Raw genomic sequence first — 56,307 nt, 5'->3', positions numbered from 1 at the left:
CCAGTACTTCCTGACGCCCGCCGACAACTGCGCGGCCGCCGCCGACGACACCCCCGACGGCCTCACCCTGGTCAAGGTGAAGACCATCGACGATGCCCTCGGCGCCCTCAAGGACATCCGCAGCGGCGACACCGCCGATCTGCCGAAGTGCACGACGAAGTAGCCGACCGGGCTACTCCTCGAACGTCGCCGCCAGCGCCTGAGCCAGCCCCGGCACCAGCTCGGAACCGGTGAGGACCTCCGTCGGCGTGTCCTTCTCACGCAGCCTCAGGGCCGATTCGCGGTCGCCGCCGCGCAGGACGCCGACCGTCATCCGGACCTCCTGGCGCTTGGGGTGGTCGGCGACCCACTGGGCGAGCTTCTGCTCGCTCATGCCTTCCGGCACGGACGCTTCGGCGGACGGCGGCAGCATCAGGCGTTCCACGCTGAGCGCGCAGCCGACCACCGCGTCGGGCCAGGCGATGGTGCCGAGGAACTCGTCGAGTGGCTTGCCCGTTGGAATTTCGTCCTGCTCGATCGGGGTGAGACCGGTGGTGGTCTCCTGCTCGTCCCCCAGGCCGAGCCGGTCCGCGAGCGAGGGCTGTTCGGCCCGCAACCGGGAGGTGTCTACGAGGGCGAAGAGGCGCGCGGGCTGGTCCCAGCCGAGGCCGGAGACGTACTCGTCGATCTCGAGTACGGCCCGGGTCAGAGGGCTCGCTGCCATGGGAGTGTTGGACATGGTCACAATCCTGCCTCGTTCCCCACCCGAATCGGGAACCGAGTAAAGCGTGAGTAAGTTGCATAGGTGAGGGCCTACGATCACGGGGCCCTTCGGACGGCCCGCGAACACGAGGGCCCGACAGACCAACAGCGAACTTCGAGGTGCACACCTTGGCTTTCCAGATGCCGGACCGCGGCGGAGGCCCGACGGGGCCACGGATCAGAGTGGGCCGCCCGTCCCGGCGGGTCCGGACCCTGCTCATGACGCTGGGCGTCCTTGCCGTACTCGGCATGGCGTTCACCATGTTCGCGGGTTTCTGGACCGACTGGCTCTGGTATCGGTCGGTGAACTACTCGTCCGTGTTCACGACCACGCTGTGGACCAAGATCGGGCTGTTCTTCGTCTTCGGTCTCCTGATGGCCCTCGCGGTCGGCTTCAACATCTGGCTGGCCCACCGGCTGCGCCCACCGCTGAGCGCCATGTCGATGGAGCAGCAGAACCTCGACCGCTACCGCATGGGCATCGCGCCGTACAAGAAGTGGCTGCTGCTCGGCATCACTTCCCTGATCGGCCTGATCGCGGGCGCTTCGGCGTCGGGGCAGTGGCGGACCTGGCTGATGTGGGTCAACGGCGTGCCCTTCAACCAGAAGGACCCGCAGTTCCACCTCGACGTCGCCTTCTACGCCTTCGACCTGCCGTGGTACCGCTTCCTGCTCGGCTTCGGCTTCGCCACCGCGATCCTCTCCCTGATCGCCGCCGCGCTCACGCACTACCTGTACGGCGGGCTGCGCATCACCAGCCCGGGGGCGCGCGCCACCGCCGCGGCCACCAGCCATCTGTCGGTGCTCATCGGCACGTTCGTCGCCCTGAAGGCGGTCGCGTACTGGCTCGACCGGTACGGCCTCGCGGTCAAGTCCAGCGACTTCAAGGCGACCGACAACTGGACCGGCCTCAGGTACGTCGACGCGAACGCCTATCTGCCCGCCAAGACGATCCTGTTCTGCATCGCCGTCATCTGCGCGCTGCTGTTCTTCGCCACCCTGTGGCGGCGCACATGGCAGCTGCCGCTGATCGGCTTCGGCCTGATGGTGCTGTCGGCGATCCTCATCGGCGGTCTGTACCCGGCGATCGTCCAGAAGTTCGAGGTCCAGCCCAACGAGCAGGCCAAGGAAGCGCCGTACGTCAACAAGAACCTCGAGGCGACGCGCCAGGCCTACGGCATCGACGACGCCAAGGTCACCGACTACAGCGGTGTCAGCAAGACCGAGGACAAGGCCACGCTGCGGGACGACGTCGACTCCACGGCGAGCATCCGCATCATGGACCCGAACGTCGTCTCGCCCACGTTCCAGCAGCTCCAACAGATCAGGAACTACTACTCGTTCCCGACCAACCTGGACGTCGACCGCTACAGCGAGAAGGGCAAGGACCAGGACACGGTCATCGGTCTGCGTGAGCTGAACCTCCAGGGCATTCCGAAGAACAACTGGATCAACGACCACTTCCGCTACACCCACGGGTACGGCGTGGTCGCCGCCAAGGGCACTCAGGTCGACGCCGAGGGCCGCCCGGTGTTCACGGAGTCCGACCTGCCCTCCAAGGGAGAGCTGGGGACGTATCAGCAGCGCGTCTACTACGGCGAGAAGACCAGCGAGTACTCGATCGTCGGCGGTCCCCAGAAGGAGATCGACTACTCCGACGACAGCGGCGAGAAGACGTACAGCTACGAGGCCAAGAGCGGCGTCAACCTCGCCAACCCGGTCAACCGGGCGGCGTACGCGGTGGCGTTCAGCGAGCCGCAGATCCTCTACTCCGGTGCGATCGGCGAGGGTTCGCGGATCCTGTACAACCGCACGCCCAAGGAGCGCGTCGAGGCGGTGGCCCCGTGGCTGACCATCGACGGCGACGCCTATCCGGCGGTGGTGAACGGCAAGATCCAGTGGATCGTCGACGCGTACACGACGACGAACGGCTATCCATACGCGTCCCGTACGACGCTCGGTTCCTCGACGGCCGACTCGCTGACCGCGACCAACAACTCGCGCGCGGTGGTGGCCCAGCAGAACCAGGTCAACTACATCCGCAACTCGGTGAAGGCGACCGTCGACGCGTACACCGGCGAGGTCAAGCTCTATCAGTGGGACACCGAGGACCCGGTCCTGAAGACCTGGATGAAGGCGTTCCCGGGCACGGTCGAGTCCAAGAGCGACATTTCCAAGGACCTGATGGCCCATCTCCGGTACCCGCAGGACCTGTTCAAGGTCCAGCGTGAGCTGCTGACCCGCTACCACGTGGAGGACGCGGACACGTTCCTCAGCGGCAGCGAGGTGTGGCAGGTGCCGGACGACCCGACCAACAAGTCGGGCAACGCGGTGCCGCCGTACTACCAGAGCCTGAAGATGCCCGATCAGCAGGCGCAGGCGTTCTCGCTGACGACGACGTTCACGCCCAACGGGCGGGACAACCTCAGCGCGTTCATGTCGGTCGACGCCGAGGCGGGCACCAGTGACTACGGCAAGATCAGAGTCCTGAAACTGCCGACGAGTACGACCGTCAACGGACCCAAACAGGTCCAGAGCCAGTTCAACTCCGAACAGGACATCGCTGAGCAGATCAGGCTGCTGCAGGGCGGCGACTCCGAAGTCGAGTACGGCAACCTGCTGACGGTGCCACTGGACGGGGGACTGCTGTACGTCGAACCCGTCTACGTCCGCGGTGGCGGGCTCAAGTACCCACTCCTGCGCAAGGTGTTGGTGACCTACGGCGGCAACACCGCCTTCGAGGACACCCTCGACGAGGCCCTCAACAAGGTCTTCGGAGCGGAGGGCGCGACGACCGAGCCGCCGCCACCACCACCGGATGACGGCGATACGACTCCGCCGCCGACGTCCACCAATCCGACGGTCCAAGAGGCGCTGAACGACGCCCAGGAGGCCTTCGACGCCGGCCAGGAAGCCCTGAAGAAGGGTGACTGGGAGGCGTACGGGCGGGCGCAGGACGACCTCCAAGAGGCGCTCCAGCGGGCCGAGGACGCGCAGGCGAAGGCCGGTGACACCGGTGGGGGGAACGGCGGCTCCAGTCCCAGTCCCAGCGCCACTCCGAGCGGCAGTCCCAGTCCCAGCAGGAGCCCGGACAGCAGTTGATCGAGACCGTCCCGCGCCGTGATACGGTTGCCGAACAACGGCGCGGGGTGGAGCAGCTCGGTAGCTCGCTGGGCTCATAACCCAGAGGTCGCAGGTTCAAATCCTGTCCCCGCTACTGATACGAAGGCCCGGATCCTGAAAAGGATCCGGGCCTTCGGTGTATGTGCGAACGCATGTGCCGACCTGGGGGATGGCCGTGCCGCCGTGGGGAGTTGAGCGATGTGTGTTTGACTTGTCGTTCTGTGGGCAAGTCGACAAAACGCTGAAGTGACCTCACTGGCTGCGGTATACCAGGTGTACCCAGGTTGCAGGTGGTGCGACGATGGACGTTATGGGGGACAAGGCAACTCTGTTGGAGACAGGGCGGTTTGGGGAGCCTGCCGACCTTTCGCAGTCGACGGGCGATATGTCCGTGCCCGAATTCCCGTCCCCCATGGCCTCATCTGCGACCGATCTTGAGCGTCGCGTGAACGATTTTGTCCAGTCCGCGGACCGGGACGAAACCGGTGATGCCGCCGAGGAGGCCCGGCAGCGGCTCGCCGCCGAAGCCGGTGACGTCGAGGCGATGAGTGTCCTCGGGGCCCTGCTGCTGCGCCGCGGTGACCTCGACGGAGCCGAAGCCCATCTGCGCGCCGCCACCGCGGCCGGTGACCGGGCCGCCGCCAACAACCTGGGTGTCCTGCTGCACCAGCGCGGGTACGCCGACGAGGCCGCCGGCTGGTGGCGCATCGCCGCCGTCGCCGGGTCCGCCGCCGCCGCGCATGCGCTGGGCCGTCACCACCGGGAGCGCGGCGACGAGCCCGCGGCCGAGTACTGGCTGCGTCAGTCCGCCGAGCAGGGGCACGCCCTCGGCGCGTACGCGCTCGCCGATCTGCTGGAGCACCGGGGCGACGACGGGGCCGGCGCGTGGATGCGGGCAGCGGCGGAGCGGGGGCACCGGGAGGCGGCGTACCGGCTGGCGCGGGCGATCGACCGCAAGGCCGCGCAAGAGGGCGAGAGCGGGACCGACGACGGTGCCGGTGCTTCGCTCGTGGGCGAGGCCGAGCAGTGGTACCGGCAGGCCGCCGCACGCGGGCACCGGCGGGCCGCGCTGCACCTCGGGGCGATCCTGGAGAAGCGTGGGCAGTTGAAGGAGGCCGGGCGCTGGTATCTGACGTCCGCCAAGGACGGAGAGGCGCGGGCCGCCTGCGCGCTCGGGTTCCTGCTGCGCGACGCGGGCGACTCCGAGAGCGCCGCCGTGTGGTGGCTGCGGGCCGCCCAGGACGGCGACGGCAACGCGGCGAACGCGCTGGGCGCGCTGCATGCCGAGCGCGGGGAGACCCAGACCGCCGAGCGGTGGTACCGGGCCGCGATGGACGCCGGCGACGTCAACGGCGCGTACAACCTCGGGCTGCTCTGCGCCGAGCAGGGGCGGACAGCGCAGGCCGAGCAGTGGTACCGGCGTGCGGCGTACGCCGGGCACCGGGAGGCGGCGAACGCGCTGGCGATCCTGCTGCTCCAGGGCGGCGACACGGCCGGTGCCGAGCCGTGGTTCTCCAAGGCGGCGGAGGCCGGGAGCGTGGACGCCGCGTTCAACCTCGGGATCCTGTACGCCGGGCGGGGTGAGGACGAGGTCGCGCTGCGGTGCTACGAGCGTGCTGCCGCCGCCGGGCATACGGAGGCGGCGCTTCAGGTCGGGATCGCGCGGTTGCGTGAGGGCGATGAGCGGGCGGCCGAGCGGCATCTGCGGTGTGCGGCGGGGGGCGGCAGTATCGAGGCCGCGTATCGGCTGGCGACCGTGCTGGACGCGCGGCGGCCGCCTGAGCCCGCGCATGAGCTCGGGGAGCCGGTGCGGGAGCGGAGCGAGTGCGAGGAGTGGTACGAGCGGGCCGCGTCGCAAGGGCATCGGCGGGCGCAGGTGCGGGTCGGGATGCTGGCCGCTGCGCGGGGCGATGTCGTGGAGGCGGCTCGGTGGTACCGGGAGGCTGCGGAGGCCGGGTCCCGGAACGGCGCGTTCAATCTTGGGCTGCTGTTGGCTCGGGAGGGGAGTGAGCCCGAGGCTGCCGTGTGGTGGGCGCGGGCCGCTGACGCGGGGCATGGGCGGGCGGCGTTGCGACTTGCCCTGGTCTACGCGCGTCGTGGGGAGCTGGCTGAGGGGCAGCGGTGGGCTGATCGTGCGGTGACGCTGGGGCCGGCGGAGGTTTCGGAGCGGGCGGGGCGGTTGCGGGACGCTCTGCGGGAGGAACTGTCGGCGTGACGCTGCGCCTGTGCTGGAGCCGGATTGCCGGTTGACCGGCGTGGGGGCTGGGGCGGGGTGAGTCGCGCGGCCCGGCGCTGACGGGGCGCCGCCTGCGCCCACCCTCCCCCACTCTCGGCTTCGCTCGAGCGGGGGGACCCCCATCGCCCCAGGCGGCACGCATGCCCGCAGCTTGGCGGGACGGCTGCCCGTAGCTCAGCAGCCGCCGTTAAGCGATTTGCCTCTGTCCGCGTCCTTGACGTAATGTTCCATTCATCGACGCGGGGTGGAGCAGCTCGGTAGCTCGCTGGGCTCATAACCCAGAGGTCGCAGGTTCAAATCCTGTCCCCGCTACTGAAGGCCTAGGGCCCGGATCCTTGAGAGGATCCGGGCCCTAGGTGTGTGTCAGGGGCGGTGGCCCACTGCCTCCTCGTAGAGGGTTCGGTTCACCGTCTGTGATTCCGGTAGGGGGTCGCCCTCCGCCACGCCCTGGGCGGCGTATGCCGACTGGAGGCGGTCCGTTGTGCCGGCGCGGATTTCCCAGTCCACGCGGAGGGACGGGGTCGACTGGAGGATCTCCTTGTCGGCCTTCAGGAGATTCGCCAAGTATGTGACGAAGCTCGCATTCTTCTTGTAGTCGGACGCGAAGTACGAGTTCACCGTGCGGATGTATGCCCGGATCAACGCCACGCCCGCGTCCACGTCGTCGTTCAGGAGGCTCGGGCCGTACAGCAGGCCGCCCAGGGGCTCGCCGGGGGGCTGGCCGCCGAGGAAGGCGTATCCGGGGGTGCCGTCGACCTTGCGCCAGACCGGGTCGAGGAGCCAGGCGGAGTCGACGCCGCCGTTCTGGAGGGCGGTGAGGACGTCGGCGGAGCCGAGCTGCTGGTACTGGATCTTGTCGAGGCCGCCGCCGTGCTGCTCCAGGGCCTGTTCCATCGGGTACGCGATCACGGAGCCCTTGCCGATCATCGTGCCCAGCTTGCGGCCGGCCATGGCCACCCGGTCCGCGCTCTCGCCCTCCTTGAGGCGGACCCACAGGCCGCTCTTCGACGTGGGGTCGGGTGAGAAGTTCCCGGCGACCCACCTGATGTCGAAGCCGCCCCGCAGCCCGTTCATCACCGCCGCTTCCGGCGCCGCCCAGAGCGCGTCGATCTCGCCCTTGGCCAGCAACGGCAGCGCGTCCGGCGTGGGCAGCACCTTCAGGGTGACGTCCAGGCCCTCCCGCTTGAACTCGCCCTTGTCGAGGGCGACTTGCAGCGGCGCCACATACTCCGCGCTCAGCGTCCCCGTCGCGATCGTCAGCTTCCGTGTCTCGGGCAGCCGCCGCGGGGCAGGCGCTCCCGGCTCACAGCGCGCCGGTTGTCGCTTCGGGGACATGTCGGCAGGGTCCGTCCACGACGTCTCCCCGCAGCCTTGCACCGGGCGGATCGTGCGCGAAGCCGCGTCCGCCTGAGGCTCCGAGCGGGACGACGGCGACGCCGAGCAGCCCGCCGACGCCAGCAGTCCGGCGACGACGACTGCGACACCGTACGAACGAATCACACGCATCCTCATGACTGGCCCCGTCCCCTGTCTCGTGGTGCCCACGGTGTGAGCAATCGGCCGACGACGCGCACCAGTTCGGAGAAGAGCACGCCCAGGACGGCCACGCAGACGATGCCGACGAACATGACGTCGTTCTGGAAGAGCGCGCGGGAGTCGAAGATGAGGTGGCCGAGGCCGTTCGTCGCGGCGATCTGTTCCGAGGCGACGATGACGAGGACGGCCACGCCCGCCGCGATCCGGGCGCCGACCAGGACCGCGGGGAGGGAGGCGGGCAGCAGGACGTGCCGGAACATCTGCCAGGGCGAGGCGCCGAAGACCTGGCCCGCGTCGCGGTGGCCGGCGGGGATCGACATCACCGCGGACATCGTCGAGATCCAGACGAAGAAGAAGACCGTCGCCGCCACCAGGGCCACCTGCGGGCCCTCGCCCAGGCCGAACATGTTCAGGAAGATCGGCAGCAGGGCCAGTTTCGGTACGACGTACAGGGCGTCCAGGAGCGGCTCCAGCGCCGCCCGTACGAGCGACAGGGAGCCCATCAGCAGGCCCAGGGCGTAGCCGGCCGCCGTGCCGACCGCGTAGCCCGCCAGGACGCGTTTCAGGGTCGCCCACACGTCCGGCCAGAGGTCGCCGGCCGCGGCCCGGTCCCAGCCGTCGGCGAGGATCGTGGACGGGGCCGGGTAGACGCGGTCGTCGATCCAGGCCTGGGTGGCGGCCAGTTGCCAGAGCAGGATCAGCAGGAGGGGGACGGCGACCGCCAGGGACAGTTCCAGGGCGCGTCGGCGGCGGTGGGTGCGTACGGGATGGAGTTCGTGCGGGCCCGGAGCGCGGACCAGGACCGATGTGCGGTCGGGAGCGATCGTCGTCATGCCGGTACCGCCTCCTTGCGCAGCAGGTCCCACAGCTCGGTCTTCAGGGTCGTGAATTCGGGGGTGGAGCGGATGTCGCCGGTGCGCGGGCGCGGGAACGGGGGGTGGCGTTCGGCGATGAGGCGGCCCGGGCGGGCCGACATCACCAGGACGCGGTCGCCGAGGACGATCGCCTCCTCCAGGCTGTGGGTGATGAAGAGGGTCGTCGTCCTCAGCGACTGGGTGATGCCCAGGAGTTCGTCCTGGAGGATCATGCGGAGCTGGGCGTCGAGGGCGGCGAACGGCTCGTCCATGAGCAGGAGTTCGGGTTCCACCGCGAGCGCCCGGGCGATCGCCACGCGCTGGCGCATGCCTCCCGAGAGCGTGGCCGGGTAGGCGTCGGCGAAGTCGGCCAGGCCCATGCGGGTCAGCCAGGCGTCGGCGCGCGCGTTCGCCTCGCGGCGCGGGACGCGCTGGATGTCCAGGCCGAAGCGGACGTTGGCGCGGACGGTCTTCCAGTCGTAGATGCCGTAGTCCTGGAAGATCATGGCGGCCGGGCGAGGGCTGGAGGTACGGATCTCCAGGCGGCCGGTGCTCGGGCGGAGTAGGCCCGCGGCGATACGCAGCAGCGTGGACTTGCCGCAGCCCGAGGGGCCGACGAGGCAGACGAACTCGCCGGGGGCGACGGCCAGATCGAGGGGGCCGAGGGCGTGCACGGCCCCGGGGCCCCGGCCGAAGGTTCGGGTCAGATCACTGGCGCTGAGTTTCGGATACGGCTCTCCCACGGTGTCTCCTCGCGGAGTGCGGAACGGACTGGTGGGTGCCGCCGACGATATGACGACCCGTCAGATACGGGAAGGGTGTGGGTGCAGCGGAAAGCCCCGGCGCCTTGTCGGTGCCGGGGCTCGAAGCCGTATGTGCTTACGCCGTGGCGCAGTTCGGGCACACCCCGCGGTAGGTCACCTCGACGTCCGAGACGGTGAAGCCGAAGCGCTCCGTGTCGGGGAGGTCGGCCAGCGGGTTGCCGGTGGGGTGGACGTCCCGGATGGCGCCGCACTGGGCGCAGACCAGGTGGTGGTGCGGCTGGTGGGCGTTCGGGTCGTACCGCTTGGCGCGCTTGTCGGTGGCGACCTCGAGCACCTCGCCGAGGGTCACCAGCTCGCCCAGCGTGTTGTAGACGGTCGCCCGGGAGATCTCGGGCAGCTTGGCCACAGCCCGCGCGTGGACCTCGTCGGCCGTCAGGTGGACGTGTTCGCCGTCGAGGACCTCGGCCACGACGCGCCGCTGCGCGGTCATCCGCCATCCGCGTCCGCGCAGCCGTTCCAGAAGGTCGCTCATGCGCACAGCTTAACAGCTAAGGACCAGAATCCGAATGGGTGTGAGTTTGGAGGGCGGCTTGATTTGGATTAAGTCTAATGTAGGATCGGTCCAGAACAGCTCGGGGGCAGGACTGACGCAGGAGGCGCACGTGACGCAGGGACCGCTCACTACGGAGGCCGGGGCACCGGTCGCGGACAACCAGAACAGCGAGACCGCGGGCGTCGGCGGCCCGGTGCTCGTCCAGGACCAGCTGCTGCTGGAGAAGCTGGCCCACTTCAACCGGGAGCGCATCCCGGAGCGCGTGGTGCACGCCCGCGGCGCCGGCGCCTACGGCACCTTCACGGTGACCGCCGACGTGACGCGGTACACGCGCGCCAAGTTCCTCTCGGAGGTCGGCAAGCAGACCGAGACCTTCCTGCGCTTCTCCACGGTCGCGGGCAACCTCGGTGCGGCCGACGCGGTGCGCGACCCGCGCGGCTGGGCGCTGAAGTTCTACACCGAGGAGGGCAATTACGACCTCGTCGGCAACAACACCCCGGTGTTCTTCATCAAGGACGCCATCAAGTTCCCGGACTTCATCCACACCCAGAAGCGCGACCCGTACACGGGCTCCCAGGAGGCGGACAACGTCTGGGACTTCTGGGGCCTCAGCCCCGAGTCGACCCACCAGGTGACCTGGCTCTTCGGTGACCGCGGCATCCCGGCGTCGTACCGCCACATGAACGGCTACGGCTCGCACACGTTCCAGTGGAACAACGAGGCGGGCGAGGTCTTCTGGGTCAAGTACCACTTCAAGACCGACCAGGGGATCAAGAACCTCACGCAGGCCGAGGCCAACAAGCTCGCCGGTGAGGACCCCGACAGCCACCAGCGCGACCTGCGCGAGGCCATCGAGCGGGGCGAGTTCCCGACCTGGACCGTGCAGGTGCAGATCATGCCGGAGGCGGACGCGGCGACGTACCGCTTCAACCCGTTCGACCTCACCAAGGTGTGGCCGCACGCGGACTACCCGCCGATCGAGATCGGCAAGCTGGAGCTCAACCGCAACCCGGAGAACATCTTCGCCGAGGTCGAGCAGTCCATCTTCAGCCCCGCGCACTTCGTGCCGGGTATCGGCCCCTCGCCCGACAAGATGCTCCAGGGGCGGCTGTTCGCGTACGGCGACGCCCACCGCTACCGCGTCGGCATCAACGCCGACCACCTGCCGGTGAACCGCCCGCACGCCACCGAGGCGCGCACCAACTCCCGTGACGGTTTCCTGTACGACGGCCGCCACAAGGGCGCGAAGAACTACGAGCCGAACAGCTTCGGTGGCCCGTTCCAGACGGACCGCCCGCTGTGGTCCGCCACCGCCGTGAACGGCGGCACGGGCAACCACCCGGCCCCGGTGCACGCCGAGGACGACGACTTCGTGCAGGCGGGCAATCTCTACCGGCTGATGTCCGAGGACGAGAGGGAGCGTCTGATCGCCAATCTGGCGGGCTTCATCGCCAAGGTCTCGCGCGACGACATCGCCGAGCGCGCGATCGACAACTTCCGTCAGGCGGACGGTGACTTCGGCAAGCGGCTGGAGGCCGCGGTCCAGACCCTGCGCGGCTGACACACCCACCAGCACTGGATCGCTTGCCGAGGCGGGCCGGATTCCCCGCACAGGGGGGTCCGGCCCGTTCGCGTGGGCTCAGGCCGGTACCTGCTGCCGCAGGGGAGCCCAGCAACGGATGATGTCGCGGACCGAGACGATGCCGACGGGCTCGTCGTGGTCGAGGACGATCAGGTGGCGGAAGCCGCCGTGTGCCATGGCGTGAGCGGCCTCCTCCAGGGTCCAGGACGGAGCGGCGAACACGACGTCGGTGGTGGTGTGCGCGTGGGCGTACTCCGTGTCCGGGTCCTCGCCGAGGCCGACGGAGATCAGGATGTCGCGTTCGGTGAGGATGCCGATACCGCCGGCGTCGGGGTCAAGGACGACGGCCGCGCCCACCCGGCGGGTGGACATCAGCGCGGCGGCCTGGCGAAGGGTGTGGGTGGGGCCGATGGTGAGGACCACTGTGCTCATGGCGTCGCGGACGAGCATGGATGCAGCCACCTCCTGAGGGTCTCCGCCGCTTGTTTCATCCGCTTGTTCATCGTTTCACAAATTCACAAGGGGCGGGACTTTCAGAGTGACAGGCAAAGAGACGGTCAACAAGGGGGCGCGTGGAGCTCGTGGAGCTCAGTAGCGCTGATTGAGATACCCCAGGAACTCCTCGTGCAGCAGACCGTTCGACGCGGCCGCGTTTCCGCTGTGCGGGCCCGGGCGGCCGTCGAGGCCGGTGAAGGCGCCGCCCGCCTCCGTCACGATGATCGCGTTCGCGGCCATGTCCCACAGGGACAGCTCGGGCTCGGCGCAGATGTCGACCGCGCCCTCGGCGACCAGCATGTACGGCCAGAAGTCGCCGTACGCGCGCGTGCGCCACACCTCGCGGGTCAGGTCCAGGAAGCCGCCCAGGCGGCCCTGGTCCTCCCAGCCGGTGAGCGAGGAGTACGCGAAGGAGGCGTCGGACAGCTTCGAGACGCGGGAGACGTGCAGCCGGGAGGCCGAGGAGAGGCTGCGGCCGGTGAACGCGCCGTGCCCCTTCGCGGCCCACCAGCGGCGGCCCAGCGCGGGGGCGGAGACAAGGCCGACGACGGGCTCGTATCCGCCCTCGCTCGCCTCTGTCAGGGAGATCAGCGTGGCCCAGACGGGGACGCCGCGTACGTAGTTCTTGGTGCCGTCGATCGGGTCGACGACCCAGCGCCGGGGGCCGGTGCCCTCGATGCCGTACTCCTCGCCGAGGACCGCGTCCCGGGGGCGGGCGCGCTGCAGCTGGCCGCGGATGAGTTCCTCGGTGGCCTTGTCCGCCTCGCTCACCGGAGTCATGTCCGGCTTCGTCTCCACCTTCAGGTCGAGGGCCTTGAAGCGGGCCATGGTCGTCGCGTCGGCGGCGTCCGCGAGGACGTGGGCGAAGCGGAGGTCGTCATGGTAGTCGGCCATGCCTGAACCGTATCTTTCGCGGTCACGGCCGGGCTACAGGGGGATGTGGGGGATCGGTGTGCACGGTGCCCGATCGCCCGGATGGCCTACGACAGGTGTCGCGCGCCCCCTTGTGCCCTCGCGAACCCTTGACAGTGCCCCCGTGCGCGTCAAATCTGGGCGCAGAGTCGGTCGGGCTCGGGAGGCGATGATGCCTGCAGCGCGGGAGTCCCTACTGGACGCCGCATACACGGCGCTGGCGCGGCGGCCATGGGCCGCGGTGCGGATGGTCGATGTGGCCGCGGCGGCCGGGGTGTCCCGGCAGACGCTCTACAACGAGTTCGGGAGCAAGGAAGGGCTCGCCAGGGCCCTCGTCCGCCGAGAGGCCGACGCCTATCTCGCCGGCGTCGAGCGGGCCCTCGCCACGAACCACGACACCCGCGACCGGCTCACCGCCACCGCCGAGTGGACCGCGTCGGCGGCCCGGGAGAACGCGCTCGTACGGGCCATGCTCACCGGCTGCTGGAGCGAGCGGCTGCCCTCGCCGACGCTCTCGGCCGTGCCGTCCACCTCGGCGGTGCCGGCACAGCGGCGGGCGGACGGGCCGCTGCCCTCACCCGGCGACTTCGTGGCCCTGGTCCGTGACCGTGCCGTGGCGGTGCTGGCCGGACCCGGCACCCACAAGTCGGAAGCCGCCGAACTGGCCCGCTCCTGCGAACTGGTCGTCCGGCTGGCGCTGTCCTGCGTGGCGGCCCCGCCCGGCGAGGGAGGCGTCGCGGATCTCGTACGGGGCGCGCTGCACCGGCAGTTGGTGTGATGCGGGTCAGTGGGCCGAGCCCGACAGCTGGAGCCCGATGACGCCCACGATCACCAGGCTGATCGAGACGAGCTTCAGCGTCGACACGAGGTCGCCCAGGAAGACCATGCCGTAGATGGCGGTGCCCGCCGCGCCGATGCCCGTCCACACCGCGTAGGCAGGGCCCACGTCGAGCTTCTTCAGGGACAGCGTCAGCAGACCGAAGCTGCCGAGCGCGAAGATGCAGAACGCGACGGTCGGCCACAGTCTGGTGAAGCCGTGCGACAGCTTCAGGCAGACGGCGAAACCGGTTTCGAGGAGTCCTGCCACAACCACCAGCAGCCACGCCATGTCTTGTCCTCCCGTGTACACGTCGACTGCTTCGTCTGGCTTGGATCGGACTCGGTGCGATTATGCACTTACCGACCTTGCGTTCAGACAAACAACGCGAAGGTCAGTCGCCTTCCTTCCGTTCCCTCGTGGACAGCAGCCGACGCAGGGAGTAGAGCCGTGCCGGGTCCGCATGGCCCTCGGCCACCCACGCGTCCAGCGCGCAGTCGGGCTCGTCGTGACTGCACGCGCGCGGACAGCCCTCGGTGCCCGGCTCCAGGTCGGGGAAGGCATGGATGACCCGGGAGGGATCCACGTGGTGCAGCCCGAAGGACCGTAGGCCCGGGGTGTCGATGACCCAGCCGCCGCCCAGCAGCGGCAGCGCGAGCGCCGATGTCGTCGTGTGCCGGCCGCGGCCGGTCACCGCGTTCACATGTCCGGTGGTGCGTCGGCGGTCCTTGGGCACCAGGGCATTGACCAGCGTGGTCTTGCCGACGCCGGAGTGGCCCACGAACGCCGTGATCTTGCCGTCGAGTTGCTCGAGCACCCGGTTTGCCGCGTCGCCGTTCTCCAGTTCCTCGCGGCTGGTGACGACGTGCGGGATGTCGAGGGCGCCGTACAGCTCCAGGATCTTGTCGGGCGGGGCGAGGTCCGACTTGGTGAGCACGAGCAGCGGTTCCAGGCCGCCGTCGAACGCCGCCACCAGACAGCGGTCGACGAGGCGGGGGCGCGGCTCGGGGTCGGCGAGCGCGGTGACGATGGCGAGTTGATCGGCGTTGGCGACGACCACGCGCTCGTACGGGTCGTCGTCGTCCGCGGTGCGGCGCAGCACCGAGGTGCGCGGGCTGATGCGGACGATGCGGGCGAGGGTGTCCTTCTTGCCGGAGAGGTCGCCGACGAGGTACACCATGTCGCCGACCACCGCGGCCTTGCGGCCCAGTTCGCGGGCCTTCATCGCCAGCACGATCCGGTCGTCGACGAGGCACGTCAGACGGCCGCGGTCGACGGTGAGGACCATTCCCTCGGCCGCGTCCTCGTGCTTGGGGCGGATGTTCGTCCGCGGCCGGTTGCCCTTGCGGTTCGGGCGGCTGCGGATGTCGTCCTCGTCGGTGTGCTTGCCGTAGCGACGCATGGCGTGTGTCCCCTACGCCCCGCCGCTCCCGAGCATCCCGGTCCACAGGTCGGGGAAGTCCGGCAGCGTCTTCGCCGTCGTCGCCACGTTCTCGATCTGCACGCCCTCCACCGCGAGGCCGATGACCGCGCCGGCGGTGGCCATGCGGTGGTCCTCGTACGTGTGGAAGATCCCGCCGTGCAGCGCGCGCGGGCGGATGTGCAGCCCGTCGGCGGTCTCCGTCACATCGCCGCCGAGTTCATTGATCTCCTTGGTCAGCGCGGCCAGCCGGTCCGTCTCGTGCAGCCGCAGATGCGCCACGCCGCGCAGCGTGGAGGGGGAGTCGGCGAGGGCGGCCACGGCCGCGATGCCGGGCGCGAGTTCGCCCACGTCGCTCAGGTCGACATCGATGCCGTGGATCGCGCCGGACCCGGTGAATTCCAGGCCGTACTCGGTCAGTTGGCAGGAACCGCCCATCTCGGTGAAGATCTCCCGCAGCCGGTCACCGGGTTGGGTGGTCCGCGTCGGCCAGTCCGGGACGAGCACCTTGCCGCCGGTCACCAGCGCCGCCGCCAGGAACGGCTGGGCGTTGGACAGATCCGGCTCCACCGTCAGGTCCCGGCCGAGCAGCGCGCCCGGCGTGACCCGCCAGACGTTCGGCTCGCCGCCCGACTCCGGGGTGTCCACCTGGGCGCCGACGCTGCGCAGCATGTCGACGGTCATCCGGATATGGGGCAGCGAGGGCAGCGTCGCGCCGATGTGGCGGACCTCCACGCCCTGGTTGAAGCGCGGGCCGGAGAGCAGCAGCGCGCTCACGAACTGGGACGACGTGGACGCGTCGACCTCCACCGGGCCGCCGTCCAGCGCGCCACCGCCGTGCACGGTCAGCGGCAGCGTGCCGCGGCCGTCGTCGTCGATCCGGGCGCCGAGGACGCGCAGGGCGTCGATCACGCCGCTCAGGGGGCGCTCGTACGACCTCGGGTCGCCGTCGAAGCGGATTTCGCCGTCGGCGAGGGCGGCGACGGGAGGCAGGAAGCGCATGACGGTGCCTGCGTTGCCGACGTCGATGGTGGCGGGGCCGCGGAGCCCTGCGGGCAGGACGCGCCAGGTCTCGCCCGTGCCGTTGGGGCCTACGCCCTCTTCGATGCCGACGCCCATCGCCCGTAGGGCGTCGGCCATCAGCAGGGTGTCGCGGGAGCGGAGGGGGCGGCGGAGCCAGCCGGGCTCTGAGGCGAGGGCAGACAGCACGAGTGCGCGGTTGGTGACCGACTTCGACCCGGGCACGTGGACCGTCGCGTCGACGGCTCCGGTCGCATGGGGGGCGGGCCAGAGGGTGGTGTCTGCGGGGTTAGCGGTCATGCGGCCCACTTTAGTAGTGGGTCGTCGTTCGGGTGCGGCGCCGTGGGGGCTGGTCGCGCAGTTCCCCGCGCCCCTGAAGGGGCGCTGACCTCACACGTCCAGCAGCCAACGTCCCCCTCCTATCAGCGAGCACAAGCTCACCGCGTGGAACAGGAACAGCCACATCCCCGCCGGCACATGCGTCAGCCTCGACAACTGATCCGCGTCCGAGTCCCCCGCCCCTCCCCGCGCCCTCTTCGCCTGCAGCTCGAACGCCGGGCGTACGCCCCCGAGCAGCAGGAACCAGACAACCGCGTACGCGAACGCCGCCTGCACCTGCGGACCTGCCAGCCAGGAGACCAGGACGAAGGTGCCGCCGGTGAGGACGACCGTCAGGGCGCCGTAGGCGTTGCGGATCATGACCAGCATCGCCAGGAGCAGGGCCGTGGCCAGCCACAGCAGCAGGGTGATGCGGCCGGCGCCGAGGAGCGCGGCGCCGCCGAGGCCGAGGAGTGGGGGAGCGGTGTAGCCGGAGGCGGCGGTGAGGATCATGCCGAGGCCGTACGGCTTGCCGCGGCTGACCGTGAGGCCGCTGGTGTCGGAGTGGAGGCGTATGCCGGTGAGCTGTCGGCCGGTGAGCAGCGCGATCAGGCCGTGGCCGCCTTCGTGGGCGATGGTGATGGCGTTGCGGGCGAGGCGCCACAGGCCGTGTGGGACGACCACCGCGACCGCGGCGACGAGGGTCGCGATCACCACCCACACGTCCGGGTCGGTCTGGGTGCCGATCAGCTCGTCCCACAGAGAGGTCGCTGTGCTGCTGTCCATGTGTCCGGGGTGCTCCCTCTGTTCATACGGAGTCTGGCAGTGTGGCACGTATGTGCGGACGGTATGCATCGAGTCGTAGGCCCGAGGATCTCGCAGGAATCTTTGAGATCGAGAAGTGGGAGCCCGAGGAGACCCTGGAGCCCGACTACAACGTGGCCCCGACCAAAGAGGTCTACGCGGTCCTGGACCGTCCTGTGAAAGACGCCGACGAGAAGCGACCGGTTCGGCAGCTGCGCAAGCTCAAGTGGGGGCTCGTCCCCTCCTGGTCGAAGACCCCCGAGGGCGGCGCGCGGATGATCAACGCGCGGGCGGAGACCGTGCACGAGAAGCCGTCGTACCGCCGTGCCTTCGCCACCCGCCGGTGCATCCTGCCCGCCGACGGCTACTACGAGTGGGTCACCGGCAAGCAGGAGCGGGACCTGGAGGAGGAGGGGAAGAAGAAGCGGCCGCGCAAGCAGCCCTACTTCGTGCTCCCCGCCGACGGGTCCGTGTTCGCCATGGCCGGGCTGTACGAGTTCTGGCGGGACAAGACGCTGCCCGACGACCATCCGCAGGCCTGGTGGGTGACCTGCTCGGTGATCACGACGGAGGCGGAGCAGACCCCGCTGGCGGTGGCGCCCGCCGACGGGCCGTACACGCTGTCCGACATCCACCCCCGGATGCCGCTGATGCTGACGCCCGACCGCTGGGACAGCTGGCTCGACCCGTCCCGCACCGACCCCGACGACCTGCGCGAGCTGCTCGCCCCGCCGCCCCCCGGACTGATGCGCGCCTACCCCGTCACCACCGCGGTCAGCAACGTCCGCAACAACGGGCCGGAGCTGCTGAAGGAGCTGGAAGGGCCCGAAGAGGGCACACTCTTCTAGCGTGACGACCGAGATCATCAGCACCGACGCGGGGGACGCCCGCATCACCTGGCACCGGGCCAAGAAGGCGCGGCTCGTGCTGGCCGTGAGCCATGGCGCGGGCGGCGGCATCGAGGCGCGGGACCTTCGGGCGATCGCCGCCGAGCTGCCGGAGCACGGCGTGAGCGTCGCCCTCGTGGAGCAGCCCTGGCGTGTGGCCGGAAAGAAGCTGGCGCCCGCGCCGAAGACCCTGGACGTGGGGTGGCGGGGCATCTGGCCCGCGGTCGCCGAGTCCGGGCTGCCCGTGATCTCGGGCGGACGCAGCGCCGGGGCCCGGGTCGCCTGCCGTACGGCCGTGGAGCTGGGAGCCGCCGGCGTCCTCGCCCTCAGCTTTCCGCTCCACCCGCCCGGCAAGCCCGAGAAGTCCCGCGCCGACGAACTGCTCGGCGCCGGGGTGCCCACGCTCGTCGTCCAGGGCGGCAACGACCCGTTCGGGAGGCCCGAGGAATTCCCGAAGGGCACTTATGAACTGGTCGAGGTGCCGTACGGCGATCATGGCTTCGCCGTGCCGAAGCGGGCGGAGATCGGGCCGGACGAGGTCGTGGCGATCATCACCGACGCGGTGGTGAAGTGGGCCGGGTCACTGGGGTAAAGGCCCGGGAATGTTGGGCCGCGGACCACTGTTGAGCGGGACAGAAGTGCTGAGAGACCAGCACCGACGTCGTGGGAGAGGAAGTCCGCCGCATGGGTTCGACCGTATGCCCGAGCCGCAGCAGCCGCACTGACCTGGACTGGACGGTGCTGCACGCGGCCAAGACCACCCCTATTCGAGGGGCGGCGGGGACGGGTCGTCGTCTATCCTCCGAGTCTGGTGACACCGGTATCGGTGCTGCCCGGAATCTTGAGGAGGTGGGTCCGGTCACTGGGATCGACGCAGGGACCGACAACGGCCAGGCGGAGCAGCCCGAGGGCCAGGGCATGGGCGCGGAGTCCACCGCGGAGCGCAACGTGCGCTTCGAGCGGGACGCGCTCGAATTCCTCGACCAGATGTATTCAGCCGCGCTGCGCATGACGCGCAACCCGGCCGACGCCGAGGACCTGGTGCAGGAGACGTACGCCAAGGCGTACGCGTCCTTCCACCAGTTCCGCGAGGGCACCAACCTCAAGGCGTGGCTGTACCGGATCCTCACCAACACCTTCATCAACTCGTACCGCAAGAAGCAGCGTGAACCCCAGCGCTCCGCGGCCGAGGAGATCGAGGACTGGCAGCTCGCCCGTGCCGAGTCGCACATGTCGACGGGTCTGCGCTCCGCGGAGTCGCAGGCGCTCGACCACCTGCCCGACTCGGACGTGAAGGAAGCGCTCCAGGCGATCCCCGAGGAGTTCCGCATCGCCGTGTATCTGGCCGACGTAGAGGGCTTTGCGTACAAGGAGATCGCGGACATCATGGGGACACCCATCGGGACGGTGATGTCCCGGCTGCACCGGGGCCGCCGTCAACTGCGCGGCATGCTCGAGGACTACGCCCGTGAGCGCGGGCTTGTCCCGGCCGGCGCCGGAGAGTCGAACGAAGCGAAAGGCTCGGGGTCATGAGCTGCGGAGAGCCGCACGAGACGGACTGCAGTGAAGTCCTGGACCATCTCTACGAGTTCCTCGACAGTGAGATGCCGGACGTCGATCGCGCCAAGTTCAAGCAGCACTTCAAGGAGTGCTCGCCGTGCCTGGAGAAGTACGGGCTCGAAGAGGCCGTGAAGAAGCTCGTCAAGCGGTGCTGCGGTCACGACGACGTACCCACCGACCTGCGCTCCAAGGTCCTGGGGCGGATCGACCTGATCCGCTCCGGGCAGGCAGTGCCGGACCATGACGTGACGGCGACCCCGCAGGAATCCTGAACGGCCTGTCGTCACTCGAACGTGCTAACCGCGGGTCATCGACCCGCGGCCGTCCCACCCGCCGCCCTAGGCTCCTGAGCCGGTACGGGCACGGTCGGGGAGGGACGTCATGGAGGCGATACCAGCGCGGGCACGCGCGTACGTCGCCTGCGTCGCCCTCGCTGCGCTGCTCTGCCTCCTCCCGCTGCCGTCCCTGCACACGCCCTGGTGGGCGGTCGCGCTGCTCGCCGCGCTCTACGCCGGATGCGAGCAGATCACCCGGTGGCGGTTCCTGGGCACCTTCTATCCCGTCCTGCTGGCCGGTGCCTTTCTGCTGCCGCCGCCCGCCGCCGCGCTGGTCGCGGTGCCCGGAGCGCTGCTGTCCCCCGTAGCGGGCCGGCCGCGGGCGCTGCGGCGGATCTGGCGGGCGGCCGAACTCGTCGTCGCCGTCTGGGCGGCGGCCCGCGTCCACTGGGCGCTGGGGGGGCGGGACGCGGTCGTGGCGTGCGACTTCCCGTACGCGCTGCTGCCCGCCCTGGCCGCGGTGCTCGCGTTCTGCCTGGTACTCAGCGTGCTGGACGGCGGGATCCTGGCCCTCGCCGAGCGGGTGCCCGTACGGCGGGCCTGGCGTGGTCTGTTTCTACGGTCCCTGGCGCCGATCGGCGTCCACGGGCTCGCCGGGCTGATGATGGCCGTCCTGTGGCGCAGCCCGTACGGGCCGTTCGCCGCGCTGCTGGTGCTGCTGCCGATGTGCGTGTCGGCCTGGGTGTTCGCGCAGTACCACCGGGAGCGGGCGGCGCATCAGGCGACCATCCGGGCGCTGGTGCAGGCCGTCGACATCAAGGACGGGTACACGCGCGGGCACAGCGAGCGAGTCGGGCACGCGTCGACGATGATCGCGCGTGAGCTGGGGATGGACGACGAACGCGTCGAAGTCCTGCGGTTCGCCGGAATCCTGCACGACGTGGGGAAGCTGGGCGTGCCGACGCGGCTGCTGCGCAAGGACGGGCCGCTGACGCCCGAGGAGCGGCGGGTCATCGAGCTGCATCCGGAGTACGGGCACGAGATGGTGCGCGGGATCGCCTTCCTGGGCGAGGCGCGGGCGGCGGTGCTGCACCATCACGAGCGGCTGGACGGGAGCGGATATCCGTACGGGCTGGTGGGCACCCAGATCCCGGAATGTGCGCGGGTGGTGGCCGTCGCCGACGCCTTCGACGCGATGACGTCCACGCGGTCCTACCGGCGGGCCAGGCCGGTCCCGGTCGCGCTGGAGGAGCTGCGGCGGTGTGCGGGAGCGCAGTTCGATCCCCGGATGGTCGAGGCGCTAGTGCGAGCCCTGGGCCGACACGGCTGGCACCCGGCGGTCACCGCGGGGGAGGAACCGCACGTCACCCCGCCCGCCGAGAGCCGCCTGGGAGCGCGGCGATGAGCGTCGCACGCCGGCGGCCGCTGGTGACCCTCATCCACGCCTGCGCGCTCTGTCTCGCCGCCGCCTCCCTCGCCCACACCCTCTGGACCGGCCTCGACGACCGTTCCGTCGCCCTCGCCTTCGCCGTCCTCGTCACCCTCGGTGAACTCGCCCGGTGGAGCGGGGCCGAGGTCAGGGAGTCCGCGCCGCTCGGGGCGGCGGGGGCGCTCGCGTACGCGCTGCTCGGGGAGGACGCGGGACGGGCCACCGAACACGGCGTCCCGCAGGTCGTCACCGTCGTGCTCGCCGCCTCGCTCGTCGGGAGCGTGCCGCACATCGCGCGGGGGCAGGGGTCGACGGCCGATCATCTGGCCCGGCGCATCCTGACCGTCGCCTTCGCCGCCTTCTGCTTCCAACCCCTCTACAACCAGGGCGCGTTCGGCAAGGGCGCGGGCCCCGCGTACGCCCTGCTGCTCGTCGTGCTGCTCACGCTCACCGCGCTGTGCGACGCCGTCCTCGCGGCGGCCCTCGCGCACTCCCGCACCGGGTGGCCCTTCGGACCGCTGCTGCGGGACGAGCTGCGGGGCATGCTCGGGATCGGGTCCGCGGTGTGCGCGACCGGGGCGGTGATGGCGCTCGCGGTGGCCGTCGTGGGGCTGTGGGCGCTGCCCGTCTTCTCGCTGCCGCTGCTGCTCACCCAGCTCTCCTTCCGGCGCTACGCCGCCGTCCGCACCACCTACCGGCAGACCATCGCCTCCCTCGCCCGCGCCACCGAGATCGCCGGATACACCCCCGCGGGGCATGCCCGGCGGGTGGCCGCGCTCAGCCGGGCGGTCGGGCGCGACATGGGGCTGTCCGGGCCCGACCTCACCGTCCTGGAGTACGCGGCACTCATGCACGACATCGGTCAGCTCAGCCTCGTCGACCCCGTCCCGGCCGGAGCCACCGCCGCGCTCCCGGCGTCCGAGCAGCGGCGGATCGCGCTGCTCGGCGGGGCCGTCGTACGGCAGACCGGGGTGAGCCCCCAGGTCGCCACGGTCGTGGAACGGCAGGCCGACCCCTGCCGGGAGCAGCCCGTGGCCGCACGGATCGTACGGGCGGTGAACGCCTACGAGGAGAAGGCGCGGGACGCCGGTCCCGGCGGGCCGCTGCGGGCCCTGGAGGAGCTGCGGCTCGCGACCGCCGGGGACTACGCACCCGAGGTGGTCGAGTCGCTGGCCCGTGTGCTGGCCAAGGACTGTCTGACCCTGCCCGGGGCTGGGTAACCCATGGGTAATGAGCGCCCCTCCAGCCGTACGTGGTTTGATGCGCAGGAGAGGGTGTCCGGGGGCGCGAAAGGCACAGCCAGCCCACTCCACGGAACTGGCAGGCGGGAATCGTGAGGATCTTCGGCAAGGGACGGCACCGGCCCTCCGCCTCCTGGCGGCAGGCCACCGACCGTGCGTTCACGCTGATCGGGGACGGTCGGTACGAGGACGCGGGCGCGCTGCTGACACGGGCCGCCGACCTGGAGCCCTGGCTTTCCGAGTCCTGGTTCAACCTGGCCCTGCTGCACAAATTCCGGCACGACTGGGAGCAGGCGCGGGCCGCGGGTCTCAGGGCCGTCGCGCTGCTCGACCGGGAGACCGGCGCACCTGACTGGTGGAACGTCGGCATCGCCGCCACCGCACTCCAGGACTGGCCGCTGGCCCGCCGGGCCTGGCAGGCGTACGGGCTGCGGGTGCCGGGCGGTCCCGGCGCCGCCGGGGAGCCCGTCGGGATGGACCTGGGCAGTGCGGCCGTACGGCTGTCGCCGGAGGGCGAGGCCGAGGTCGTGTGGGGGCGGCGGCTCGATCCCGCGCGGATCGAGGTGCTGTCCATTCCGCTGCCGTCGTCGGGGCGGCGCTGGGGCGAGGTCGTGCTGCACGACGGGGTTCCGCATGGCGAGCGGACCATTGCCGCGGGGCACGCGTATCCCGTCTTCGACGAGATCGAGCTGTGGGCGCCGTCGCCGGTGCCGACGTGGGTGGTGCTCCTGGAGGCCGCGAGCGAGGCCGACCGGGATGCGTTGGAGCAGTTGGCGGCGGATGCGGGGTTCGCTGCGGAGGACTGGTCGTCTTCGGTGCGGTTGCTGTGTCGGATGTGCTCGGAGTCGCGGATGCCGTCGGATGAAGGTGACGGGGAGCATCTGGATCCGCATGATCACAGTGAGCCGGGGCATCCCGGGCCGCTGGGGCATCGGACGGATGGGCAGTTGTGGGTGCCGGAGCGGGAGTGCGGGGTGGCTGCGCCGGCTTCGCTGGTTCGGGGGCTGCTGGATGGATGGGTGGCCGATAGTCCGGATTCTCGGGACTGGCGGGATTTGGAAGAGGTCTGCTAGCACGGCTTTCGGCTGCGGGTCTCGTCGTGGCTGGTCGCGCAGTTCCCCGCGCCCCTGACGGGGCGCGTCCACGTACCCTGTATCCGCAACTTCACCCTTGTTTGGTTTTAGGAAGGCATCGTCGGTCATGGCCCAGCAGGACACCGAGCAGCAGCACGCGGGCGTGCTTCCCGTGGATGACGAGGGGTTTGTCGTCGACACCGAGGACGCGGAGGAGCGCGAGAGCGCCTGGCGTGAGCGTGGCAGCTCGCGGCCGATCACCGTCGTCGGGAACCCGGTGCTGCACAAGGAGTGCAGGGACGTCACCGACTTCGGCGAGGAGCTCCAGCAGCTGGTCGCGGACATGTTCGCCTCGCAGCACACCGCCGAGGGCGTGGGCCTGGCCGCCAACCAGATCGGCGTCGACCTGAAGGTCTTCGTCTACGACTGCCAGGACGACCAGGGCGTCCGGCACGTGGGCGTGGTCTGCAACCCGAAGCTGGTCGAGCTGCCCGCCGAGCAGCGCCGGCTGGACGACAGCAACGAGGGCTGTCTGTCGGTGCCGACGGCCTACGCGCCGCTCGCCCGGCCCGACTACGCCGAGGTGACCGGTCAGGACGAGCAGGGGAACCCGATCAAGGTGCGCGGCACCGGCTACTTCGCCCGGTGTTTGCAGCACGAGACGGACCATCTGTACGGGTACCTCTACATCGACCGGCTCTCCAAGCGCGAACGCAAGGACGCGCTGCGGCAGATGGCCGAGAACGAGCCCCGCTACCCCGTGGTCGCGAACGACTGAAGCCGGCCGGGGTCAACTGGAGCCCCACAACTCCCTTGCGTACGGCGTCTGTTCAGGATCCCCTTCCTGACCAGGCGCCGTTCGCATGTCCGTCGCACGTTCGATCGTATGCGTGCAGCCGGTGACCCATATTCAGTCACACAAGGGGACGTTCTCGGCACCGTGGGGTAGTGAATGGAGCAAATGCGTTCCCAGATCGGTCAGTTGTGGTGCTGAATGGAAGTGCGGGGATACGCAACGGCGCACGCCCGGCACGGCGGGAGGGGTGTGTGCAACTGGCGGCTGAGAGGGGTTTGTTCGTGCATGCTTTCTCGCACAGCACCACATCGACACCGACGGCGGTCGCGGTCCCACCATCGCTCTCTCTACCGGTGATCGAGGCAGCGTTTCCCAGGCAACTCCATCCGTATTGGCCCAGGCTCCAGGAGAAGACCCGTACCTGGCTACTGGAAAAAAGGCTCATGCCGGCGGACAAGGTGGAGGAATATGCCGACGGCCTTTGCTACACGGACCTCATGGCGGGCTACTACATTGGTGCCCCCGACGACGTCCTCCAGGCGATTGCGGACTACAGCGCGTGGTTCTTCGTCTGGGACGACCGGCATGACCGTGACATCGTGCACGGCCGGCCCGCCGCTTGGCGGCGGCTGAGGTTCCGGTTGCATACGGCCCTCGAATCCCCCGAGGACCATCTGCACCACGAGGATCCCCTGGTCGCGGGGTTCGCGGACAGCATGGTGCGGTTGTACTCGTTCCTGCCCGAAACCTGGAACGCGCGATTCGCCCGGCACTTCCACGCGGTGATCGAGGCGTACGACCGGGAATTCCACAACCGTACCGAGGGAGTCGTCCCGACGGTCGAGGAATATCTCGCACTGCGCCGCCTCACTTTCGCGCACTGGATCTGGACGGATCTGCTGGAACCGAGCGCGGGACAGGAACTGCCGGACCCCGTGCGGAAACACCCGGTATACCGCCGGGCGGCCCTGCTGAGCCAGGAATTCGCCGCCTGGTACAACGACCTCTGTTCGTTGCCCAAGGAAATCGCGGGCGATGAGGTCCACAATCTCGGAATCAGTCTCATCAAGCATGAAGGGATGACACTGGAAGCGGCGATCGGGGAAGTGCGGCGACGCGTCGAGGGATGCGTCTCCGAATTCCTGGCCGTCGAAAAGAGGGCCCTGCGTTTCGCCGACGGGCTCGACGACGGAACGGTGCGGGGAAAGGAATTGAGTGCCGCCGTGCGGGCCTGTGTCGGCAATATGCGGAACTGGTTCAGCACGGTCTATTGGTTCCACCACGAGTCCGGCCGCTACCGGGTCGACTCCTGGGACGACCGGTCCACGCCCCCGTACGTCAACAACGAAGCGGCAGGTGAGAAATGACCGTCGAGTCCGTGAAGCCCGAAGCCCCGGAACATGGGGCATCGGAGCTGCGTGAGCCGCCCCTGGCGGGCGGTGGGGTCCCTGGTCTCGGCCATGGCCTCAAGCTGGTCCGCGACCCGCTGGCCTTCATGGCCCGGCTGCGCGAGCACGGCGACGTCGTCCGGCTGAAGCTCGGCCCGAAGACGGTGTATGCCGTCACCACCCCGGCGCTCACCGGAGCGCTGGCACTGAGCACCGACTTCAAGATCGACGGCCCGCTGTGGGAGTCGCTCGAGGGCCTGCTCGGCAAGGAGGGCGTGGCCACCGCGAATGGCCCGCGGCACCGGCGTCAGCGCCGCACCATCCAGCCCGCCTTCCGGCTCGATGCCATCCCGGCGTACGGGCCGATCATGGAGGAGGAGGCGCATGGGCTGACCGAGCGCTGGCGGCCCGGCGAGACCATCGACTGCACCTCCGAGTCCTTCCGGATCGCCGTGCGGATCGCCGCGCGCTGTCTGCTGCGCGGCGATTACATGGACGAGCGGGCGGAGCGGCTGTGTGTCGCGCTCGCCACCGTGTTCCGCGGGATGTACCGGAGGATGGTCGTCCCGCTCGGACCGCTCTACCGGCTGCCTCTGCCGCCCAACCGCAAATTCAACCGGGCGCTGGCCGATTTGCATCTCCTGGTCGACGAGATCGTCGCCGAACGCCGGGCATCTGGTCAAAGGCCGGACGATTTGCTGACGGCATTGCTGGAGGCGAAGGACGACAATGGCGACCCCATCGGGGAACAGGAGATCCACGACCAGGTCGTCGCGATACTCACCCCCGGCAGCGAAACGGTGGCGTCCACGATCATGTGGCTCCTGCACATGCTCGCGGAACAACCCGAACACGCGGACAAGGTGAAGGCGGAGGTCGAATCCGTGACCGGCGGCCGGCCCGTCGCATTCGGCGACGTCCGTAAGCTCAGGCACACCAACAATGTCGTCGTCGAAGCCATGCGTTTGCGCCCGGCCGTATGGATATTGACGCGACGGGCGGTGACCGACACGGAACTCGGTGGCTACCGCATTCCGGCCGGGGCCGACATCGTGTACAGCCCGTACGCGATCCAGCGCGATCCGCTGTCCTATGGGCACAACCTGGAGTTCGACCCGGACCGCTGGCTGCCCGAGCGGGTCAAGGACGTGCCGAAATACGCCATGAGCCCCTTCAGCGTCGGCAACCGCAAGTGCCCCAGCGACCACTTCTCGATGGCCCAGCTGACGCTGATCACGGCGGCACTGGCCACCAAGTACCGCTTCGAGCAGGTGCCGGGCTCCAAGGACGGCACCCGGGTGGGCATCACGCTGCGCCCGCACCGACTGCTGCTGAGGCCCGTACCGAGGTGAGGTGATGCGTCAGGCCGCTTCGGGGCCCCGGAATGTCCGCCGGTAGGCCTGCGGGGTCGTCCCGATCGACCGTACGAACTGATGGCGCAGCGCGGCCGCGGTACCGAACCCGGTGCGGGCCGCGATCGCGTCCATCGTCTCGTCCGTCGCCTCCAGCAACCGCTGGGCCAGCAGCACGCGCTGACGCAGGATCCAGCGGTAGGGGGTCGTGCCGGTCTCCTGCTGGAAGCGACGGGCGAAGGTGCGCGGCGACATGTGCGCCCGCGCGGCGAGCTGCTCGACGGTGACCTCCTCGTCGAGATGCTCCTCCATCCAGACCAGCACCTCACCGACCGTGTCGCACTGCGATCGGGGCAGCGGCCGCTCGATGAACTGGGCCTGTCCGCCGTCCCGGTGCGGCGGTACGACCATGCGCCGGGCGATGGCGTTGGCGACCTCCGGCCCCTCGTCCTTGCGCACGATGTGCAGACAGGCGTCGATGCCGGCGGCCGTGCCCGCCGAGGTGATCACCGGGTCCTCGTCCACGTACAGCACATCGGGCTCGATGATCGCGCGCGGGAAGCGCCGGGCCAGCTCGTCCGCCTGCCGCCAGTGCACCGCGCACCGCCGCCCGTCGAGCAGCCCGGCGGCGCCGAGGACGAAGACGCCGGAGCAGACGCTGAGCACCCGGGCGCCCCGGTCCGTGGCCCTGACCAGGGCGTCGAGCAGCTCGTCCGGATAGTCCCGGCCGATGTAGTCGCTTCCCGCCGGTACGGCGATCAGATCCGCCTCGTCGAGCCGCTCGAGCCCGTACGGCGTGGAGACCGTGAACCCGGGGACATGGGTGCGCAGCGCGGGTCCTTCCGCCGAGACGACCGCGAAGTCGTACACCGGCAGCCCCTCGTCGCTGCGGTCGAGGCCGAAGACCTCACAGACCACACCGAGTTCGAAGGGATGAACTCCGTCGAGCAGGGCGACGGCCACGTTCTTCAGCATGCTGCCAGTGTGCCACTGCCGTGGCAGTAATTCGAGGGTGTATGACAGTCCTGCCACTGTCAGGAGTGTCTTGCCAGTACGAGACTTACCGCATGAACACATTCCTCGAACTCATGGCCCTCGTGATTCTCTTCTCCCTCCTCGGAGGTCCGGCGCTCGTGGGTGCGATCCACGACCGCCGGATCGACCGACAGCTGAGGGAGGCGGAACGGAAGACTCAGACTCAGAAGTCCTCGTCCAGGTCGACGGTGCCCTCCACCGCCACCTGGTACGCCGAAGGACGCCGCTCGAAGAAGTTGGTGAGTTCCTGAACCCCCTGCAACTCCATGAAGGAGAAGGGGTTCTCGGAGCCGTACACCGGGGCGAAGCCGAGGCGGCTGAGCCGCTGGTCGGCGACGCACTCCAGGTACTGCCGCATCGATTCCGTGTTCATCCCCGGGAGGCCGTCACCACACAGGTCGCGCGCGAACTGCAGCTCGGCCTCGACGGCCTCCCTCAGCATGTCGGTGACCTGCTGCTCGAGCTGGTCGTCGAAGAGCTCCGGCTCCTCCTTGCGGACCGTGTCGACCACGTCGAACGCGAAGGACATGTGCATCGTCTCGTCGCGGAACACCCAGTTGGTGCCGGTCGCCAGGCCGTGCAGCAGACCCCGGCTGCGGAACCAGTAGACGTACGCGAAGGCACCGTAGAAGAACAGGCCCTCGATGCACGCGGCGAAGCAGATGAGATTGAGCAGGAAACGGCGCCGGTCGGCCTGTGTCTCCAGGCGGTCCAGCTTCTCGACCTCGTTGATCCACTTGAAGCAGAATCCGGCCTTCTCGCGGATGGACGGGATGCTCTCCACGGCGTCGAACGCGGCGGCCCTGTCCTCCGGATCGGGCAGGTAGGTGTCCAGCAGCGTCAGGTAGAACTGGACGTGCACGGCCTCCTCGAAGAGCTGGCGGCTCAAGTACAGCCGCGCCTCGGGGGAGTTGATGTGCTTGTAGAGCGTCAGCACCAGGTTGTTGGCGACGATCGAGTCACCCGTCGCGAAGAAGGCGACGAGGCGGCCGATCAGGTGCTGCTCGGCGGGCGTGAGCTTGGCGAGGTCGGTGACGTCCGAGTGGAGGTCGACCTCCTCCACGGTCCAGGTGTTCTTGATGGCGTCCCGGTAGCGCTCGTAGAAGTCGGGGTAGCGCATGGGGCGCAGGGTCAGCTCGAAGCCCGGGTCGAGGAGATTTTGATTACGGGTGGTCATTACTGGCAGGCCTCGCAGGACTCGGGGTTTTCCAGGGAGCAGGCGACGGCGTCTTCAGAGGTCACCTGCTGGACGGGGACAGTCTTTTCAGGCTGAGCCTGGGCCTGTGCCGCGCGGGCGATCCGGGTCGCCGGGCGCGAGCGCAGGTAGTACGTCGTCTTCAGCCCGGACTTCCAGGCGTACGCGTACATCGAGGAGAGCTTGCCGATGGTCGGCGTCTCCAGGAAGAGGTTCAGGGACTGGGACTGGTCCAGGAACGGGGTCCTGGCGGCGGCCATGTCGATGAGTCCACGCTGCGGGATCTCCCACGCGGTGCGGTACAGCGCCCTTACGTCCGCCGGGATCCAGGCGAAGTCCTGCACCGAGCCGCCCGACTCACGCAGCGCCTCCCGCGAGCGGGCGTCCCAGACGCCGAGCGCCTTGAGTTCGTTCACCAGGTACGAGTTGACCTGGAGGAACTCGCCGGACAGGGTCTCGCGCTTGAAGAGGTTGGAGACCTGCGGCTCGATGCACTCGTACACACCGGCGATGGAGGCGATGGTCGCGGTGGGTGCGATGGCCAGGAGCAGCGAGTTGCGCAGACCGACTTCGGCGATACGGTCCCGCAGGGCCGCCCAGCGCTCGGGCCAGGTCAGCTCGACGTCGTAGTGGTCGGGGTGCAGGACACCCTTGGCGGTACGGGTCTTCTGCCAGGCGGGGAGGGGCCCGTTGCGCTCGGCGAGGTCGGCGGAGGCCTCGTAGGAAGACAGCATGATGCGCTCGGCGATGCGGGTGGAGAGGGCCTTGGCCTCGGGTGAGTCGAAGGGCAGACGCAGCTTGAAGAAGACGTCCTGGAGGCCCATCGCGCCGAGCCCGACGGGGCGCCACTTGGCGTTGGAGCGGCCTGCCTGCTCGGTCGGGTAGAAGTTGATGTCGACGACGCGGTCCAGGAAGGTGACGGCGGTGCGGACCGCCTCGTCCAGCCGCTCCCAGTCGATGTCCCCGTCGTTCACGAACGCGCCGAGATTGACCGAACCCAGGTTGCACACCGCCGTCTCGCCGTCGTCCGTGACCTCCAGGATCTCTGTGCAGAGGTTGGAGGAGTGGACGACATGGCCGGGCTCGGCGGTCTGGTTGGCGGTGCGGTTGGCGGCGTCCTTGAAGGTCATCCAGCCGTTGCCGGTCTGCGCGAGGGTACGCATCATGCGGCCGTACAGGTCACGGGCCGGGATGGTCTTGCGCGCGAGCCCCGCGGCCTCCGCCTTCCGATAGGCGGCGTCGAACTCCTCGCCCCACAGGTCGGCCAGTTCGGGCACGTCGGCGGGGGAAAAGAGGGACCACACCCCGTCCGCGTTCACCCGGCGCATGAACTCGTCGGGGACCCAGTGCGCGAGGTTCAGATTGTGCGTACGGCGGGCGTCCTCACCGGTGTTGTCGCGCAGCTCCAGGAACTCCTCGATGTCGGAGTGCCAGGTCTCCAGATACACCGCCGCCGCGCCCTTGCGCCGGCCGCCCTGGTTCACGGCCGCGACCGAGGCGTCCAGGGTCTTCAGGAACGGGACGACGCCGTTGGAGTGCCCGTTCGTGCCGCGGATCAGTGAACCGCGGGAGCGGATGCGGGAGTAGGCGATGCCGATGCCCCCCGCGTGCTTCGAGAGGCGGGCCACCTGGTGGTAGCGGTCGTAGATGGAGTCCAGCTCGTCCTTGGGGGAGTCGAGGAGGTAGCAGGACGACATCTGGGGGTGCCGGGTGCCGGAGTTGAAGAGGGTGGGGGAGGAGGGGAGGTAGTCGAGGCGGCTCATCAGCCCGTAGAGCGCGGCGACTTCGTCGACGGACCTCGCGCTGTCGTCCTCGGCGAGACCGGCGGCGACGCGCAGCATGAAGTGCTGGGGCGTCTCGATCACCTTGCGGGTGAGGGGGTGCCGGAGGAGGTAGCGGGAGTGGAGCGTGCGGAGGCCGAAGTAGCCGAAGCGGTCGTCGGCCGCACGGTCGATCAGATGGTCCAGGCGGGCCGTGTGCAGCCGTACGAACTCGGCGGTGCGGTCGGCGATGAGGCCCTCGCGGTGGCCGACGGCGACCGACTCGGAGAACGACGTGACGCCCTGCGAGGCCGCCTCGGCGGCGATGCTGATCGTCAGGAGACGGGCGGCCAGCCGGGAGTACGCGGGGTCCTCCGAGATGAGGCCGGCCGCGGCCTCGGTGGCCAGCTCGCGCAACTCCGACTCGTCCGCTCGGGCCGACTTGCCGCGCAGCGCGGCGGCGGCGACCCGGCCGGGGTCGGCGTCGGGGAGGTCGGCGGTCAGCTCGGTCAGGGTCCGCAGCAGTGCGGTTCCCGGACCGTCGGTGTCCTGGATCGCTGAGGCCGGTTCGGCTGGCGCGATGGTCACGTGGGGCTCTCCCTCGCTCGGCACGGGGCCTTGCGGAGGGCAGGGGGCAGCACACGAGCGCACATGGCGTCGCGCCCACCGGCCCATTCCACGAGGCCCGGACGTCGGGCGCACCGGCCGGGTGGCCGGGCGCGCTGTCGGCAGGTCCTCGGACTGACTCCCATACGTGTATGAACACGCATGAGTACACCGTTGCGGGACAGTTCCGGATTCGCACCGGATTCCCCTGCGGCGACAGCGAGCATGAGCATACATCTTGTGCCGGGTTCTGGTGACACCCCTATATGTTGTGTCGCGGTGACTTCAGAGCGTCAATTCATAGGTGAGGAGAGTGAACTCGGTGCCCGGGATCGGGTTCCAGTCGCGTTCGGGGGCGCGGGTGAAGCCGAGACGCTCGTAGATGCGGTGGGCGGCGTGCATGGTGCGCTGGGTCGACAGGACGACGGCGGTGCGCTCCGCGGTTCTCGCCCGGTCGACGCAGGCTCGTACGAGGGCTTCTCCGGCGCCTTTGCCGCGGGCCGCGTGAGCCACGGCGAGCATGCGGATCTCCGCTTCTCCGGGGCGGGCGAGTTCGGCCATGGGGCCGGGGGAGGGGACGAAGGTGACTCCGCCGAGGAGTTGGTCGCCCTGTGTGGCCACGAGGACGTCGGCGTCGGCGGCGCGCTTCGCGATGTCTTTCAGTTCGCCCAGGTACCAGTCACTCTCGCCGAAGGTCAGGAGGCCGTCCTGGAGGTAGGCCTGGGCTGTGATGTCGCCGAGGGCTCCGTATTCGGTGGGTTCTACGGGCCGGATCACTATGTCCATGCAGGTGAGTGTGCCGGACAGGTACGACAACGGGCCGCCGGATTTCTCCGACGGCCCGTGCTCTGACGTACAGCTCAGTGAACGGCGCCGGCAGTCGCCGGAGGCAGTTCCGTCTTGACTCCCGGGTCGCCTGCCTCGCCCGTGTAGTCCTCCGGGCTTGTCTGGTCCACGCCCTCGGGGGCCTTCATCGCCTTCAGGGCGAAGGTGAGGACGACCGTCACCACGAGGTTCAGGACGAACGCCGTGAGGCCGATGTAGCCCATCTCGCCGATGCCGGGGATCTCCTTGTTGGAGCCGCCGAAGTGGTCCTGGGTCGGGGAGGCGACGCCGTACGCGGCGACTGTGCCGTAGATCATGCCGACCGCCCAGCCGGCGAGCAGGGCCCAGCGGTGGAACCAGCGGGTGAAGAGGCCGCCGACCAGGGCCGGGAAGGTCTGGAGGATCCAGATGCCGCCGAGGAGCTGGAAGTTGATCGCGACCGTCTTGTCCATGGTCAGGACGAAGACCAGTGCGCCCACCTTCACGAGCAGGGACACCAGCTTGGAGACCTTGGTCTCCTGCGCCGGCGTGGCGTCAGGCTTGATGAAGTCCTTGTAGATGTTGCGGGTGAAGAGGTTGGCCGCCGCGATGGACATGATCGCCGCCGGTACCAGCGCGCCGATGCCGATCGCCGCGAAGGCCACGCCCGCGAACCAGTCGGGGAACATGGTCTCGAACAGCTGCGGGATCGCCAACTGGCCGTTCTCCACCTTGATTCCGGCCGCGATCGCCATGAAGCCCAGCAGACCGAGCAGGCCCAGCATCAGCGAGTACAGCGGCAGGATCGTGGAGTTGCGGCGGATGACGTCACGGCTGCGGCTGGAGAGCACGGCCGTCACCGAGTGCGGGTACATGAACAGCGCGAGCGCCGAGCCGAGGGCCAGGGTGGCGTACGTCCACTGGGTCGCGTCGCCCGGCACCGTCGCACCGCGTGGCGCGCCCGTCGCCGGGTTGGTCTGGCTGAACGCGGCGCTCGCCTTGGCGAAGATGTCGTCGAACCCGCCCAGTTTGATCGGGATGTAGATGACCGCGACCGCGATGACGATGTAGATCAGCGCGTCCTTCACGAACGCGATCAGCGCCGGGGCCCGCAGACCCGAGGAGTACGTGTACGCGGCCAGCACGCCGAAGGCGATCAGCAGCGGCAGGTCCTTGATGAACCAGTTGGTGTCCTCGCCGCCGCCGACGCCCATCACGTCCAGCACGGCCTGGATGCCGACCAGTTGGAGCGCGATGTACGGCATCGTGGCGAGGATGCCGGTGACGGCGACCGCCAGCGACAGCCCCTTGGAGTCGTAGCGGCCCCGGACGAAGTCCGACGTGGTGACGTAGCCGTGCTTGTGCGAGACCGACCACAGGCGCGGCAGGAAGACGAACATCATCGGGTAGATGAGGATCGTGTACGGCACCGCGAAGAAGCCGGCCGCGCCCGCCGCGTAGATCGCCGCCGGTACGGCGACGAAGGTGTACGCCGTGTACAGGTCGCCGCCGAGCAGGAACCAGGTGATCCAGGTGCCGAACGAGCGCCCGCCCAGGCCCCATTCGTCCAGGGTCTGCTCGTTCTCGGCCCTGCGCCAGCGCGAGGCGAGGAAGCCCATGACCGTGACGGCCACGAAGAAGAGGATGAAGACGGCGAGTGCGACGCCGTTCACGCCGTCCTTCACTTTTCGGCACCCCCCTTGCGTGCCCGCTGGTCACGCTGCCACAGCTTGTACGCGACCATCGTCAGCACGGTGGAGAGGACCACCCAGGCCATCTGGTACCAGTAGAAGAACGGGATGCCGATGAAGGCCGGGTCCTCCTTCGCGTACGAACCCACCCACAGCATCGCCACGAAGGGCGCGAATAGGCAGAGCGCGATGACGACCCTGGCGGGTGTCACCGTCCCTCTGTTCACTTCCGATGTTTGTGACATCCGCCGGCTCCGTCCCCTCACTGATCACCTGTGTAACGCGCAGGCAATCTAGGTCACGGTGTCGCGAAAGCGGAAGTCCCCGTCCGCATTCCGGGCGCGATCCTCACCTGGCATCCTCATTCGGGGCCTCACCAGGCGTGTTCAGCAGCAGCGGAACCCCTGCCGCGGATCCCCCTCCTGCCGGTCCGTCCGCATCCGCTCGAAATCACGCCGGGACGGCACCTCGGCCTGAGGGTGGTCTTTTCGTACGTGCGCGACATAGCGGTCGTAGGCAGACTCGTCGGTCAACTCCCGCACGTACCAGCGCACGCCCCTAAGCGCCCGTGCCACTGCCGACCGCATCGCGCTCCTCCTCCTTCTCCTCCCGGGTCGGGATCAGCCCGGCCGGGGCGACGATCTTGGACTCGACGTACGGTGCCTCGCTCAGCGTGGACAGGGCGGGGCGGCGGATGTGCCGGACGCAGACGCGGGTCGCGTCGACGATCACGACGACGATCAGGATCGCCAGGATCGCGGTGAGGACGCCGTCCACCGTGGAGTTGGTGACCACGGTGCGCATGTCGTCCATGGACTTGGCGGGCGCCAGCACCTCGCCCCGGTCGATGGCGTCCTGGAACACCTGGCGCTGCTTGAAGAAGCCGACCTTCGGATCGGAGGAGAACACCTTCTGCCAGCTGGCGGTCAGGGTGACCGTCGCGTCCCAGGCGAGCGGAACGCCGGTGATCCAGGCCCACTTGAGGCGGCCGGACTTCACCAGCAGGGTCGTGCAGACGGCCAACGCGACGGCGGCCAGCAGCTGGTTGGAGATGCCGAAGATCGGGAAGAGCTGGTTGATTCCGCCGAGGGGTTCATGGACGCCGACCCACAGGAAGTAGCCCCACAGCCCGCACACGAGGGCGCTGGTGATGACCAGGCCGGGCTTCCAGCTGACGTTCTTGAACGGCCGGTAGATGTTGCCGAGGGTGTCCTGGAGCATGAAGCGGCCCACACGGGTGCCGGCGTCCAGCGCGGTCAGGATGAACAGCGCCTCGAACATGATCGCGAAGTGATACCAGAAGGCCTTGAGGCCTCCGCCGGTCACCTCGGAGAAGATCTGCGAGACCCCTACGGCGAGCGTGGGTGCGCCGCCGGTGCGGGACAGCAGCGTCGACTCCTCCACGTCCTGGGCCGCCTTGGCGAGTTCGGCGGGGGTGATCTGGTAGCCCCAACTGCCCACCACCTGCGAGGCGTTCTCCACGGTCGTGCCGATGACCCCGGCCGGCGCGTTCATCGCGAAGTACAGGCCCGGGTCGATGATGCTCGCCGCCACCAGCGCCATGATCGCGACCGACGACTCCATCAGCATGGAGCCGTAGCCGATCATCCGGACCTGCGTCTCCTTCTGGATCATCTTCGGCGTCGTACCCGACGAGATGAGCGAGTGGAAGCCGGACAGGGCGCCGCAGGCGATGGTGATGAAGACGAACGGGAACAGCGAACCCGCGAACACCGGCCCGTCACCGCGCGAGGCGAAGTCGGTGACCGCGGGCATCTTCAGCGTCGGCAACGCGATCACGACGCCGAGCGCCAGCAGCCCGATGGTGCCGATCTTCATGAAGGTGGAGAGGTAGTCGCGGGGCGCGAGCAGCATCCACACCGGCAGGATCGAGGCGATGAAGCCGTACGCCACCAGCCAGACGACCAGCGTGGACGGCGCGAGGGTGAAGGTGTCGGCCCAGGACGACTCGGCGACCCAGCGGCCCGCGACCAGCGCGAGCAGCAGCAGCGCGACGCCGATGAGGGAGACCTCGGCGACCCGGCCGGGGCGCAGTACCCGTAGGTAGAAGCCCATCAGCAGCGCGATCGGGACCGTCATCGCGATGGAGAAGGTGCCCCACGGGGACTGCGCGAGGGCATTGACGATGACCAGCGCCAGCACCCCGAGCAGGATGATCATGATGGCGAAGGCGGCCAGCAGCGCCGCCGCACCGCCGAACGGGCCGATCTCCTCCCGCGCCATCTGGCCCAGCGACCTGCCGTCCCGCCGAGTGGAGAAGAACAGCACCACCATGTCCTGGACCGCACCCGCGAAGATGACGCCCGCGATGATCCAGATCGTGCCCGGCAGATAGCCCATCTGCGCCGCGAGGACCGGCCCGACCAGCGGTCCGGCGCCCGCGATCGCGGCGAAGTGGTGGCCCAGCAGGACCCGGCGGTCGGTGGGATGGAAGTCGATGCCGTTGTTCAGCCGCTCCGCCGGAGTGGCCCGGGTCTTGTCGACCTTCAGGACCTTGTACGCGATGAACTTGGCGTAGAAGCGGTAGCCGATCGCGTACGAGCCGAGGGCCGCCGCGACCATCCAGGCGGCGGACACGTCCTCGCCCCTGGCCAGCGCGAGCACCGCCCAGCCGACGGCTCCGACCAGCGCGACAAGACTCCAGATGACGATCGTTCGAACGTTCGCGGTGCGCACCGGCTCGCCCTCCCGTCCATGCGATGACGGGAGGACCGTAGAACAGGAATGTGATCTGCGCTACACCGCGTGCAGGTGTTCGCTCTACGAACGGACCCTATTCCTGCGGCCGCTTGAGTCTGGCCACGAACTTGTAGCGGTCCCCCCGGTACACCGAGCGCACCCACTCCACCGGCTGTCCCTCCCGGTCCAGTGAGTGGCGGGACAGCATCAGCATCGGCAGGCCGACGTCGGTGCCGAGCAGGCCGGCCTCGCGGGGGGTGGCCAGGGAGGTCTCGATGGTCTCCTCGGCCTCGGCGAGGTGGACGTCGTAGACCTCGGCGAGGGCGGTGTAGAGGGAGGTGTACTTCACCAGGCTGCGCCTGAGCGCCGGGAAGCGCTTGGCGCTCAGGTGGGTCGTCTCGATCGCCATCGGCTCGCCGTTGGCCATGCGCAGCCGCTCGATGCGCAGCACCCGGCCGCCGGCTGTGATGTCGAGCAGATCGGCGAGGCGGTCGTCGGCGGTGATGTAGCCGATGTCGAGGAGCTGCGAGGTGGGTTCGAGGCCCTGGGCGCGCATGTCCTCGGTGTACGAGGTGAGTTGGAGCGCCTGCGAGACCTTGGGCTTGGCGACGAAGGTGCCCTTGCCCTGGATCCGCTCCAGGCGTCCCTCGACGACCAGTTCCTGCAGCGCCTGGCGCACGGTGGTGCGCGAGGTGTCGAACTCCGCGGCGAGCGTGCGCTCGGGCGGGACCGGGGTGCCGGGCGCCTGCGTCTCCGTCATGTCGAGCAGATGCTTCTTCAAGCGGTAGTACTTGGGCACGCGCGCGGTACGGACGGTGGCCCCACCCTCGTTCTCCGCACTGCTGACGTCGGTGCTCATGCTCTGCCTTCCCGGCTCCGGATGCGGATCACATCGTGATCCCCTCTGTATACCGTCGCCGCCTCTTTTGGTCTAGTCCACAGAGGTAAGTGGTCTAGCGGACGACAGTACTCCGTGCGCGCCGATTTCGCTGTCTTCTTACTTAAAGGTTCCTGCATATGTAGGTCGCATAACGGCTGGTCGGAGCCGTTTCGAACCCTCTTGACAGGCGTCTTGGTCTGGTCCAGGCTCCCGGTACTGGTCTACACCATTGGTCCAGTCCCGGCCCCGATGGCGGTACGGGGGGGCATCCCTGAGGAGGGTGGCGTGAAGCGCAAGCTGACAGTCGCGATCGGTATCGCGGGCATGATGGTGTCCCTCGCGGCGTGCGGGGACAGTGACAGCGGGGGTTCGGACAACACCGGCGCGGACGCCAAGGAGCTGACCGTCTGGCTCACCGTCGACGCGCAGAACAACTGGCCCGAGCTGGTGAAGGCCGCGGACGACGCGATCAAGAAGAAGCACCCCGGCATCAAGATCAACCACGAGTACTACGGCTGGCCCGACAAGAACACCAAGCTCGACGCCGTCCTCGCCACCGACAAAGCCCCCGACGTGGTCGAGATGGGCAACACCGAGATGCTCGGCTACATGGTCAAGGGCGCCTTCGCCCCCGTCGACCCGGCCAAGTTCGACAACGCGGACGCCTGGCTGGACGGCCTCAAGGCCTCGGTGACGTACGACGGCAAGACATACGGCGTCCCGTACTACGCCGGCGGCCGGGTCGCCAACTGGCGCAAGGACGTGGCGGCTTCGGTCGGCGTGAAGTCCCCGCCGAAGACGTACGAGGAGCTGACCTCCGCCCTGGACAAGATCCAGAAGGAGGAGGGCGACAAGTTCAGCGCCTGGTACCAGCCCACCCGTGACTGGTACGCGGCCATGTCCTTCGTCTACGACGCCGGCGGCTCCATCGCCGAGGAGTCCGGCGGCGAGTGGAAGGCCAATCTCTCCTCGCCGGAGTCGGTCAAGGGCCTGGAGGAGTTCAAGAACGTCGTCGACAAGTACATGCACGGCGACAAGACCAAGGACGAGTCCGACCGCTACATCGTCTACGGCCAGGGCAAGTCCGCCATGATCTTCGGCGCGGCCTGGGAGGGCGCGACCTCCGAGGACCCGAAGAACGACAAGACCGGCAAGCTCAAGGGCAACCTCGAGAACTTCGTGATGCCCGGCCCGTCCGGCAAGAACCTCCCGGTCTTCCTGGGCGGCTCCGACCTCGCCGTCCCGGTGAAGTCCGACGCGCAGGCGGTCGCCGCCGAGTGGATCAACGCCTTCGCGGGCGCCTCCGGCCAGAAGGGCCTGATCGCCAAGGGCAACCTGCCCAACAACAAGACCGACCTCGCCACCCTCAAGAACGACCCGGCGACGGCCGTGCCGGCCACCGCGGCCGAGTCCAACTGGTTCGTCCCGATGGCGCCGGGCTGGGGCCAGGTCGAGAAGGCCCAGATCCTGCAGACCATGCTGCAAAGCATCGGCACCGGCAAGAAGACGGTCGAGGCCGCCGCGAAGGAAGCGGACGCCGCGATCGACAAGGTCATCAACACCAAGTGACCTGAGGCAGGGCCCCGTTGACCCCGGGGGGTTTCCGGGGACGGGGCCCTGTTTTCCGTACGACGTTTTCCGTACGACCTGAGGGACCGCTGAGGAGCGCGCGGATGAGTGCCGCAGACACGACCACCCCTGCCAAGGTGCCGCCGCGGCGGCAGTCGCCCCCACCACCGGCTGTCGCGAAGCAGCCACCGAAAGGCCGGACGAAGTCGGGCGGACGCGGCCTGCCCTGGCTGCTGCTCGCCCCCTGCCTCCTCATCCTCGTGCTTGTCCTCGGCTACCCCCTGGTCCGTCTGGTCACCCTCTCCTTCCAGGAGTTCGGCCAGTCCCAGCTGTGGGGCTTCGAGCCGGCGGAGTCGGTCGGGCTCGACAACTTCACCAAGGTGCTGGGCGACGGCCAGTTCTGGACGGTCGTCGTACGGACGATCATCTTCGCGGCCGGCTGCGTGATCTTCACGATGGTCATCGGCATGCTGATCGCGCTGCTCCTCCAGCGGGTCTCCGGCTGGATGAAGACCCTGATCAACATCGCATTGGTGGCGAGCTGGGGCATGCCGATCATCGTGGCGACCACGGTCTTCAAGTGGCTGTTCGACGCGGACTACGGCATCCTCAACGCGCTGCTCAGCAAGCTGCCCGGCGTGGAGATGATCGGCCACAACTGGTTCGCGAGCGGACCGGAGGGCCTCGCGGTCATCATGCTGCTGGTGGTCTGGGGCGCCGTGCCCTTCGTGGTCATCACGCTGAGCGCCGGTCTGACCCAGGTCCCCAAGGAGATGGAGGAGGCGGCCCGGCTGGACGGCGCGGGCGCCTGGGGCGTGTTCCGTTATGTCACGCTCCCCATCCTCAAGCCGATCATCGTGATGCTGACGACCCTGTCGGTCATCTGGGACATGGGCGTCTTCCCGCAGGTCTTCGTGATGCGCAACGGCCATCCCGAGGCCGAGTTCCAGATCCTCACCACCTACTCGTACGACCGTGCCTTCGTGGTCAACGACTACGCGCAGGGCTCGGCGATCGCCCTGCTCACCGTGGTGTTGCTGCTGGGCGTCGTGGCCGTCTACATGCGCCAGATGCTGAAGATCGGAGAGGTCGAATGAGCACCGTGGTCCCTCGGGCCCCCCGGAAGTCCAAGGCGGGCTGGAACCTCCTGGGCCTCCTCGTCTTCCTCACCGCGGGTTTCCCGGTCTACTGGATGCTGAACACGGCGTTCAAGCCGGAGAAGGACGCCATCGACCCGGACCCGAGCCTGTGGCCGACCGCCCTGACCTTCTCCAACTTCGGCCGGGCGCTGGACATCGCGGACTTCTGGGGTCCGGTCGGCCGCAGCCTGATCGTGTCGCTGGCGGTGGTCGTGGTCGGGATGGTCGTAGGCCTGCTGGCCGCGTTGGCGATCTCCCGATTCGCCTTCCGCGGCCGCAAGATCGTGATCGTCGGCATCCTGGCGGTCCAGATGGTCCCGCTGGTCGCCATGATCATCCCGGTCTTCCTGCTGCTCAACGACCTCGGTCAGTACGACAGGCTGAGCGGTCTGATCATCACGTACCTGACCTTCATCCTGCCCTTCACGGTGTGGACCCTGCGCGGCTTCATCGTCAACATCCCGAAGGAGCTGGAGGAGGCGGCGATGGTCGACGGCTGCACCCGTACCGGCGCCTTCGTCCGGGTCGTCTTCCCGCTGCTCGCTCCGGGCATGGTCGCCACCTCGGTCTACGGCTTCATCCAGGCCTGGAACGAATACCTCTACGCCCTGATGCTGCTCAGCCAGAACAACCAGACCGCGACCGTGTGGCTCAGCAACTTCAGCACCAAGCACGGCACCGAGTTCGCCCCGATGATGGCCGGCGCCACGATGATGGCCGTGCCGATCGTCGTCCTGTTCCTCCTCGTCCAGCGCAAGATGGCCGCGGGTCTGACCGCGGGCGCCGTGAAGGGATAACGCCACCCGATGACGACATTCGCCAGCGGCACAGACACCCTGACGCGCGATGCGCTGACCGTCCTCCAGCCCGGCTTCCCGGGCACCACCGCCCCCGACTGGCTGCTGCGCCGCCTCGGCGAGGGCCTGGCCTCCGTGGGCCTGTTCGGCCGCAACATCGCCTCCCCCGACCAACTGGCCGCACTCACCGCCCAGTTGCGCGCCGAACGCGATGACGTGCTGGTCGCGATCGACGAGGAGGGCGGTGATGTCACCCGCCTGGAGGTGCGGACCGGTTCCTCGTTCCCCGGCAACCATGCGCTGGGCGCGGTCGACGACGTCTCGCTCACCGAGGAGGTGGCGTACGAACTCGGCCGCCGTCTCGCCGAGTGCGGAGTGAACCTCAACTGGGCGCCGTCCGCCGACGTGAACTCCAACCCCTCCAACCCGGTCATCGGCGTCCGCTCCTTCGGCGCCGACACGGACCTCGTCGCCCGCCACACCGCCGCCTACGTCACCGGCCTCCAGTCGGCCGGAGTGGCCGCCTGCACCAAGCACTTCCCGGGCCACGGAGACACCGCGGTCGACTCCCACCACGCGATGCCCCGCATCGACGCCGACGCCTCGGTGCTGTCGTCCCGCGAACTCTGCCCGTTCCGCGCCGCCATCGCCGCCGGCACCCGCGCGGTGATGAGCGCCCACATCCTGGTCCCGGCCCTGGACCCGGACCGCCCGGCCACCCTCTCCCGCCCGGTCCTGACGGAGTTGCTGCGCGGCCGGCTCGGCTACGACGGCCTGATCGTCACAGACGGCATGGAGATGCAGGCCATCGCCGCCACCTACGGCATCGAACGCGGCAGCGTCCTCGCCATCGCAGCCGGCGCCGACGCGATCTGCGTGGGCGGCGGCCTCGCGGACGACGAGACCGTACGCCGCCTGCGCGACGCCCTCATCTCAGCCGTCCGCTCGGGCCAACTCCCCGAGGAGCGCCTGGCGGACGCGGCGGAACGCGTCCGCGCACTGGCCCACTGGACATCCGAAGCCCCGACGACGAACACGGGCGAGCCCCGAACGGACATCGGCCTCATCGCGGCCCGCCGCGCCCTGACAGTGACGGCCGCGGAGCCCTACGCCCCCCTGACCAAGGCCCCCTACGTCGCCGCCTTCACCCCGGTCGCGAACATAGCCGTCGGCGACGAAACCCCCTGGGGCGTCGCCGCGGAACTGACCCGCCTGCTCCCCGGCACGGAGACAGGCAGCTTCACAGGCGACGAGGCAGGCCCCAAGGCCCTCGCCGCAGCCAACGGCCACCGCATCATCGCCGTCCTCCGCGACGAACACCGCCACCCCTGGATGTCAGCAGCCCTCGACACGCTGCTACGGGACCGCCCCGACACCATCGTGGTCGAAATGGGCGTACCCCAGGCGACCCCGAGGGGCGCGCTGCACATAGCGACGCACGGGGCGGCACGGGTGTGCGGGAGCGCGGCGGCGGAGGTCATAGCGGGCGTGTGAGGAGTACGAGGACGAAGGCGCCGGTTCCTGGACAGGGACCGGCGCCTTGAACGTGGTCAGGGGCGCGGGGAACTGCGCGACAAGCCACGACGGCGCCGCAGCCGGTCAGAAACCGAACCCGGCAGGCGCTCAGATCCCCTGCCACTCCGGCTTATTGGCAAACGTATGCCGAAAGTAATCCCCCAGCTTCAACTTCGACGCAGCCCCCTCATCCACAACAACCGTCGCATGCGGATGCAACTGCAACGCTGACGCCGGACACACCGCGGCAACCGGCCCTTCCACCGTCGCCGCCACCGCATCCGCCTTCCCCTCACCCGTGGCGAGCAACACCAGATGCCGAGCCTCAAGGATCGTCCCGATCCCCTGAGTGATGACGTGATGCGGCACCTGCTCAATGTCCCCGTCAAAGAACCGCGCGTTGTCCACCCGCGTCTGCTCGGTCAACGTCTTGATCCGAGTCCGTGAGGCCAGCGACGAGCACGGCTCGTTGAACCCGATGTGCCCGTCCGTCCCGATCCCGAGCAACTGCAGATCCACCCCACCGGCGGCGCCCAACGCGGCGTCATACGCCTCGCACGCCCCCTGCACGTCCTCGGCTGTACCGTCCGGCCCCATGAACGCGTCCATCCCGAGCCCCAGCGGCTCCAGCACCTCCCGCCGCAGCACCGAACGGTACGACTCCGGATGCTCGGCCGGCAGCCCCACGTACTCGTCGAGTTGGGCGATCCGCGCCCGAGAGGCATCCACGGCACCGGACTTCACCTTGGCGGCCAGCGCCTCGTAGATGGGCAGCGGCGTCGACCCGGTGGCCACGCCGAGCAGGGCATCGGGCTTGCGCTGCAGGAGTTGCGCCATGGCCTCGGCGATCAGCTCGCCACCCGCCTTGGCGTCCGGAACGATGACAACTTCCACGCTGGGCCTGCCGATCTGAGAAGAGGGGCTCTGGGGGACCCGTAGGGGCTATGTGGTTTAGACCAATCTAACAGAGACGGGCCTTGTGTCCCAGGTGGTCCGGAGCAACGGCGGTCGTCCCTCAGGTCAGCGAACCTCCGGTCGCATCCACCCAGCTCCCGGTCACCCAGCGTCCTCCCTCGGACGCCAGAAACGCCACCACCTCCGCCACATCGGCCGTCTCGCCCACACGCCCGAGCGCGGATATCGCCGCTGCCTCGCCCCATGCCTCCTCGCTCGCATGCAGCAGCTCATACGTGTTGTCGGTGGCGATGATCCCCGGCGCCACCGAGTTCACCGTGATGGTCCGCGAGCCCAGCACCTTGGACAGGTCGCGGGAGAAGACATCGAGGGCGCCCTTCGTCATGGCGTACGCCATGTTGTCCGGCATCGCCGCGGTCCGGGCCAGCCCCGACGAGATGTTGATGACTCGTCCGCCGTCGCGCAGCCGCGCCAGGCCGTGCTGGGCGATGAAGAACGGTGCCTTCACATTGACCGCGAAGACCCGGTCGTACTCCTCCTCGTTGATCTCCCCGATCGGCCGGGACGCACCGATCCCGGCGTTGTTCACCAGGATGTCCAGCCCGTCCGCATGCCGGTCGAACTCCTCCCACAGCGCCTCCGCGTCCCCCGGCAGCCCCAGCTCGGTGCCGATCGCGAACGCCGAGCCGCCCGTCGCCTCGATCGCGGCGACCGTCTCCTTCGCGGCCGCCTCGCTCCTGCCGTAGTGCACCGCGACCCGTGCCCCGTCACGCCCCAGCCGCTCGGCGATCCCTCGCCCGATGCCCCTGCTCGCACCCGTCACCAGTGCCGTCTTCCCGGCAAGCACGCCCATGCCGACGCCCTCTCGCATTTGTCTAGTGGTCGCTACAAAAAGACCGTACAACACCCCACCGACATTTCTCTAGCACCCGCTATAAAATGAACCCCATGGTGGGAACCGAGGAGACCGGCGTGCAGGCGAGGGCGAAGGGCAAGGCGCGCGGCCGCCCCCGCTCCTTCGACCGGGAAACCGCCCTGGAGAAGGCGATCATGGCCTTCTGGGAGCACGGCTATGAGGCGACCTCCGTCTCCGACCTCACCCGCGTGATGGGCATCGGCGCCCCGAGCCTGTACGCGGCGTTCGGCGACAAGCAGGCACTCTTCGCGGAGGTCGTCAGCGAGTACGGCACCCGGTACGGCTCCTTCGGTGACCGCGCGCTCGCCGAGGAACCCACCGCCCGGGCCGCCGTCGCCCGCATGCTGCGGGAAGCCGCCGCGAAGTACACGGAACCCGGCCTTCCGCACGGATGTCTGGTAGTCCATGCGGCGACCAACTGCAGCAATCCCGAGGTGGAGGCATTCCTGCGCGACCGGCGCAACGCCAACATCGCCGCCTTCGAGCGCCGTATCAGAGCGGACATCGCCGCAGGTGAACTCCCCGCCGGCGCCGACGCCGCCGCGCTCGCCCGGCACACGGGTGCGATGATCCAGGGCATGTCCCAGCAGGCGCGCGACGGCGCGAGCCGGGAAGAACTGGAAGCGCTCGCGGAAATTGCCATGGCCATCTGGCCCCGCGCGTAGCCCGAGCGGGTTAGGCTGCGAAGCGCCAACAACGCACAGGGTTCAACAACAAAACAGCTCCCGATGCATGGACATGCCTAGTGGTCTAGTCCACAATGCGTAGGGAAGCTCAAGTGCGTATCAAGCACGGCGCGCTTCACTAGAGCCTCCGTCTTCCCCGCACAGGAAGGCGGACGAGGAACCGGAGCTCTCTGCCCTGACTGCCCCGGATCCTCATCCTTCGGCCGACCGGGACCGCACACCCCACGGCCGATGCTGCTCCGGGCTGCGGTGCCGGGAGGGTTGAGGGTCCCTCTCAGGCGCCGCGGCCCGCGGGTGTCTTCGGGGCCGTACGGCAGGTCGTATGAGAGCCCGTACATTTCAGAGCCGTACAAACCGCCAGGTACGCTCGCACACGTGCCCTCCATGAACGAACTGGTCCGCCAGCACACCGCTCTCGACGACTCAGATCTCGAGTGGCTGCATCTGCTGGTCTCGGAGTGGCAGCTGCTCTCCGACCTATCCTTCGCCGACCTCGTCCTGTGGGTCCCCACCCGCGACGGAACCCGCTATGTCTCCGTCGCCCAGATGCGCCCCAACACGGGCCCCACCTCCTACCAGGACGACATGGTCGGCCACCTCGTCCCGCGCGGCCGGCGCCCCATGCTGGACGCCGCCCACGACGAGGGCCGGATCGTGCGCGAGGGCGACCCCGAGTGGCGAGAAGAGGTGCCGGTCCGGGTCGAGTCCATTCCGGTACGACGGGAAGGGCGCGTCCTCGGTGTCATCGCGCGCAACACCAACCTGCTGACCGTCCGCACCCCGAGCCGCCTGGAGTTGACGTATCTCCAGAGCGCGTCCGACCTCGCGCAGATGATCGCGGCGGGCTCGTTCCCGTTCCCCAACCAGCAGATGGACATGGACGCCGCCCCGCGTGTCGGCGACGGACTGATCCGGCTCGACGCGGACGGCATCGTCCAGTACGCCTCCCCGAACGGGCTCTCCGCCTACCACCGCATGGGCCTCGCCGCCGACCTCGTCGGCTGCCACCTCGGCAAGATCACCGCCGAACTCGCCCCGTCCCGCGGCCCGGTGGACGAGGCGCTCGCCAAGGTGGCCAGCGGCTGGGCGCCGCGCGAGTTCGAGATCGAGGCCCATGACGGGGTGATCCAGTTCCGCACCATCCCGCTCAAGCCCAAGGGCACCCGCATCGGTTCGCTGGTCCTGCTCCGCGACGTCACCGAACTACGCCGCCGTGAACGCGAGTTGATCACCAAGGACGCCACCATCCGGGAGATCCACCACCGGGTGAAGAACAACCTCCAGACCGTGGCGGCTCTGCTGCGCCTCCAGGCTCGCCGAATCGAGTCCGACCGTGGGCGCGAGGCGCTCGAAGAGGCGGTACGGCGGGTCGGGTCGATCGCGATCGTGCACGAGACGCTCTCCCAGAACCTGGACGAGCGCGTGGAGTTCGACGAGATCGCGGACCGGGTCCTCGCGATGGTCGCCGAGATCTCGCCCGGCAAGGTCACCGGCCGGCGAACCGGACGCTTCGGCATCCTGGACGCCGAGGTCGCCACCCCGTTGTCCATGGTCTTGACCGAAGTCCTCCAGAACGCCCTCGAACATGGCTTCCGCGAAGGCGACACGGGAACCGTCGAGGTCATGGCCGTCCGCGGCGGTACGACGAAGGAGGCGCGGCTCCTTGTCACCGTTCAGGACGACGGGGTCGGGCTGCCCGCCGGCTTCGACCCGCACACCGGGGGCAACCTGGGGCTGCAGATCGTACGGACGCTGGTGGAAGGCGAGTTGGGCGGCTCGTTCGACATGGTGCCGGCGCCGGAGCGGGGCACTCAAGTGATCCTGGACATCCCGGTGCAGCCGAACAAGTAGCACACGTAGCGTTTGCGCACAGCAAAGAGCCCCGGACCATCCTGTGGTCCGAGGCCAGTGCTCGTGCGTGATGTGCGCATCGGGGGTACTGCGCGCTGCGGCTCGGGGGCGGGAGATGCGTACTCGCTGTACGCGCCGCCAAGCTCAGGCTGTGCGGGGCGGGTGTGTCAGGCGGAGGCCTGACGGGCCCGGTTGCGGGCGGCGCGGCGCTTCATGGCGCGGCGCTCGTCCTCGCTGAGACCACCCCAGACGCCGGAGTCCTGACCGGACTCGAGCGCCCACTGCAGGCACTGCTCCATGACGGGGCAGCGGCGGCAGACGGCCTTGGCTTCCTCGATCTGCAGCAGCGCAGGACCGGTGTTGCCGATGGGGAAGAAGAGCTCGGGGTCTTCCTCGCGGCAAACGGCGTTGTGACGCCAGTCCATGGCTGCTACCTCTCCTTGGTATTACGTGCTGATTGCTTGTGAATGTGAACGCTTTCACGAATCCCTCAACAAGTGAAGGGCCGACCGTCAGGTTTCCCTGGCGTGGTCCTGTGGATTGAAGAGGGGTTCCGGTGATCTGTGGAGGCCGATTCTGCGGGCCGTCCCGATCGCCACGTAGAGACTCGCAAACCTCAGCGGCGGATACAACCCCTTCCGGAAAGTTTTTTTTGATTCCTCGGTGTCGACTAGGTCACAGCCGTACTTCCATGGGGTGGACCCTGGCCTAAACGTTCGAGTGAAAGGACTTTAGCCCCTTCTGCTCACACAATCACACGCAGTGCACGGCGTACGCCTGTGAACGTCACGCTGGTACGCAGCCCTAGGTGGTCGCCGTCCATCTGGAGGGGTAGTGGCGCCTTCGATTGCAAGGTGAACTGGTCCAGGTCGTGCAGGCCCACGGCGTGCTTGCCACGCGGTCCGTGCTCGGGGGACGAATTGAGCAACTGCGTGCCATACCGGGCGACCGCCGGCATGGACAGCCGGGTCAGACCGAATACGTCGAGCCCGGTATCGAACGAAGCCTTAGGTGAGGCGTACATCGGGCGATTGCCCAGATAGGTCCATGGAGCGGTGTTCGAGACTATGGACACCACCAGATCGGTCACCGGCTCCTCGCCGGCCCGCTCCAGCGTGATCGAACCGTGCCTCCGGTTGGACTCACCCAGCAGCTGACGGACGACCTGGCGGACGTAGAGCGCGTGGGTCGACTTCTTGCCGAGCTCCCGCTGCTGTTCGACCCGGCCGACCACACCGCCGTCGAAGCCGAGCCCCGCGTTGAAGGTGAACCAGCGGGCCGGGACGGCCTCGTCCTCGGTGCCCGGGGTGCCCGCGGCGAGTCCGAGTCCGACCGTGCGCTCGCTTTTGTCGCGCAGCGCGTCCAGTACGGCGCCGGTGGCCTCCACGGCGTCGTTGGGCAGGCCGAGGGCGCGGGCGAAGACGTTGGTCGAACCGCCGGGGACGACGGCGAGGCGGGGGAGGTGGTCGGGATCGGGGCCGGCGTGGAGCAGGCCGTTGACGACCTCGTTGACCGTGCCGTCGCCGCCGAGGGCCACCACGAGATCGATGTCGTCGCTCTCCGCGGCCTGCCGGCCCAGGTCGCGTCCGTGGCCGCGGTACTCGGTGGTGACCGCCTCCAGCTTCATCTCGCTGGCGAGCGCATGGATCAGGACATCGCGCGTACGTGCGCTTGTGGTGGTTGCCGCCGGATTGACCACGAGAAGTGCACGCATGCGTTGCAGCGTACCTACTGGGTGGTACCGGGCCCAGTCCAGGTAGGGATCTCGTAAGAGATCCTGGCCACGGCGGTGGACATGGCGAGGGCTACGCTTCAGGGGTGAGCAGTGAGCAGAACCCCTCTTCAAAAGCCGCCCCGGAAGCCGCAGAACCCCGCCCCCGGCGCCTGACCTGGGCGGCCGCGCTGGCCGGTCTGGAGGGGATCGCCCTGGTGGTCGGCGGTGTCTGGATGCTGGTCCTGGGGATCACGGGAGACCCGGACGACCGGCAGCAGGCCATCACCGGTGGTGTCACCGTGCTCGTCCTCGCGCTGCTGCCGCTGCTGGCCGCCTGCGGACTGCTCGCCCGGCGCAGCTGGAGCCGTGGTCCGGCTGTCATCACGCAGCTTCTGGCGCTGCCGGTGGCCTACAACCTGCTCCAGGCCGACAGCCTGGCCATTCCCGGCGGTATCGCGCTTGCCGTGGTGGCGGTGACGGCGCTGGTGCTGCTGGTGAACGCCGAGACGACCCGAGCCCTCGGGATCCAGGGGCCCGGGAACGCGTCTCAGAAGTAGGCGTTCGCGAAGCAGGCCTTGCTCCTTTGCGCCTTACTCATCTACGCCTTACTCCTCTACGAGGAGCTTCTCCCGCAGCTGTGCCAGCGTCCGTGCCAGCAGCCGCGACACATGCATCTGTGAGATGCCGACCTCCTGCGCGATCTGCGACTGCGTCATGTTGCCGAAGAAGCGCAGCAGCAGGATCCGCTTCTCGCGCGGGGGCAGGTCCTCGAGGAGCGGCTTGAGCGACTCGCGGTACTCGACGCCCTCCAGGGCCTCGTCGTACGCGCCCAGCGTGTCCGCGACCGCCGGGGACTCGTCGTCGGTGTCGGGGACGTCCAGAGACAGCGTGGAGTACGCGTTGGCCGACTCCAGGCCCTCCAGGACCTCCTCCTCCGAGATGCCCAGCTTCTCGGCCAGTTCATGGACCGTCGGGGAGCGGCCGTGCCGCTGCGAGAGCTCCGCCGTGGCGGTGGTGAGCGCGAGGCGCAGCTCCTGCAGCCGGCGCGGGACGCGCACCGCCCAGCCCTTGTCGCGGAAGTGCCGCTTGATCTCGCCGACGACCGTCGGGGTCGCGTACGTCGAGAACTCGACGCCGCGGTCCGGGTCGAAGCGGTCGACCGACTTGATCAGGCCGATGGTGGCGACCTGGGTCAGGTCGTCCAGCGGCTCTCCGCGGTTGCGGAAGCGGCGCGCGAGATGCTCGACGAGCGGCAGGTGCATGCGGACCAGCTTGTTGCGCAGCTCCGCGTACTCCGGACTGCCGTCCTTCAGGGTGCGCAGCTCGACGAACATGGCGCGCGCCCCGCTGCGGTCCTGAGGGTCGTGCTGCGTGACCTGCACGCTGGGCACGCCCGGCTGATCGTCTCGCTCGTGCTCGCTCATCGTCCCGCCCGTCGCCCTTCCCCGAGCCGCCGCCCCTGCCCAGACCGGAGAGACCCCGATCCGGCCTTCGAGGGGCGCGCTCTGCACGGCACCATCCCGATCCCGCTGCCCGTCGTCCAGGAAGCCGGCCGCCGTCAGGTCGGCGTCGTCCTCCGGATGTGGCCGGGCCTGCTCGGGGATGCCGTCGATGCCGTCAGCCATGCTTCGGGCACCGCTCGGACCGCTTGTGCCCTCGGCCGGCAGCTCCCGTGTGCCGCGCTCTTCTTCCCGCACCGGCCCGTCCCCGTCCTTCACGCCGGCCCGGGTCCCGCGCCGCGCTGTTTGTAGAGGCTGATCGAAACGGTCTTGTCGTCGTCCACCGCGGAGGAGACCTTGCCCGCCAAGGCGGACAGGACAGTCCAGGCGAAGGTGTCGCGCGCGGGGGCGTGACCGTCAGTGGTCGGGGCCGAGACGGTGACCTCGAGCGAGTCGTCGACGAGACGGAAGACACAGCTGAGCACCGAGCCGGGCACGGCCTGCTGCAGCAGGATCGCGCAGGCCTCGTCCACCGCGATGCGAAGGTCCTCGATCTCGTCGAGGGTGAAGTCCAAACGGGCCGCGAGACCGGCCGTGGCCGTACGCAGCACCGACAGGTAGGCACCCGCAGCCGGCAGCCGGACTTCCACGAAGTCCTGGGTCGCGGGCTCGCCTGCGATCTGGGACACCCTCACCTCCAAGGTGGTACAAGCTTTTCGGGGCCGAGGGTCGCCCCCCGGGGTAACGCGAAGTGTGTTCAGCGGTGACGCTACCGCGCTCTCGAGTTTCCTGTCCCCGGGACCCCAACCCCTTGCTGTCACTCATAGTAAACACACGGATACGCTCCGTGGCTAGGGGGTCTGCGGGCCCAATTGGGAAGAGCGCGCGCCGGGTTGACGTACCCAGACGTCCCACGTTTGAACCGTGGGCATCAGACGTCGAATGCGTCGAATACAGCGTCACACAAGTACATGGTCGACGAAGCACCAGCGCCAGTGCTCACCGGGCTCGTGCGTCCGCATGATGGGATGCCCCGAGTCCTTGTGGTGCTCCGCCGCGTGCCTCCCGGGCGAAGAGTCGCAGCAGCCGACATGACCGCAGGTGAGACACAGCCGCAGCTGTACGGGATGCTGGCCCTCCGCCAGGCACTCCGGACAGGTGTCGCTCAGGGGTTTGGGTTCCGGGTGCGGCAGCGCGTCGGCGTGCGTGCACTGTTTCATGATTGCCAGGTTACGTCGGGCGCGCGGAGGACCGCGCGGAAAAACGAGGGCGGGAACGATGGACGTGATGCCACTGCTGTTGCTGGTGGCGGGCAGCGCCGCCGTCGCAGCGGCCGCCCGGCGCACCCCGGTGCCGGCTCCGCTGCTCCTTGTCGCGGCCGGCCTGGCGGTGTCGTACGTCCCCGGAGTGCCCGACTACACGCTCGACCCGCACATCGTCCTGCCGCTCGTCCTGCCTCCGCTGCTGCACTCGGCGGCCACCGACAGCTCGTACCTCGATCTGCGCGCGCAAATGCGGCCCGTGGCGCTGCTGTCGGTCGGATACGTGCTCTTCGCGACCTTCGCCGTCGGCTGGGCCGCCTATGTGATCGTGCCCGATCTGCCGCTGACCGCGGCGCTGGTGCTCGGCGCGGTGGTGGCGCCGCCGGACGCGGTGGCGGCGACGGCGATCGCGCGCCGGGTGGGGCTGCCGTCCCGGATCACCACGATCCTCCAGGGCGAGTCCCTGGTGAACGACGCCACCGCGATCACCGCCTACCGGGTGGCCCTCGCCGCCGCGGTCGGGGAGGGCGCCACCTGGGCGGGCGGGATCGCCGAGTTCGTGGTCGCGGCGGTCGGCGGCGTCGGCATCGGGCTGGTGCTGATGGTGCCGATCCACTGGCTGCGCGTCCACGTCAAGGAGGCGCTGCTGCAGAACACGCTCTCCCTGATGATCCCCTTCGTCGCCTACGCGGCCGCCGAGCAGGTGCACGCCTCAGGAGTCCTCGCCGTCGTGGTCGTCGCCCTCTACCTGGGACATCGCGCCTGGGAGGTCGACTTCGCGACCCGCCTCCAGGAGGACGCGGTCTGGAAGATGGTGGCGTTCGTCCTGGAGTCGTCGGTGTTCGCGCTGATCGGACTGCAACTGCCGGTCGTTCTCGAGGGACTCGGGGAGTACGAGGGTGCTGCCGCGGCCTGGTACGCGGTGGCCGTCTTCCTGGTCGTCGTCGCGGCCCGGTTCGTGTGGGTGTACCCGCTGGCCTACCTGTCGCGCCTGCTGTTCGCGGGGGCCCGTCAGCGCAGGCAGTACCCCGTCTGGAAGGGCTTGTTCGTCATGTCCTGGGCTGGGATGCGGGGGGTGGTCTCGCTGGCGATCGCCTTCTCGATCCCGCTGACGGTCGATGACGGCGAGCCCTTCCCCGAGCGCAACCTCATCCTCTTCCTGACCTTCACGACGGTCATCGGCACGCTGGTCCTGCAGGGCGTCACACTGCCCCCGCTGATCCGCCTGCTGAAGCTACCCGGCCGGGACGAGCAGGCCGAGACCCTCGCCGAGGCGAACGCCCAGGCGCAGGCCTCCCGGGCCGCCGAGCGCCGCCTGGACGAACTCCTCTCCGACGAACGCAACGCCCTCCCCGGGCCCCTCGCCGACCGCCTCCGCACCGTCCTGGAGCGCCGCCGCAACGCCGTCTGGGAACGCCTCGGCGCGGTCAACCCCGTCACCGGCGAAACCGCCGACGACACCTACCGGCGCCTGTCCCGGGAGATGATCGGCGCCGAACGCGAGGTGTTCGTCAAGCTGCGCGACGGCCGCTACATCGACGACGAGATGCTGCGGACGTTGCTGCGCAGGCTGGACCTGGAGGAGGCGGCGGCGTTCCGGGAGACGACGTAAGCGCTGGATATGCAGTTGGTTCGCTGCGGGCCGGTGGGGGCTGGTCGCGCCCACGCGGCGGTAGCCGCATGTCAGACACAGCCCCGCGCCCCTTCGGGGCGCTTGGTCAGCCGAAGGGGCGGCCCGTGATGATCGCCGCCACCGTCGTCCCTGGCGGGAAGGCACCCTCTGCCGCGAGGGCGACAAGGGCGTACAGCAACTTGGCGACATAGAGACGTTCGACAGGCAGGCCGTGGCGTTTCTCGAAGTCGTCGGCGAAGGCGTCCAGGGCGGGGGTGATGCGGGCGTAGCCGCCGAAGTGGAAGCGGTCGTCGAGGGTCCAGGTGCCGCGGGGGCCGCCGAAGGCCTGGGACTGGAGGGCCTGGACGTCGGCGGTCAGGAAACCTCCCTTCAGTACCGGAACGCCGAGTGCGCGCTGGTCGGGGGCGAGCCCCGCGGCCAGTCCGGCGAGTGTGCCGCCGGTGCCGCAGGCGACCGCGACGACGTCGGCGCGACCCCGCAGCTCCTCGCCGAGCGCCTGACAGCCGCGTGCGGCAAGGCGGTTGCTGCCGCCCTCGGGGACGACGTACGCGTCCTCGGCGCTCAACGCGCGCAGGACGGCCGCCAGGGTGTCGGGCTCGTACTTGCGGCGGTACGTCGATCTGTCGACGAAGTGCAGGCGCATGCCGTCGGCCGCGCACCGGGCCAGGGAGGGGTTGAGGGGGCGGTCGGCGAGTTCCTGGCCGCGGACCACGCCGACCGTGGGCAGGCCGAGGAGGCGGCCCGCGGCGGCCGTGGCCCGCAGGTGGTTGGAGTAGGCGCCGCCGAAGGTGACGACGGTGCGTCCGGCCGCCGCGGTGAGGTTCGGCGCGAGCTTGCGCCATTTGTTGCCGATCAGCTCCGGGTGGATCAGGTCATCGCGCTTGAGGAGCAGGCGGATGCCGTAGCGGGTGAAACGGTCGTCCGTGACCTCCTGCACGGGCGAGGGGAGGCGGGGGTGCAGGTCGGTGAGCGGGGAGGTGTCGGGGCCGGGCACCTCGCCATTGTCGCCGCCGAGCGCTCCGCTGGAAGTGCCGCGGTGTGCCGTCGGTCGGCTGCGGCGCCGTCGTGGCTGGTCGCGCCCACGCGGCGGAGCCGCACATCAGACACAGCCCCGCGCCCCTTCGGGGCGCTGCCGAACTGCAGTCGACTTCCCCCGGCCTGGTTTAGTTCAGCCGGTCCCGGATGCGCTGCCGCATCGCCGCCATGGTGAACCCGCGTGGGTCCACCTTCCCCGGCTGCCATTCCAGGTGGCCGATGACCGAGCGCTCCGTCCAGCCGTGGTGGCGGCAGACCGCGGCGGCGGCCCGCTCGATCGCCTCCAACTGGGCCGCTGGCCAGGGGTCCTTGCCGTCGCCGAGGTTCTCGCACTCGAAGCCGTAGAAGTGGCGGTTGCCGTCGGTGTTGGCCTCGTTGTCCGGCGGGAGCGCCTTCTCGGCGATCACCGCGCGCAGGACGTCGTCGTCGCCGAGACCCGCGTGGTTGGCGCGGCCGTAGCCGACCAGGTGGACGGTGCCGTCCTTGGTGATCACGCCCTGGCACAGGGGTCCCGGCAGACCCTCGTAGCCGTTCCGGCACAGATCGACCGTGTGCTTGCTGCCCTTGGTCACCGTGTGGTGGATCATCACGCCGTGGACCGGTCCCCACGGGCCTTTGTGGTTGCGGTTGTGATGCCGCCAGTCGCCGACCTCGACGACCTTTAAGCCTTCCGCACGCAATCTCTTCAGGAAGTTGTCCGCGGACATGGGTGGGGCCATGACCGTCTCCTTCGCACTGCGCGACGCCCGCCGGACGCGGTCGTCTGGTGATGGCGGTGGACGGGGTCCCCATGAATGCCCAAGCGGACCGTGATCCATTCCCGCTCTTTCGTGTAATAGCACCAGCACGCTCCGTGATGGAAGGCTTTGCCGTGCAGATCGATGCCCGGCGCAGATCGGCGCCGTTGCAGACCGGGAGGGCAATTCCACATGTCGGTAGGCGAAGAGGTCCGCACCGAGCAGGACAGGCCGCAGCAGAGTCTCGGCACGGCGGCCGCGCGGAACCTGGCCACCACCACCAAGTCCGTACCCCAGATGCAGGAGATCAGCTCCCGCTGGCTGCTGCGCATGCTGCCCTGGGTGAATGTAGAGGGCGGCACATACCGAGTGAACCGCCGCCTCACATACGCCGTGGGCGACGCCCGCGTGACGTTCGTGAAGACCGGCGACCGGGTCGAGGTCATCCCCGCGGAGCTGCGCGAACTGCCGGCCCTGCGGTCCTACGAGGACGAGGAGGTGCTCTCCGAGCTGGCCCAGCGGTGCCGGCAGCAGGAGTTCGCCCCCGGCCAGGTGATCGCCGAGTTCGGCAGTCCGACCGGCGAGGTGTATCTGCTCGCGCACGGCAAGGTCGAGAAGGTCGGCACCGGCCCGTACGGCGACGACGCGGGCCTCGGAGTCCTCGCCGACGGTGCCTACTTCGGCGAACAGGCGCTGCTGGACCCGGACGCCATCTGGGAGTACACGGCCCGCGCGCTCACCGCCTGCACGGTGCTCGTCCTCTCCCGCCAGGACGTCGAGCAGATCGCGGAGCGCGCCGACTCCCTGAGCGCGCACTTCGAGCAGCTGCGCGCGATCCCCGAGCAGCGGACCAACAAGTACGGCGAGAAGGAGATCGACCTCTCGGCCGGCCACTCCGGTGAACCGGACATCCCGCACACCTTCGTCGACTACGAGGCCAGGCCCCGTGAGTACGAACTGAGCGTCGCCCAGACCGTCCTGCGCATCCACTCGCGCGTGGCCGACCTCTACAACAAGCCGATGAACCAGACCGAGCAGCAGCTCAGGCTGACGGTCGAGGCGCTGAAGGAGCGCCAGGAGCACGAGCTCATCAACAACCGCGAGTTCGGACTGCTCAACAACTGCGAGTACGAGCAGCGCATCCAGCCGCACGACGGCGTGCCCGGCCCGGACGACATGGACGAGCTGCTCAGCAGGCGCCGCGGCACCAAGCTGTTCCTCGCCCACCCGCGCGCGATCGCCGCGTTCGGCC

The 56,307-nt window shown here is 69.2% G+C and carries 53 protein-coding genes, 2 tRNA genes and 1 riboswitch (2 of these 56 running past the window's edge); of the genes, 26 read left to right on the top strand and 29 right to left on the bottom strand.

Annotation, left to right across the window (positions count from 1 at the left end; translation table 11 throughout):
• Positions 1–163: the end of a PDZ domain-containing protein gene (locus AB0I98_RS11650; protein WP_362938862.1), read on the top strand. The gene continues 932 nt to the left of window position 1, outside the view; the window shows 163 of its 1,095 coding nt (coding positions 933–1,095); its start codon lies off the left edge, out of view; the stop codon is at positions 161–163.
• A gap of 9 nt (positions 164–172) precedes the next feature.
• Here AB0I98_RS11650 and AB0I98_RS11645 read toward each other — a convergent pair whose 3' ends face one another.
• Positions 173–718: a PPA1309 family protein gene (locus tag AB0I98_RS11645; RefSeq protein ID WP_362938859.1), complete on the bottom strand. Its 546-nt coding sequence runs from the start codon at positions 716–718 to the stop codon at positions 173–175.
• Between the two features lie 164 nt (positions 719–882).
• Between AB0I98_RS11645 and AB0I98_RS11640 the strand changes: the two genes are divergently transcribed.
• From AB0I98_RS11640 to AB0I98_RS11625, 4 genes are all read left to right on the top strand, one after another.
• Positions 883–3,843 carry a UPF0182 family protein gene (locus AB0I98_RS11640; protein WP_362938904.1) on the top strand — a complete coding sequence of 987 codons (2,961 nt, stop codon included), beginning with the start codon at positions 883–885 and terminating at the stop codon, positions 3,841–3,843.
• A 41-nt stretch (positions 3,844–3,884) separates the two neighbouring features.
• Positions 3,885–3,958: transfer RNA gene (locus AB0I98_RS11635), tRNA-Met, on the top strand.
• Between the two features lie 207 nt (positions 3,959–4,165).
• Positions 4,166–6,079, top strand: a complete 1,914-nt coding sequence (locus AB0I98_RS11630) for a tetratricopeptide repeat protein (RefSeq protein WP_362938856.1) — start codon at positions 4,166–4,168, stop codon at positions 6,077–6,079.
• A gap of 259 nt (positions 6,080–6,338) precedes the next feature.
• Positions 6,339–6,412, top strand: a tRNA-Met gene (locus AB0I98_RS11625).
• 51 nt (positions 6,413–6,463) lie between these two features.
• Here the strand turns inward: AB0I98_RS11625 and AB0I98_RS11620 are convergent.
• The 4 genes from AB0I98_RS11620 to AB0I98_RS11605 all read right to left on the bottom strand — a co-directional run bounded on the left by AB0I98_RS11620 (position 6,464) and on the right by AB0I98_RS11605 (position 9,786).
• Positions 6,464–7,606: an ABC transporter substrate-binding protein gene (locus tag AB0I98_RS11620; RefSeq protein ID WP_362938853.1), complete on the bottom strand. Its 1,143-nt coding sequence runs from the start codon at positions 7,604–7,606 to the stop codon at positions 6,464–6,466.
• A gap of 2 nt (positions 7,607–7,608) precedes the next feature.
• Complete coding sequence (locus AB0I98_RS11615; protein ID WP_362938850.1) at positions 7,609–8,469, bottom strand: ABC transporter permease; 861 nt, start codon at positions 8,467–8,469, stop codon at positions 7,609–7,611.
• A complete protein-coding gene (locus AB0I98_RS11610) occupies positions 8,466–9,233 on the bottom strand; it encodes an ABC transporter ATP-binding protein (protein ID WP_328357271.1) in 768 nt (255 codons plus the stop codon). The genes AB0I98_RS11615 and AB0I98_RS11610 overlap by 4 nt, the downstream gene beginning before the upstream one ends.
• Before the next feature lie 136 nt (positions 9,234–9,369).
• A complete protein-coding gene (locus tag AB0I98_RS11605) occupies positions 9,370–9,786 on the bottom strand; it encodes a Fur family transcriptional regulator (RefSeq protein WP_328357268.1) in 417 nt (138 codons plus the stop codon).
• A 112-nt stretch (positions 9,787–9,898) separates the two neighbouring features.
• On the opposite strand from AB0I98_RS11605, the gene AB0I98_RS11600 reads away from it, so the two are divergent.
• Positions 9,899–11,368 (top strand): catalase, encoded by a 1,470-nt coding sequence (locus tag AB0I98_RS11600; protein ID WP_362938901.1) that lies wholly within the window; start codon positions 9,899–9,901, stop codon positions 11,366–11,368.
• 78 nt (positions 11,369–11,446) lie between these two features.
• Here AB0I98_RS11600 and AB0I98_RS11595 read toward each other — a convergent pair whose 3' ends face one another.
• On the bottom strand, positions 11,447–11,839 hold the full coding sequence (locus AB0I98_RS11595) for a CBS domain-containing protein (RefSeq protein WP_210572943.1): 393 nt from the start codon (positions 11,837–11,839) through the stop codon (positions 11,447–11,449).
• A 138-nt stretch (positions 11,840–11,977) separates the two neighbouring features.
• Positions 11,978–12,778, bottom strand: a complete 801-nt coding sequence (gene hisN, locus AB0I98_RS11590) for a histidinol-phosphatase (protein ID WP_362938847.1) — start codon at positions 12,776–12,778, stop codon at positions 11,978–11,980.
• Positions 12,779–12,965: 187 nt separating this feature from the next.
• Here hisN and AB0I98_RS11585 point away from each other — a divergent pair, with 187 nt between their 5' ends.
• The gene (locus tag AB0I98_RS11585) at positions 12,966–13,574 is read left to right on the top strand and encodes a helix-turn-helix domain-containing protein (RefSeq protein WP_362938844.1); all 609 of its coding nucleotides are present in this window, start codon (positions 12,966–12,968) and stop codon (positions 13,572–13,574) included.
• Between the two features lie 6 nt (positions 13,575–13,580).
• Here the strand turns inward: AB0I98_RS11585 and AB0I98_RS11580 are convergent, their stop codons facing one another.
• The 4 genes from AB0I98_RS11580 to AB0I98_RS11565 all read right to left on the bottom strand — a co-directional run bounded on the left by AB0I98_RS11580 (position 13,581) and on the right by AB0I98_RS11565 (position 17,157).
• Positions 13,581–13,904 (bottom strand): multidrug efflux SMR transporter, encoded by a 324-nt coding sequence (locus AB0I98_RS11580; protein WP_362938841.1) that lies wholly within the window; start codon positions 13,902–13,904, stop codon positions 13,581–13,583.
• 103 nt (positions 13,905–14,007) lie between these two features.
• The gene (gene rsgA, locus AB0I98_RS11575; protein ID WP_362938838.1) at positions 14,008–15,015 is read right to left on the bottom strand and encodes a ribosome small subunit-dependent GTPase A; all 1,008 of its coding nucleotides are present in this window, start codon (positions 15,013–15,015) and stop codon (positions 14,008–14,010) included.
• 12 nt (positions 15,016–15,027) lie between these two features.
• Positions 15,028–16,353 (bottom strand): 3-phosphoshikimate 1-carboxyvinyltransferase, encoded by a 1,326-nt coding sequence (gene aroA, locus AB0I98_RS11570; protein ID WP_362938835.1) that lies wholly within the window; start codon positions 16,351–16,353, stop codon positions 15,028–15,030.
• Between the two features lie 90 nt (positions 16,354–16,443).
• The gene (locus AB0I98_RS11565; RefSeq protein WP_362938832.1) at positions 16,444–17,157 is read right to left on the bottom strand and encodes a M50 family metallopeptidase; all 714 of its coding nucleotides are present in this window, start codon (positions 17,155–17,157) and stop codon (positions 16,444–16,446) included.
• Between the two features lie 50 nt (positions 17,158–17,207).
• Here AB0I98_RS11565 and AB0I98_RS11560 point away from each other — a divergent pair, with 50 nt between their 5' ends.
• The 10 genes from AB0I98_RS11560 (at position 17,208) to AB0I98_RS11515 (ending at position 27,176) form a co-directional block, all read left to right on the top strand.
• On the top strand, positions 17,208–18,023 hold the full coding sequence (locus AB0I98_RS11560; RefSeq protein ID WP_362938829.1) for an SOS response-associated peptidase: 816 nt from the start codon (positions 17,208–17,210) through the stop codon (positions 18,021–18,023).
• Between the two features lies 1 nt (position 18,024).
• Entirely contained in the window at positions 18,025–18,654 is a 630-nt protein-coding gene (locus AB0I98_RS11555; RefSeq protein ID WP_362938826.1) for an alpha/beta family hydrolase, read from the top strand.
• 257 nt (positions 18,655–18,911) lie between these two features.
• Positions 18,912–19,595: an RNA polymerase sigma factor SigR gene (gene sigR / locus AB0I98_RS11550; protein WP_362938823.1), complete on the top strand. Its 684-nt coding sequence runs from the start codon at positions 18,912–18,914 to the stop codon at positions 19,593–19,595.
• Complete coding sequence (gene rsrA / locus AB0I98_RS11545; RefSeq protein ID WP_210572346.1) at positions 19,592–19,894, top strand: mycothiol system anti-sigma-R factor; 303 nt, start codon at positions 19,592–19,594, stop codon at positions 19,892–19,894. The genes sigR and rsrA overlap by 4 nt, the downstream gene beginning before the upstream one ends.
• A 109-nt stretch (positions 19,895–20,003) precedes the next feature.
• Positions 20,004–21,302 carry an HD-GYP domain-containing protein gene (locus AB0I98_RS11540; RefSeq protein ID WP_362938820.1) on the top strand — a complete coding sequence of 433 codons (1,299 nt, stop codon included), beginning with the start codon at positions 20,004–20,006 and terminating at the stop codon, positions 21,300–21,302.
• On the top strand, positions 21,299–22,546 hold the full coding sequence (locus AB0I98_RS11535) for an HD domain-containing protein (protein ID WP_362938817.1): 1,248 nt from the start codon (positions 21,299–21,301) through the stop codon (positions 22,544–22,546). The genes AB0I98_RS11540 and AB0I98_RS11535 overlap by 4 nt, the downstream gene beginning before the upstream one ends.
• 113 nt (positions 22,547–22,659) lie before the next feature.
• A complete protein-coding gene (locus tag AB0I98_RS11530) occupies positions 22,660–23,640 on the top strand; it encodes a hypothetical protein (protein ID WP_328357233.1) in 981 nt (326 codons plus the stop codon).
• Between the two features lie 127 nt (positions 23,641–23,767).
• Complete coding sequence (def, locus tag AB0I98_RS11525) at positions 23,768–24,418, top strand: peptide deformylase (protein ID WP_362938814.1); 651 nt, start codon at positions 23,768–23,770, stop codon at positions 24,416–24,418.
• Positions 24,419–24,717: 299 nt separating this feature from the next.
• Positions 24,718–25,803, top strand: a complete 1,086-nt coding sequence (gene cyc1, locus AB0I98_RS11520; RefSeq protein WP_362938898.1) for an epi-isozizaene synthase — start codon at positions 24,718–24,720, stop codon at positions 25,801–25,803.
• The gene (locus AB0I98_RS11515) at positions 25,800–27,176 is read left to right on the top strand and encodes a cytochrome P450 (protein WP_362938811.1); all 1,377 of its coding nucleotides are present in this window, start codon (positions 25,800–25,802) and stop codon (positions 27,174–27,176) included. The genes cyc1 and AB0I98_RS11515 overlap by 4 nt, the downstream gene beginning before the upstream one ends.
• A gap of 9 nt (positions 27,177–27,185) precedes the next feature.
• Here AB0I98_RS11515 and AB0I98_RS11510 read toward each other — a convergent pair whose 3' ends face one another.
• From AB0I98_RS11510 to AB0I98_RS11470, 9 genes are all read right to left on the bottom strand, one after another.
• Positions 27,186–28,151 (bottom strand): helix-turn-helix domain-containing protein, encoded by a 966-nt coding sequence (locus AB0I98_RS11510; RefSeq protein WP_362938808.1) that lies wholly within the window; start codon positions 28,149–28,151, stop codon positions 27,186–27,188.
• 223 nt (positions 28,152–28,374) lie between these two features.
• Positions 28,375–29,388: a ribonucleotide-diphosphate reductase subunit beta gene (locus AB0I98_RS11505; RefSeq protein WP_362938805.1), complete on the bottom strand. Its 1,014-nt coding sequence runs from the start codon at positions 29,386–29,388 to the stop codon at positions 28,375–28,377.
• Positions 29,388–31,754, bottom strand: a complete 2,367-nt coding sequence (locus tag AB0I98_RS11500; RefSeq protein ID WP_362938802.1) for a ribonucleoside-diphosphate reductase subunit alpha — start codon at positions 31,752–31,754, stop codon at positions 29,388–29,390. Before AB0I98_RS11500 ends, AB0I98_RS11505 begins: the two co-directional genes overlap by 1 nt.
• Positions 31,755–31,875: 121 nt before the next feature.
• Positions 31,876–32,035, bottom strand: a riboswitch (cobalamin riboswitch).
• Positions 32,036–32,057: 22 nt separating this feature from the next.
• A complete protein-coding gene (locus AB0I98_RS11495; protein ID WP_362938800.1) occupies positions 32,058–32,558 on the bottom strand; it encodes a GNAT family N-acetyltransferase in 501 nt (166 codons plus the stop codon).
• A gap of 74 nt (positions 32,559–32,632) precedes the next feature.
• A complete protein-coding gene (gene mctP / locus AB0I98_RS11490; RefSeq protein ID WP_362938797.1) occupies positions 32,633–34,261 on the bottom strand; it encodes a monocarboxylate uptake permease MctP in 1,629 nt (542 codons plus the stop codon).
• Positions 34,258–34,512 (bottom strand): DUF3311 domain-containing protein, encoded by a 255-nt coding sequence (locus AB0I98_RS11485; RefSeq protein WP_362938794.1) that lies wholly within the window; start codon positions 34,510–34,512, stop codon positions 34,258–34,260. The genes mctP and AB0I98_RS11485 overlap by 4 nt, the downstream gene beginning before the upstream one ends.
• Before the next feature lie 141 nt (positions 34,513–34,653).
• Positions 34,654–34,854, bottom strand: coding sequence for a YbdD/YjiX family protein (locus AB0I98_RS11480; RefSeq protein ID WP_362938791.1), 201 nt, complete (start codon positions 34,852–34,854; stop codon positions 34,654–34,656).
• On the bottom strand, positions 34,826–36,964 hold the full coding sequence (locus AB0I98_RS11475; RefSeq protein WP_362938788.1) for a carbon starvation CstA family protein: 2,139 nt from the start codon (positions 36,962–36,964) through the stop codon (positions 34,826–34,828). The genes AB0I98_RS11480 and AB0I98_RS11475 overlap by 29 nt, the downstream gene beginning before the upstream one ends.
• A 97-nt stretch (positions 36,965–37,061) precedes the next feature.
• The gene (locus AB0I98_RS11470; RefSeq protein WP_362938785.1) at positions 37,062–37,826 is read right to left on the bottom strand and encodes a GntR family transcriptional regulator; all 765 of its coding nucleotides are present in this window, start codon (positions 37,824–37,826) and stop codon (positions 37,062–37,064) included.
• A gap of 306 nt (positions 37,827–38,132) precedes the next feature.
• Here AB0I98_RS11470 and AB0I98_RS11465 point away from each other — a divergent pair, with 306 nt between their 5' ends.
• The 4 genes from AB0I98_RS11465 (at position 38,133) to AB0I98_RS11450 (ending at position 42,846) form a co-directional block, all read left to right on the top strand.
• The gene (locus tag AB0I98_RS11465) at positions 38,133–39,416 is read left to right on the top strand and encodes an extracellular solute-binding protein (RefSeq protein ID WP_362938782.1); all 1,284 of its coding nucleotides are present in this window, start codon (positions 38,133–38,135) and stop codon (positions 39,414–39,416) included.
• A 104-nt stretch (positions 39,417–39,520) separates the two neighbouring features.
• Positions 39,521–40,513 carry a sugar ABC transporter permease gene (locus tag AB0I98_RS11460; RefSeq protein ID WP_362938779.1) on the top strand — a complete coding sequence of 331 codons (993 nt, stop codon included), beginning with the start codon at positions 39,521–39,523 and terminating at the stop codon, positions 40,511–40,513.
• The gene (locus AB0I98_RS11455; protein ID WP_362938776.1) at positions 40,510–41,352 is read left to right on the top strand and encodes a carbohydrate ABC transporter permease; all 843 of its coding nucleotides are present in this window, start codon (positions 40,510–40,512) and stop codon (positions 41,350–41,352) included. Before AB0I98_RS11460 ends, AB0I98_RS11455 begins: the two co-directional genes overlap by 4 nt.
• A 9-nt stretch (positions 41,353–41,361) precedes the next feature.
• Positions 41,362–42,846 carry a glycoside hydrolase family 3 protein gene (locus AB0I98_RS11450; RefSeq protein WP_362938773.1) on the top strand — a complete coding sequence of 495 codons (1,485 nt, stop codon included), beginning with the start codon at positions 41,362–41,364 and terminating at the stop codon, positions 42,844–42,846.
• A 129-nt stretch (positions 42,847–42,975) separates the two neighbouring features.
• Here AB0I98_RS11450 and nagB read toward each other — a convergent pair whose 3' ends face one another.
• Together nagB and AB0I98_RS11440 are read right to left on the bottom strand one after the other, a co-directional pair.
• Entirely contained in the window at positions 42,976–43,761 is a 786-nt protein-coding gene (gene nagB, locus AB0I98_RS11445; protein ID WP_362938770.1) for a glucosamine-6-phosphate deaminase, read from the bottom strand.
• A gap of 121 nt (positions 43,762–43,882) precedes the next feature.
• The gene (locus tag AB0I98_RS11440) at positions 43,883–44,635 is read right to left on the bottom strand and encodes an SDR family oxidoreductase (protein ID WP_362938895.1); all 753 of its coding nucleotides are present in this window, start codon (positions 44,633–44,635) and stop codon (positions 43,883–43,885) included.
• A 95-nt stretch (positions 44,636–44,730) separates the two neighbouring features.
• Here AB0I98_RS11440 and AB0I98_RS11435 point away from each other — a divergent pair, with 95 nt between their 5' ends.
• Positions 44,731–45,363 carry a TetR/AcrR family transcriptional regulator gene (locus AB0I98_RS11435; RefSeq protein ID WP_362938767.1) on the top strand — a complete coding sequence of 211 codons (633 nt, stop codon included), beginning with the start codon at positions 44,731–44,733 and terminating at the stop codon, positions 45,361–45,363.
• A gap of 396 nt (positions 45,364–45,759) precedes the next feature.
• Entirely contained in the window at positions 45,760–47,235 is a 1,476-nt protein-coding gene (locus AB0I98_RS11430; protein ID WP_362938765.1) for a PAS domain-containing sensor histidine kinase, read from the top strand.
• A 167-nt stretch (positions 47,236–47,402) separates the two neighbouring features.
• Here the strand turns inward: AB0I98_RS11430 and AB0I98_RS11425 are convergent, their stop codons facing one another.
• Both AB0I98_RS11425 and AB0I98_RS11420 read right to left on the bottom strand, forming a co-directional pair.
• Positions 47,403–47,660, bottom strand: a complete 258-nt coding sequence (locus AB0I98_RS11425; RefSeq protein WP_016639615.1) for a WhiB family transcriptional regulator — start codon at positions 47,658–47,660, stop codon at positions 47,403–47,405.
• A gap of 320 nt (positions 47,661–47,980) precedes the next feature.
• Positions 47,981–48,949, bottom strand: a complete 969-nt coding sequence (locus tag AB0I98_RS11420; RefSeq protein ID WP_362938762.1) for a diacylglycerol kinase family protein — start codon at positions 48,947–48,949, stop codon at positions 47,981–47,983.
• A gap of 104 nt (positions 48,950–49,053) precedes the next feature.
• Between AB0I98_RS11420 and AB0I98_RS11415 the strand changes: the two genes are divergently transcribed.
• The gene (locus AB0I98_RS11415) at positions 49,054–49,506 is read left to right on the top strand and encodes a hypothetical protein (protein ID WP_362938759.1); all 453 of its coding nucleotides are present in this window, start codon (positions 49,054–49,056) and stop codon (positions 49,504–49,506) included.
• Positions 49,507–49,554: 48 nt separating this feature from the next.
• Here the strand turns inward: AB0I98_RS11415 and AB0I98_RS11410 are convergent, their stop codons facing one another.
• The 3 genes from AB0I98_RS11410 to AB0I98_RS11400 form a co-directional block, all read right to left on the bottom strand.
• The gene (locus AB0I98_RS11410) at positions 49,555–50,667 is read right to left on the bottom strand and encodes an RNA polymerase sigma factor SigF (RefSeq protein ID WP_362938756.1); all 1,113 of its coding nucleotides are present in this window, start codon (positions 50,665–50,667) and stop codon (positions 49,555–49,557) included.
• On the bottom strand, positions 50,664–51,077 hold the full coding sequence (locus tag AB0I98_RS11405; protein ID WP_030784224.1) for an anti-sigma regulatory factor: 414 nt from the start codon (positions 51,075–51,077) through the stop codon (positions 50,664–50,666). The genes AB0I98_RS11410 and AB0I98_RS11405 overlap by 4 nt, the downstream gene beginning before the upstream one ends.
• A 270-nt stretch (positions 51,078–51,347) precedes the next feature.
• Complete coding sequence (locus AB0I98_RS11400) at positions 51,348–51,608, bottom strand: UBP-type zinc finger domain-containing protein (protein ID WP_362938753.1); 261 nt, start codon at positions 51,606–51,608, stop codon at positions 51,348–51,350.
• A gap of 58 nt (positions 51,609–51,666) precedes the next feature.
• Between AB0I98_RS11400 and AB0I98_RS11395 the strand changes: the two genes are divergently transcribed.
• Positions 51,667–53,262, top strand: coding sequence for a Na+/H+ antiporter (locus AB0I98_RS11395; protein WP_362938750.1), 1,596 nt, complete (start codon positions 51,667–51,669; stop codon positions 53,260–53,262).
• Positions 53,263–53,368: 106 nt separating this feature from the next.
• On the opposite strand, the gene AB0I98_RS11390 is transcribed toward AB0I98_RS11395, so the two are convergent.
• On the bottom strand, positions 53,369–54,277 hold the full coding sequence (locus tag AB0I98_RS11390) for a pyridoxal-phosphate dependent enzyme (RefSeq protein ID WP_362938747.1): 909 nt from the start codon (positions 54,275–54,277) through the stop codon (positions 53,369–53,371).
• Positions 54,278–54,446: 169 nt separating this feature from the next.
• The gene (locus AB0I98_RS11385; protein ID WP_362938744.1) at positions 54,447–55,037 is read right to left on the bottom strand and encodes an N-acetylmuramoyl-L-alanine amidase; all 591 of its coding nucleotides are present in this window, start codon (positions 55,035–55,037) and stop codon (positions 54,447–54,449) included.
• A 210-nt stretch (positions 55,038–55,247) separates the two neighbouring features.
• On the opposite strand from AB0I98_RS11385, the gene AB0I98_RS11380 reads away from it, so the two are divergent.
• Positions 55,248–56,307: the 5' portion of a family 2B encapsulin nanocompartment shell protein gene (locus AB0I98_RS11380; RefSeq protein WP_362938741.1), read on the top strand. Its footprint extends 344 nt past the window's final position; the window shows 1,060 of its 1,404 coding nt (coding positions 1–1,060); it begins with the start codon at positions 55,248–55,250; its stop codon lies beyond the right edge, outside the window.

The sequence above is a fragment of the Streptomyces sp. NPDC050211 genome (genome assembly GCF_040656035.1).
Classification (GTDB): domain Bacteria; phylum Actinomycetota; class Actinomycetes; order Streptomycetales; family Streptomycetaceae; genus Streptomyces.
This window is presented reverse-complemented; position numbering and strand designations above follow the sequence as displayed.

Excerpts from the sequence above, each read along its gene's own strand:
- AB0I98_RS11595 (WP_210572943.1), bottom strand. The coding sequence starts at position 11,839 with ATGCTCGTCCGCGACGCCATGAGCACAGTGGTCCTCACCATCGGCCCC.
- AB0I98_RS11640 (WP_362938904.1), top strand. The coding sequence starts at position 883 with ATGCCGGACCGCGGCGGAGGCCCGACGGGGCCACGGATCAGAGTGGGC.
- AB0I98_RS11425 (WP_016639615.1), bottom strand. The coding sequence starts at position 47,660 with ATGGACTGGCGTCACAACGCCGTTTGCCGCGAGGAAGACCCCGAGCTC.
- AB0I98_RS11470 (WP_362938785.1), bottom strand. The coding sequence starts at position 37,826 with ATGAGCACCGACGTCAGCAGTGCGGAGAACGAGGGTGGGGCCACCGTC.
- AB0I98_RS11560 (WP_362938829.1), top strand. The coding sequence starts at position 17,208 with ATGTGCGGACGGTATGCATCGAGTCGTAGGCCCGAGGATCTCGCAGGA.
- AB0I98_RS11455 (WP_362938776.1), top strand. The coding sequence starts at position 40,510 with ATGAGCACCGTGGTCCCTCGGGCCCCCCGGAAGTCCAAGGCGGGCTGG.
- AB0I98_RS11510 (WP_362938808.1), bottom strand. The coding sequence starts at position 28,151 with ATGCTGAAGAACGTGGCCGTCGCCCTGCTCGACGGAGTTCATCCCTTC.
- AB0I98_RS11385 (WP_362938744.1), bottom strand. The coding sequence starts at position 55,037 with ATGGCCCCACCCATGTCCGCGGACAACTTCCTGAAGAGATTGCGTGCG.
- AB0I98_RS11605 (WP_328357268.1), bottom strand. The coding sequence starts at position 9,786 with ATGAGCGACCTTCTGGAACGGCTGCGCGGACGCGGATGGCGGATGACC.
- AB0I98_RS11585 (WP_362938844.1), top strand. The coding sequence starts at position 12,966 with ATGATGCCTGCAGCGCGGGAGTCCCTACTGGACGCCGCATACACGGCG.
- AB0I98_RS11495 (WP_362938800.1), bottom strand. The coding sequence starts at position 32,558 with ATGGACATAGTGATCCGGCCCGTAGAACCCACCGAATACGGAGCCCTC.
- def (WP_362938814.1), top strand. The coding sequence starts at position 23,768 with ATGGCCCAGCAGGACACCGAGCAGCAGCACGCGGGCGTGCTTCCCGTG.
- AB0I98_RS11505 (WP_362938805.1), bottom strand. The coding sequence starts at position 29,388 with ATGACCACCCGTAATCAAAATCTCCTCGACCCGGGCTTCGAGCTGACC.
- hisN (WP_362938847.1), bottom strand. The coding sequence starts at position 12,778 with ATGGCCGACTACCATGACGACCTCCGCTTCGCCCACGTCCTCGCGGAC.
- AB0I98_RS11435 (WP_362938767.1), top strand. The coding sequence starts at position 44,731 with ATGGTGGGAACCGAGGAGACCGGCGTGCAGGCGAGGGCGAAGGGCAAG.
- rsgA (WP_362938838.1), bottom strand. The coding sequence starts at position 15,015 with ATGCGTCGCTACGGCAAGCACACCGACGAGGACGACATCCGCAGCCGC.
- AB0I98_RS11395 (WP_362938750.1), top strand. The coding sequence starts at position 51,667 with ATGGACGTGATGCCACTGCTGTTGCTGGTGGCGGGCAGCGCCGCCGTC.
- AB0I98_RS11460 (WP_362938779.1), top strand. The coding sequence starts at position 39,521 with ATGAGTGCCGCAGACACGACCACCCCTGCCAAGGTGCCGCCGCGGCGG.
- aroA (WP_362938835.1), bottom strand. The coding sequence starts at position 16,353 with ATGACCGCTAACCCCGCAGACACCACCCTCTGGCCCGCCCCCCATGCG.
- AB0I98_RS11480 (WP_362938791.1), bottom strand. The coding sequence starts at position 34,854 with ATGCGGTCGGCAGTGGCACGGGCGCTTAGGGGCGTGCGCTGGTACGTG.
- rsrA (WP_210572346.1), top strand. The coding sequence starts at position 19,592 with ATGAGCTGCGGAGAGCCGCACGAGACGGACTGCAGTGAAGTCCTGGAC.
- AB0I98_RS11540 (WP_362938820.1), top strand. The coding sequence starts at position 20,004 with ATGGAGGCGATACCAGCGCGGGCACGCGCGTACGTCGCCTGCGTCGCC.
- AB0I98_RS11450 (WP_362938773.1), top strand. The coding sequence starts at position 41,362 with ATGACGACATTCGCCAGCGGCACAGACACCCTGACGCGCGATGCGCTG.
- AB0I98_RS11580 (WP_362938841.1), bottom strand. The coding sequence starts at position 13,904 with ATGGCGTGGCTGCTGGTGGTTGTGGCAGGACTCCTCGAAACCGGTTTC.
- AB0I98_RS11645 (WP_362938859.1), bottom strand. The coding sequence starts at position 718 with ATGTCCAACACTCCCATGGCAGCGAGCCCTCTGACCCGGGCCGTACTC.
- AB0I98_RS11515 (WP_362938811.1), top strand. The coding sequence starts at position 25,800 with ATGACCGTCGAGTCCGTGAAGCCCGAAGCCCCGGAACATGGGGCATCG.
- AB0I98_RS11420 (WP_362938762.1), bottom strand. The coding sequence starts at position 48,949 with ATGCGTGCACTTCTCGTGGTCAATCCGGCGGCAACCACCACAAGCGCA.
- AB0I98_RS11440 (WP_362938895.1), bottom strand. The coding sequence starts at position 44,635 with ATGGGCGTGCTTGCCGGGAAGACGGCACTGGTGACGGGTGCGAGCAGG.
- AB0I98_RS11630 (WP_362938856.1), top strand. The coding sequence starts at position 4,166 with ATGGACGTTATGGGGGACAAGGCAACTCTGTTGGAGACAGGGCGGTTT.
- AB0I98_RS11485 (WP_362938794.1), bottom strand. The coding sequence starts at position 34,512 with ATGTCACAAACATCGGAAGTGAACAGAGGGACGGTGACACCCGCCAGG.
- AB0I98_RS11620 (WP_362938853.1), bottom strand. The coding sequence starts at position 7,606 with ATGCGTGTGATTCGTTCGTACGGTGTCGCAGTCGTCGTCGCCGGACTG.
- AB0I98_RS11400 (WP_362938753.1), bottom strand. The coding sequence starts at position 51,608 with ATGAAACAGTGCACGCACGCCGACGCGCTGCCGCACCCGGAACCCAAA.
- AB0I98_RS11615 (WP_362938850.1), bottom strand. The coding sequence starts at position 8,469 with ATGACGACGATCGCTCCCGACCGCACATCGGTCCTGGTCCGCGCTCCG.
- AB0I98_RS11535 (WP_362938817.1), top strand. The coding sequence starts at position 21,299 with ATGAGCGTCGCACGCCGGCGGCCGCTGGTGACCCTCATCCACGCCTGC.
- AB0I98_RS11565 (WP_362938832.1), bottom strand. The coding sequence starts at position 17,157 with ATGGACAGCAGCACAGCGACCTCTCTGTGGGACGAGCTGATCGGCACC.